This window comes from Desulfovibrio desulfuricans DSM 642 (genome assembly GCF_000420465.1).
GTDB lineage: Bacteria > Desulfobacterota > Desulfovibrionia > Desulfovibrionales > Desulfovibrionaceae > Desulfovibrio > Desulfovibrio desulfuricans.
The window spans coordinates 115,344-173,014 of record NZ_ATUZ01000017.1 but is presented as its reverse complement, the minus strand read 5'-3'; the positions used below and the strand labels follow the sequence as shown (position 1 = coordinate 173,014).

General features: G+C 58.9%; 47 protein-coding genes and 1 tRNA gene. 26 read left to right on the top strand and 22 right to left on the bottom strand.

Annotation, left to right across the window (positions count from 1 at the left end):
- Positions 1-228: 228 nt before the first annotated feature.
- The 3 genes from moaC (at position 229) to infA (ending at position 1,917) form a co-directional block, all read left to right on the top strand.
- Positions 229-720: a cyclic pyranopterin monophosphate synthase MoaC gene (moaC, locus tag G449_RS0113205; protein ID WP_027180997.1), complete on the top strand. Its 492-nt coding sequence runs from the start codon at positions 229-231 to the stop codon at positions 718-720.
- Positions 717-1,562, top strand: a complete 846-nt coding sequence (gene lgt, locus G449_RS0113200; RefSeq protein WP_022659792.1) for a prolipoprotein diacylglyceryl transferase — start codon at positions 717-719, stop codon at positions 1,560-1,562. Before moaC ends, lgt begins: the two co-directional genes overlap by 4 nt.
- 136 nt (positions 1,563-1,698) lie before the next feature.
- Positions 1,699-1,917: a translation initiation factor IF-1 gene (gene infA / locus G449_RS0113195; RefSeq protein WP_006008898.1), complete on the top strand. Its 219-nt coding sequence runs from the start codon at positions 1,699-1,701 to the stop codon at positions 1,915-1,917.
- A gap of 101 nt (positions 1,918-2,018) precedes the next feature.
- Here the strand turns inward: infA and G449_RS0113190 are convergent, their stop codons facing one another.
- Positions 2,019-2,489: a phosphatidylglycerophosphatase A family protein gene (locus G449_RS0113190; protein WP_022659791.1), complete on the bottom strand. Its 471-nt coding sequence runs from the start codon at positions 2,487-2,489 to the stop codon at positions 2,019-2,021.
- Positions 2,490-2,611: 122 nt separating this feature from the next.
- Here G449_RS0113190 and G449_RS0113185 point away from each other — a divergent pair, with 122 nt between their 5' ends.
- Both G449_RS0113185 and G449_RS0113180 read left to right on the top strand, forming a co-directional pair.
- Positions 2,612-3,052 carry a hypothetical protein gene (locus G449_RS0113185; RefSeq protein WP_022659790.1) on the top strand — a complete coding sequence of 147 codons (441 nt, stop codon included), beginning with the start codon at positions 2,612-2,614 and terminating at the stop codon, positions 3,050-3,052.
- A gap of 31 nt (positions 3,053-3,083) precedes the next feature.
- A tRNA-Leu gene (locus G449_RS0113180) sits at positions 3,084-3,169 on the top strand.
- A gap of 136 nt (positions 3,170-3,305) precedes the next feature.
- Here the strand turns inward: G449_RS0113180 and G449_RS0113175 are convergent.
- From G449_RS0113175 to G449_RS0113145, 7 genes are all read right to left on the bottom strand, one after another.
- Positions 3,306-4,220, bottom strand: a complete 915-nt coding sequence (locus G449_RS0113175; RefSeq protein ID WP_022659789.1) for a restriction endonuclease — start codon at positions 4,218-4,220, stop codon at positions 3,306-3,308.
- A 338-nt stretch (positions 4,221-4,558) separates the two neighbouring features.
- Positions 4,559-5,395 carry a 4Fe-4S binding protein gene (locus G449_RS0113170; protein ID WP_022659788.1) on the bottom strand — a complete coding sequence of 279 codons (837 nt, stop codon included), beginning with the start codon at positions 5,393-5,395 and terminating at the stop codon, positions 4,559-4,561.
- Entirely contained in the window at positions 5,392-5,916 is a 525-nt protein-coding gene (locus tag G449_RS0113165) for a 4Fe-4S dicluster domain-containing protein (protein ID WP_022659787.1), read from the bottom strand. The genes G449_RS0113170 and G449_RS0113165 overlap by 4 nt, the downstream gene beginning before the upstream one ends.
- A complete protein-coding gene (locus G449_RS17180; RefSeq protein ID WP_022659786.1) occupies positions 5,913-6,260 on the bottom strand; it encodes a hypothetical protein in 348 nt (115 codons plus the stop codon). The genes G449_RS0113165 and G449_RS17180 overlap by 4 nt, the downstream gene beginning before the upstream one ends.
- Before the next feature lie 78 nt (positions 6,261-6,338).
- On the bottom strand, positions 6,339-8,609 hold the full coding sequence (locus G449_RS0113155; protein WP_022659785.1) for a nitrate reductase: 2,271 nt from the start codon (positions 8,607-8,609) through the stop codon (positions 6,339-6,341).
- Between the two features lie 110 nt (positions 8,610-8,719).
- Positions 8,720-9,166 (bottom strand): hypothetical protein, encoded by a 447-nt coding sequence (locus G449_RS0113150; protein ID WP_022659784.1) that lies wholly within the window; start codon positions 9,164-9,166, stop codon positions 8,720-8,722.
- On the bottom strand, positions 9,163-9,735 hold the full coding sequence (locus tag G449_RS0113145) for a cytochrome c3 family protein (RefSeq protein WP_027180996.1): 573 nt from the start codon (positions 9,733-9,735) through the stop codon (positions 9,163-9,165). The genes G449_RS0113150 and G449_RS0113145 overlap by 4 nt, the downstream gene beginning before the upstream one ends.
- 395 nt (positions 9,736-10,130) lie before the next feature.
- Between G449_RS0113145 and uvsE the strand changes: the two genes are divergently transcribed.
- On the top strand, positions 10,131-11,333 hold the full coding sequence (gene uvsE / locus G449_RS0113140) for a UV DNA damage repair endonuclease UvsE (RefSeq protein ID WP_159060479.1): 1,203 nt from the start codon (positions 10,131-10,133) through the stop codon (positions 11,331-11,333).
- Between the two features lie 41 nt (positions 11,334-11,374).
- Here uvsE and G449_RS0113135 read toward each other — a convergent pair whose 3' ends face one another.
- The 5 genes from G449_RS0113135 to G449_RS17175 form a co-directional block, all read right to left on the bottom strand.
- Positions 11,375-11,896, bottom strand: coding sequence for a GNAT family N-acetyltransferase (locus G449_RS0113135; protein WP_022659781.1), 522 nt, complete (start codon positions 11,894-11,896; stop codon positions 11,375-11,377).
- Positions 11,893-12,207, bottom strand: coding sequence for a hypothetical protein (locus G449_RS0113130; protein WP_022659780.1), 315 nt, complete (start codon positions 12,205-12,207; stop codon positions 11,893-11,895). Before G449_RS0113130 ends, G449_RS0113135 begins: the two co-directional genes overlap by 4 nt.
- A gap of 21 nt (positions 12,208-12,228) precedes the next feature.
- A complete protein-coding gene (locus G449_RS0113125) occupies positions 12,229-12,687 on the bottom strand; it encodes an MOSC domain-containing protein (protein ID WP_022659779.1) in 459 nt (152 codons plus the stop codon).
- Between the two features lie 245 nt (positions 12,688-12,932).
- Complete coding sequence (locus tag G449_RS0113120) at positions 12,933-17,351, bottom strand: translocation/assembly module TamB domain-containing protein (RefSeq protein ID WP_022659778.1); 4,419 nt, start codon at positions 17,349-17,351, stop codon at positions 12,933-12,935.
- Positions 17,351-19,363, bottom strand: a complete 2,013-nt coding sequence (locus G449_RS17175) for an autotransporter assembly complex protein TamA (protein ID WP_022659777.1) — start codon at positions 19,361-19,363, stop codon at positions 17,351-17,353. Before G449_RS17175 ends, G449_RS0113120 begins: the two co-directional genes overlap by 1 nt.
- Positions 19,364-19,468: 105 nt before the next feature.
- Here G449_RS17175 and G449_RS0113110 point away from each other — a divergent pair, with 105 nt between their 5' ends.
- Together G449_RS0113110 and thiM are read left to right on the top strand one after the other, a co-directional pair.
- Positions 19,469-19,816: a DsrE family protein gene (locus G449_RS0113110; RefSeq protein ID WP_022659776.1), complete on the top strand. Its 348-nt coding sequence runs from the start codon at positions 19,469-19,471 to the stop codon at positions 19,814-19,816.
- A 97-nt stretch (positions 19,817-19,913) separates the two neighbouring features.
- Entirely contained in the window at positions 19,914-20,747 is an 834-nt protein-coding gene (gene thiM, locus G449_RS0113105; RefSeq protein ID WP_022659775.1) for a hydroxyethylthiazole kinase, read from the top strand.
- A gap of 132 nt (positions 20,748-20,879) precedes the next feature.
- On the opposite strand, the gene G449_RS0113100 is transcribed toward thiM, so the two are convergent.
- The 3 genes from G449_RS0113100 to G449_RS0113090 all read right to left on the bottom strand — a co-directional run bounded on the left by G449_RS0113100 (position 20,880) and on the right by G449_RS0113090 (position 26,381).
- Positions 20,880-22,922 (bottom strand): cache domain-containing protein, encoded by a 2,043-nt coding sequence (locus G449_RS0113100; RefSeq protein ID WP_034605745.1) that lies wholly within the window; start codon positions 22,920-22,922, stop codon positions 20,880-20,882.
- 535 nt (positions 22,923-23,457) lie between these two features.
- Positions 23,458-25,287 carry a translational GTPase TypA gene (gene typA, locus G449_RS0113095; RefSeq protein ID WP_022659773.1) on the bottom strand — a complete coding sequence of 610 codons (1,830 nt, stop codon included), beginning with the start codon at positions 25,285-25,287 and terminating at the stop codon, positions 23,458-23,460.
- A gap of 182 nt (positions 25,288-25,469) precedes the next feature.
- The gene (locus tag G449_RS0113090) at positions 25,470-26,381 is read right to left on the bottom strand and encodes a purine-nucleoside phosphorylase (protein WP_022659772.1); all 912 of its coding nucleotides are present in this window, start codon (positions 26,379-26,381) and stop codon (positions 25,470-25,472) included.
- Between the two features lie 314 nt (positions 26,382-26,695).
- On the opposite strand from G449_RS0113090, the gene G449_RS0113085 reads away from it, so the two are divergent.
- The 15 genes from G449_RS0113085 (at position 26,696) to rlmN (ending at position 44,279) form a co-directional block, all read left to right on the top strand.
- Positions 26,696-28,150, top strand: a complete 1,455-nt coding sequence (locus G449_RS0113085; protein WP_022659771.1) for an ATP-binding protein — start codon at positions 26,696-26,698, stop codon at positions 28,148-28,150.
- Between the two features lie 199 nt (positions 28,151-28,349).
- Positions 28,350-30,605 carry an acetyl-CoA carboxylase gene (locus G449_RS0113080; protein ID WP_022659770.1) on the top strand — a complete coding sequence of 752 codons (2,256 nt, stop codon included), beginning with the start codon at positions 28,350-28,352 and terminating at the stop codon, positions 30,603-30,605.
- A gap of 141 nt (positions 30,606-30,746) precedes the next feature.
- On the top strand, positions 30,747-31,397 hold the full coding sequence (locus G449_RS0113075) for a hypothetical protein (RefSeq protein WP_022659769.1): 651 nt from the start codon (positions 30,747-30,749) through the stop codon (positions 31,395-31,397).
- A 103-nt stretch (positions 31,398-31,500) separates the two neighbouring features.
- Entirely contained in the window at positions 31,501-31,839 is a 339-nt protein-coding gene (locus G449_RS0113070; RefSeq protein WP_022659768.1) for a hypothetical protein, read from the top strand.
- A gap of 34 nt (positions 31,840-31,873) precedes the next feature.
- Positions 31,874-32,446, top strand: coding sequence for a single-stranded DNA-binding protein (locus G449_RS0113065; RefSeq protein WP_022659767.1), 573 nt, complete (start codon positions 31,874-31,876; stop codon positions 32,444-32,446).
- A 493-nt stretch (positions 32,447-32,939) separates the two neighbouring features.
- The gene (sat, locus tag G449_RS0113060; protein ID WP_022659766.1) at positions 32,940-34,211 is read left to right on the top strand and encodes a sulfate adenylyltransferase; all 1,272 of its coding nucleotides are present in this window, start codon (positions 32,940-32,942) and stop codon (positions 34,209-34,211) included.
- A gap of 405 nt (positions 34,212-34,616) precedes the next feature.
- The gene (locus G449_RS0113050; protein WP_022659764.1) at positions 34,617-35,594 is read left to right on the top strand and encodes a hypothetical protein; all 978 of its coding nucleotides are present in this window, start codon (positions 34,617-34,619) and stop codon (positions 35,592-35,594) included.
- 214 nt (positions 35,595-35,808) lie between these two features.
- The gene (locus G449_RS0113045) at positions 35,809-36,342 is read left to right on the top strand and encodes an RsbRD N-terminal domain-containing protein (RefSeq protein WP_022659763.1); all 534 of its coding nucleotides are present in this window, start codon (positions 35,809-35,811) and stop codon (positions 36,340-36,342) included.
- A gap of 117 nt (positions 36,343-36,459) precedes the next feature.
- Positions 36,460-37,479: a sulfate reduction electron transfer complex DsrMKJOP subunit DsrM gene (dsrM, locus tag G449_RS0113040; protein WP_022659762.1), complete on the top strand. Its 1,020-nt coding sequence runs from the start codon at positions 36,460-36,462 to the stop codon at positions 37,477-37,479.
- A 12-nt stretch (positions 37,480-37,491) separates the two neighbouring features.
- Positions 37,492-39,135, top strand: coding sequence for a sulfate reduction electron transfer complex DsrMKJOP subunit DsrK (gene dsrK / locus G449_RS0113035; RefSeq protein ID WP_022659761.1), 1,644 nt, complete (start codon positions 37,492-37,494; stop codon positions 39,133-39,135).
- Positions 39,136-39,516, top strand: coding sequence for a sulfate reduction electron transfer complex DsrMKJOP subunit DsrJ (gene dsrJ, locus G449_RS0113030; RefSeq protein ID WP_022659760.1), 381 nt, complete (start codon positions 39,136-39,138; stop codon positions 39,514-39,516).
- A complete protein-coding gene (dsrO, locus tag G449_RS0113025) occupies positions 39,516-40,307 on the top strand; it encodes a sulfate reduction electron transfer complex DsrMKJOP subunit DsrO (protein ID WP_022659759.1) in 792 nt (263 codons plus the stop codon). Before dsrJ ends, dsrO begins: the two co-directional genes overlap by 1 nt.
- A 12-nt stretch (positions 40,308-40,319) precedes the next feature.
- The gene (gene dsrP, locus G449_RS0113020) at positions 40,320-41,489 is read left to right on the top strand and encodes a sulfate reduction electron transfer complex DsrMKJOP subunit DsrP (protein WP_022659758.1); all 1,170 of its coding nucleotides are present in this window, start codon (positions 40,320-40,322) and stop codon (positions 41,487-41,489) included.
- Between the two features lie 211 nt (positions 41,490-41,700).
- On the top strand, positions 41,701-43,032 hold the full coding sequence (locus tag G449_RS0113015) for an HD domain-containing protein (protein WP_022659757.1): 1,332 nt from the start codon (positions 41,701-41,703) through the stop codon (positions 43,030-43,032).
- A 188-nt stretch (positions 43,033-43,220) separates the two neighbouring features.
- On the top strand, positions 43,221-44,279 hold the full coding sequence (rlmN, locus tag G449_RS0113010; RefSeq protein ID WP_022659756.1) for a dual-specificity RNA methyltransferase RlmN: 1,059 nt from the start codon (positions 43,221-43,223) through the stop codon (positions 44,277-44,279).
- Between the two features lie 32 nt (positions 44,280-44,311).
- Here the strand turns inward: rlmN and G449_RS0113005 are convergent, their stop codons facing one another.
- The 6 genes from G449_RS0113005 to G449_RS17170 all read right to left on the bottom strand — a co-directional run bounded on the left by G449_RS0113005 (position 44,312) and on the right by G449_RS17170 (position 53,356).
- On the bottom strand, positions 44,312-44,818 hold the full coding sequence (locus G449_RS0113005; RefSeq protein WP_022659755.1) for a hypothetical protein: 507 nt from the start codon (positions 44,816-44,818) through the stop codon (positions 44,312-44,314).
- Positions 44,815-45,804, bottom strand: a complete 990-nt coding sequence (locus G449_RS0113000) for a 4Fe-4S dicluster domain-containing protein (protein ID WP_022659754.1) — start codon at positions 45,802-45,804, stop codon at positions 44,815-44,817. Before G449_RS0113000 ends, G449_RS0113005 begins: the two co-directional genes overlap by 4 nt.
- A 154-nt stretch (positions 45,805-45,958) precedes the next feature.
- Positions 45,959-47,368 (bottom strand): oligosaccharide flippase family protein, encoded by a 1,410-nt coding sequence (locus tag G449_RS0112995; RefSeq protein WP_022659753.1) that lies wholly within the window; start codon positions 47,366-47,368, stop codon positions 45,959-45,961.
- A gap of 9 nt (positions 47,369-47,377) precedes the next feature.
- A complete protein-coding gene (locus G449_RS0112990) occupies positions 47,378-48,346 on the bottom strand; it encodes an HlyD family secretion protein (RefSeq protein ID WP_022659752.1) in 969 nt (322 codons plus the stop codon).
- Positions 48,346-49,806 carry a TolC family protein gene (locus tag G449_RS0112985; protein ID WP_022659751.1) on the bottom strand — a complete coding sequence of 487 codons (1,461 nt, stop codon included), beginning with the start codon at positions 49,804-49,806 and terminating at the stop codon, positions 48,346-48,348. The genes G449_RS0112990 and G449_RS0112985 overlap by 1 nt, the downstream gene beginning before the upstream one ends.
- Positions 49,807-49,858: 52 nt before the next feature.
- The gene (locus tag G449_RS17170; protein WP_022659750.1) at positions 49,859-53,356 is read right to left on the bottom strand and encodes an acyltransferase domain-containing protein; all 3,498 of its coding nucleotides are present in this window, start codon (positions 53,354-53,356) and stop codon (positions 49,859-49,861) included.
- 323 nt (positions 53,357-53,679) lie between these two features.
- Between G449_RS17170 and G449_RS0112970 the strand changes: the two genes are divergently transcribed.
- From G449_RS0112970 to G449_RS0112960, 3 genes are all read left to right on the top strand, one after another.
- Positions 53,680-54,999, top strand: a complete 1,320-nt coding sequence (locus tag G449_RS0112970) for an aminotransferase class I/II-fold pyridoxal phosphate-dependent enzyme (protein ID WP_022659748.1) — start codon at positions 53,680-53,682, stop codon at positions 54,997-54,999.
- A gap of 174 nt (positions 55,000-55,173) precedes the next feature.
- On the top strand, positions 55,174-56,541 hold the full coding sequence (locus G449_RS17165) for a glycosyltransferase family 4 protein (RefSeq protein WP_022659747.1): 1,368 nt from the start codon (positions 55,174-55,176) through the stop codon (positions 56,539-56,541).
- Positions 56,538-57,557: a polysaccharide deacetylase family protein gene (locus G449_RS0112960; protein WP_022659746.1), complete on the top strand. Its 1,020-nt coding sequence runs from the start codon at positions 56,538-56,540 to the stop codon at positions 57,555-57,557. Before G449_RS17165 ends, G449_RS0112960 begins: the two co-directional genes overlap by 4 nt.
- Positions 57,558-57,671: the final 114 nt, after the last annotated feature.

The following is a 57,671-nucleotide window of genomic DNA, read 5'->3' as shown; positions in this document are numbered from 1 at the left end:
CCTCTGTTGTCCGGCCCGTTGCTTACACGGCTCAATGCCCAGCCGGAATATTCTCCATCCGGAAAACTGCGGCGGGCAGCGCGATTACAAGCGCAATGACTCCCATTGTTTTTTGGGATAGCATCAACAGTTGCTCCCGAGTGTTGCGTTTTTCGAGCACGACATACGGAACGCATATTTGAAACAACATCCCGGCAGCCCGTGCTGCGGGAATTTTTTGAGGTATCAATGAACGACAACTTTACGCATCTCGACAGCCAGGGCAACGTAACCATGGTGGATGTGGGCGCAAAAACGCCTACAGAACGCGTAGCCATTGCTGAAGCTGTGGTGGAACTGGCCCCGGCCACCATGGAACTACTGATCAAAAACGCCCTGCCCAAGGGCGATGTGCTCACCTGCGCCAAGATTGGCGGCATCATGGCTGCCAAACGCACCGGCGAGCTTATCCCCATGTGCCATCCCCTCAACCTCACCTATGTGGACGTGCGCTTTACCGTAACAGAAATGCCGCCCACGGTGCGTATTGAAGCGGAAACCCGCACGGTCGGCCCCACTGGCGTGGAAATGGAAGCCATTGTTGCGGCCCAGACCGCAGCGGCCACCATTTACGACATGTGCAAGGCCGTGCAACGGGATATCGTCATCAGCCGTGTGCGCCTGCTGCACAAACGCGGCGGCAAAAGCGGCGAATTCAACGCCTCGGATATTGACGCATGAACCTCTCTCAAATCGACCCCGTAGCCCTTTCCATCGGCAGTCTGCAACTGCGCTGGTATGGGCTTATGTATCTGGCGGGCTTTGGTCTTGGCTGGGCTCTTGGCCGCTGGCGCGCCTCGCGCCCCGGCTCCGGCTGGACAGCCCCCGATGTGGACGACCTGCTGACCTGCGTGATGATCGGCATCATCCTGGGCGGCAGAATCGGTTACGTGCTGTTTTATGACCTGCCTGTCTACATAAGCGACCCCATGGAGATTCTGCGCATCTGGAACGGCGGCATGTCCTTTCATGGCGGGCTGCTGGGCGTGCTTGGCGCATTCTGGTATTTTGCCCGCTCGCGGGGAAGGTCGTTTCTGGAAGTTTCTGACTTCATCACCCCGCTGGTGCCGCAGGGTCTCTTTTTCGGACGGCTCGGCAACTTCATCAACGGCGAGTTGTGGGGCAAGGTCAGCGATGTGCCGTGGGCCATTGTGTTTCCCGGTGCCGGGCCTAATCCGCGCCATCCATCGCAGCTTTACGAGGCTGCGCTTGAAGGGCTTGTGCTCTTTTTCATGGTGTGGATTTTTTCTTCCAAACCAAGAAAGACGGGGGCGGTCTCAGGCCTGTTCGCCCTGGGCTACGGCGTGTTCCGCTTTGCCGTGGAATTTGTGCGCATGCCTGACGTGCAGCTTGGCTATCTGGCCTTTGGCTGGCTGACAATGGGCCAGCTGCTCTGCGTGCCGCTCATACTGGCGGGCCTGTGGCTGGTGTGCCGCAAGGCCCCGGTGCTTGCCCCCCACGTGCCCCCTGTGGAGAACAAATCCCGCCCCGGTGGCAAATCGCCCAAGGGACGCAAGAAATAACTTTCAACCCGTGCAGTGACAGCGGGCGCTGTTTGCGCGCCGATTATCCCCCGAGCAGGGGCACCGGCGTGTTGACAGCGCCCCGCTTTTTTGTGAAGCTGACCGGCGTTTATCCACATTATATTTTGGAGTACTCATGGCCAAGGAAGGATCAATCGAAGTAGACGGCGTGGTGCAGGAAGCTCTGCCCAACGCCATGTTCCGTGTGGAACTGGAGAACGGCCACGAAGTTCTGGCCCACATTTCCGGCAAGATGCGCAAGTTTTACATCCGCATTCTGCCCGGCGACCGCGTCAAGGTGGAGCTTTCCCCTTACGACCTCACCCGCGGGCGCATCACCTACCGCATGAAGTAGCTGCGGGCGCGGCGGCTTTTTCCGCCACCAGAGTGGCCTTTTGCGCCATTGGCCGCGCCCCCTTGCAGCTTTCCGCCTATCTGTGGCCCTGCCCTCGCGGCCTACACAAGGCCCAGTACACGCAGCAGAGCCACGCACAGCAAGGCCCACACGCCAGCCACAACATCATCAATCATGATGCCAAACCCTGCGGGCAGCCAGTTTTCAGAAGCCCGCACGGGCCACGGCTTGCAGATGTCGAACAGCCGGAAAAAGGCAAAAGCCGCCAGCACCAGCCAGAAACTGGGGCTTTCAAAAGGCAGCAGCACAAGCCACACCCCTACCAACTCGTCGATGACCACCTCGCCGGGGTCTTTGCGCTCAAGCAAATGCTCGGCGCGCGTGGAGGCCAGGCCGCCGACCACAAAAATCACGACCAGCAGCACGGCCCGCCACGGAAGGGACAGGGGCAGAAAAATATACGGCGCCAGCAGGCAGGCTATGGCGGTGCCCCATGTGCCCGGGGCCTTGGGGTCAAGCCCGGCAACGCCCATACGGCAAAACGACAGAATCAGCTTGTCAAAAAAACTCATGCGGCCTCCGCTATGTGCGTGTTTTTTGTGCACCTTACGCCCAAAGAGCCCGCAAGACCAGCACTGAAGACATCCACGCGCAATTATTGCCTAAAGGGCTTCTTTGCCGTATATGCAAGCCCATGGACAAAAACCGCAGCGAACTTTTTGCCCACTTCAGCTATGACGACAGCCTCACATACGAGGCCCTGCTTGAAGTGGAGGAAGAACTGACCCGCGAGGTTGAGCAGTTGCTCCAGCGGGCCGGGGCGGCCCATCTGGACTTTACGCCCCTGGGCGATGCGCTCATGTTCCAGTGCGTTTTTGAAGCGCACAGACTGTATGTGTACCGCAAAATTGCGCTCGAAATTGCGGCCCTGCTGCCGCAGGGTGTGCACGGCAGACTGCTGTGCCTGGACAAGAATTTTGAATCCATGCACGTTTTCTGGCTGCGGCCCGGCGAATGGCAGGAAGAGGAACGCCCTGTTCCCGAAGACCCGCCAAACGGCCTCAAAACATGGCGCATCGCAGGCTCCAGCCCGCAGGACATGGCCGGGGAAGAACCGGACGCAAACAGATCATAGCGGCTCTCGCCGCTTGCCACGCGCAATACATGCCCGGATGGTGGAATGGTAGACACAAGGGACTTAAAATCCCTCGGCCGCAAGGCTGTGCGGGTTCAAGTCCCGCTCCGGGTACCATGAATATCAAGGAAATTCCCGGATTCGTCAAAATGGCGAATCCGGGAATTTGACTTTTTGGTCCACATGCTAGCCGCATGGCCCTTCCAATCTGTGTTCCTTTGCTGCGACACGATAGGCGCGGAGAATGCCCAGCCTATCCTTCAGGAGTCAAAAAATAAATGGGAGTTAGCGGCAATCTCTGCCAAGCCTGATCGGTGAGGCGGGGAATATTGTCTGTCCAGAGTTGTACCAGCTTAGCACTATCAATAAGCATAATCCTTTTGCTCTCTTGGCTGCGCGCGTAATTTTCAGCATCGCGAGTGAATCCACCAGTACAAAAGAAAATGCCACTGTCATGCTGACCGATATTGGCCATAAAAGATTTTAAATCTGGCTCTGTAACAGCTTTTTGCTGTTGTTTAACCTGCACCTTGATCCTTGGACCTTGCGTCCCAAGAGGATCGGTATAAGCCAAAATATCTACGCCACCGTCCTTACCGGGGGGTGCAATCCAGGTCACATGGTAACCAATAGCTTTGAGCAGCTCTCCCACAAGCTTCTGAAATTCATATGGCTCCATGGAGTGGAGGAAGGAATCAATTTGCTCCTGAGCTTGCTCTCTAGCTTCCTCATAAGAAACACTTACACTTTTTTCGCTCTGATCTTCACCTTCCAAGCCGTCCACCGGCTCGTCTGCCACAACAGGGCTAGGCGATAGTGTTCCTTTGTGCTGCTTGTGCCAGAGCCTGTAGCGGCGCGAGGCTTCTTGATAAAACGCTGCTGGATCCTTAAATTTTCTCAAGGCATCTGCACCTGATGCCGTGAGCGTCCATATACCGCCATCTTTGATGAGCCAACCAGCACGCACGGTGTCTACTGTTGCGAAACGCACGATCTTTTCAAATCGTCGCCCACTTTCATAGCTCCCAGCTTCGTATTCAGTGAGAGGCACGGCGCCAGCCAAAGCTGCAAGGGCTTCCCTTGCCTTCATTCCATCCGGCTCTTTCTCAAGAATGCGGAAGAGCGCTTGAATTAGTTCTCCTATACGTTGAACGCTTATCAGAGCCACGCGTAACTCCCTTAATTTTTATACAATATAAGATAAAAAAACCATTAGACAACATATATCCAATAGCGTTGTTGCCCCCGCTGCTCATGTTGGGTAATCAGAGGCAATGGCCTATCAAAACGGGGACAGGGAGAAATCCGGGGGGGGGCATGTCCCACAAATTAATCACACCTTAAAGAAAAACCCTTCTTTATACCCGTTTACTCACGTCAATATTGTGGCGTGTTTTAACCAAACGTCAAGGGCTTATAAGTGCCAGACAAAGGACTGCCCCCTCTACCCGGCGATGGAGTGGTAGCAAAACCATTTGAAGAAATAATAGGGGGCGAACTTTTTATCTAGTCTCTACGTACCCTATACCCCATCCCCCGCCACTCCAGCGCCTTGCCGTAGCTCGCGCAGGTATTGACGCAGTCGCCGCAATTTGTACAGTCCCTGCGGTCTGGGCCGCCCTTGCGGCGCGGATTCAGCTCAAGCGAGCAGGCCTGCTGGCAGGGAGCCTTGCCCTTGCAGGTGCAGTTTGCCGCCTGCCAGCCGATGCACAGGCCCGGAACCTTGGCGGGCAGGCATTGGGCCGCAGCACCAAGCAGTACCGACTGCGGGCACACAAACCGGCACCACAGCCTTTTGCCAACCGCAAGCTCCAGTATCAGCGCTGCCAGCGGCACAGCCACCGCACCAAGTAAAAGCCAGAAGTCCCCACCCTGCCATACAAGCATGGGCAGGAGCGATAGCTCGCCCGGCAGCGAAACAATGCCCATTGCCGGAAAACCAGCCACCAGTGCCGCCGCAAGCCCTGCCCCCAGCAGCAGAGCCTTGCCCGCAAATGCGCGGTATTCCTTCATGTGCGCGCCGCCTTGCCGTCCACGCAGCCAGTGCGCCAGCTCGGAAAAAAATCCGTAGGGGCATATCCACGAGCAAAAAACTCTGCCCAGCACCAAGGCCAGCGCCAGCGAGATCAAGGCCCCGATCAGCAGACGCTCGCCGGGCAAAAAACCTGTAGCCACAACCTGGGCCGCGCCAACCGGATCAGCAAAGGGGATGCCGAAAAAATCCAGCGCAAAAAAACTGCCGCTGATCTGGCGCAGTTCTGCGGCATTGAGCCACGGCAGCGCGCACAGCCCCGCCACCACCAGCACCTGCACGCCGCGCCGCGCCCAAGCGAGAATCTTCATGCCTTGCCTCCGGGTGCCTTTTCCGTGGGGGCCGCCAGCGGCGGCACAAAACGGGATGAAGCGGGAACAATCTCCACAGCCTGCACCGGGCAGATATAGTCGCAGATGCCGCAACCCACGCAGGCCGTGGTCATGGCAGGCACCAGCCCGCCGCTCAGCACCACGGCTGTTCCGCGCAGGGGGCAGCGGTCATAGCAGGTCATGCACATGGTGCCGGTTTTGTAATTGTGGCAACGGTCTTTTAGAATATATGCCTGCCCCATTCCCGCCCGCGCAATTTCCTTTACGCCCGTGTCCAGCGCCCCAGTGGGGCAAACGGGCGGGCATTTCATGCAGAGGTAGCAGGGCTTTCTGCGGGGGCGCACCTGCGGCGTGCGCCGCGAGCGCCCCAGACCGCCAGCCAGTTCAATACTCTCGTGCGGGCAGGCGGTCACGCACTTGCCGCAACGCACGCACTTGCGCAAAAAGGTTTCTTCATCCACAGCACCCGGCGGGCGCAGAGGCGGCACAAAAAGGCTCATTTCGTCTCCCCTGCCTGTTCCCCGCTCTCGCCATCACCCGCGCCCGCGCCCGCATGGCGGCGCGATTCATGCTCAGGGCAGCCCATGTGCCCTTGCGCGTCCAGATCATCCTCATAATCGGCAAAGGCCAGATGCAGATCGTCCACCTCCGGCAGTTCCCTCAGGGCCATGAGTTCCTTCTGGATTTTGCCCGAAGGCTGCTCCACCACGACCACCAGCCCGCCAATGTCCGCACCGTCCGGCGTGCGCTTCACATCCAGAATGCCATCCCTGCCCCGCAACGCTTTCTCAAGCCCTGCGCAGGCTGCTGCTGAGGCACTCAGGATTATTCCCGCAATAGCCATATTTCCTCCCGCGTTACCCCGCCCGCATGCCAAGCACGCGGACGGGGATTTCATACATATGGGGCTGACCGCCGGATTTTAAACCTTGCGTACCCGCGCGGCGCATATCTTGTATTCCGGCTCGCGCGAACCGGGGTCTGTGGCGTCCAGAAACAGCTTGTTGACCAGTTTTTTGGGATCAAAAAACGGCACAGCCACAAGCCCCGGCCTGCACACATCGCTCACGCGCGCGGGCAGTTCCATTTTGTCGCGCCGGGTTTCCAGAATCACGTTGTCCCCGTGCTTCACGCCGAGGGAGGCGGCGTCCTGCTCGTTGATTTCCACAAAGGCCGCCGGGTTGGCCTTAAGCAGTTCCGGCACCTTGCCCGTCATGGTCGCAGTGTGCCAGTGGTCGATCACACGCATGGAGGTGAGGTACAGCGGGTATTCGGCATCCGGCTCTTCCGCAGCACCCTTGGCGGGCCGCATAAAGATGGTGGGTTTGCCGTCCGGCTTGCCGTAAAAGAAGAACTTGTCCGGATGATCGGCTGGCACCAGCGGATCATGCCCGCGCACAAAGCGCAGATTGGTGCCGGGGTGATCCTCCGAGGGGCAGGGCCAGATGATGCCCGATTCCTTACGCAGGCGTTCACGCGTCATGCCGTAGAAATCATAGGTGGTACCCTTGGCCACCATGCGCCATTCGTTCCACACGTCCTCGGCGTTTTTGAAGTTCACCAGCTTGGGGTCAACGCCTGCGCGCTTGGCGAATTCCACCAGGGTATTCACCGTGGGGCGGCACTGACCGGGCGAATCCACGGCCTTTTCTGTCAGCGAGTAACGCCGCTCGCCGCAGCCATACACACCATCGCGCTCGCACCAGAAGGAAGGCGCAAGCACAAGATCGGCGTATTGCAGGGTGACGGCATCGGGGAAGGCCTCAATGCACACGATGAACGATTCCGGGTGCGACATGGCCTTGTGCACCTTGTTCAGGTTGGGCAGTGTGTGCGCGGGATTTGTCTCGCAAATGACCATGCACTTCACATCACCCCGTCCCAAGGCCTCAAACATCGCCACGGTGTGGTAGCCGGGATTGGGCGAAATGCGCCCTTCCGGCAGGCCCCAGAGTTTTTCCATTTCCGCCCGGTGCTTGGGATTGGGAATGGCACGGCCCGCTGGCAGCAGGTGCGAGAGCGCGCCGGTATCGCGCACGCCGCCGCAGGCGTTGGGCTGGCCAGTGAGCGAAAACGGCGTTGCGCCGGGGCGGCATATCTGCCCGGTCAGCAAATGCAGGTTGTGGATGAGGTTATTGGCAAAAACCCCCTGCACGCGCTGGTTGATGCCCATGCACCACAGGCTCATGGTGGCGGATGATTCGGCAAAGGCTCTGGCCGCCGAATAAATCTGCGCTACGGGGACGCGGCAGATTTCGGCCACTTTTTCAGGCCGGTAGTTTTCCAGAAAGGCCTTGTAGCCTTCAAAGTCCGAGGGTTTGCCCTCGGCATCCACAAAGCTCACATAGCGCTGCCAGAAGCGCGGATTGTCCAGCTCCTCATTGATGATGACCCAGGCCATGCTGTGCATGAAGGCCAGATCCGTGCCGGGGCGAAAGGCCACGTGCATGTCGGCTATGCGGGCCGTATTGGTGCGGCGCGGGTCGGCCACAATGATCTTGATGCCCGGCTCAACCTGCTTGCGGCGGGCAATGCGGCGAAACAGCACGGGGTGCGCCTCTGAGGTATTGGAACCGATGATGAAAAAACAGGTGGCCTGATCTATGTCGGCGTAGGTGCCCATGGGCTCGTCCTTGCCGAACGTGGTGGTATAGCCGCCCACAGCCGAAGCCATGCACAGACGGGGGTTGCCGTCCACGTTATTGGTACCGAAGCCAGCCTTGAATATCTTGCTGGCGAGATAGCTTTCTTCCGTCAGGCACTGCCCGGAGCCGTACCATGCAACAGAATTGGCACCGTACGTATCAATGCTGTGCCGGAACTTTGAGGCCATGAGGTCAAGGGCTTCGTCCCAGCTCACAGGCTCAAGAGGGCCGCCCTTTTTACGCCGCACCATGGGTTGGGTGACGCGTTCCTTGGAATTGAGCACGGGAATGAGCAGCGAACCCTTCAGGCACAGCAGGCCCGCGTTGTGGTTGTTGGGGTCGCCCTGAATGGCAACGGCCTTGCCGTTTTTAACGCCCACCATCACCCCGCAGCCAGTGCCGCAGTAGCGGCATACTCCCTTGACCCATTTGTCGGGTTTCTGATCGTCCGCAGCAAGGGCGAGGGTTGGCAGGCCTGCGCCCGTGGCCGCCGCCATAGCGGCAGACATGGCAAAAAAACGTAAAAAGTCACGACGCGATGAATTCATATCCGCAACCTCGCTGTTAGCTTGGCATGATTGTTTTTTTACTGCGGGCCGCCCTACTTGGGGGCTGCCCACCCTGCGCCGTCAGATGCGGCACATACCGCACGTGCGGGCTACCAGTCCGTCTTGCCGCTGGGCATACGGTATTCGTAAGCCTTGCCGTGCATGGGGCTCTGGTGGTTGGGATGGCAGGCGGAACAGTCATTGCGCTTGCCGAACTTGGCCTCCATGCGCTGGATGGAAAGCGAATGGCAGCGGGCGCAGACCTCAACCCCCGGCTTGCGGGTAAAGGGAATGGCCCCCTTGCCGTCAGGCATGCCGTGACAGGTCTGACAGCGCACAAGGGTGATGCCGTGCTTGCTCTCGTACCATTCCTGCGCAAGACGCGGGGTGCTCTTCATGTGGCAGGCGTAACAATCGCCCGCCATCTGCGGAGAATCCAGGTGCTTGGCCGCCTCGCAGCGCTCCGCAGGGAAGGCCCAGGCCATATACAGAAAATAGCCGCCCGTCAGCACCGCCAGGGCAAGCAGAACGATGAGCAGTTTCTTGTTGCGAGTCATGGCCGTATCTCCTTGATTTTCTGTGCGAACTTCTGATTTGCGGGAATGCGCTCGTCAAATGCGGGCAAGTGGGCAAGATTACGGTGACAACCCACGCAACCACTGCGGGCCTGACCGTTCTTGCCTTCGTAATTGTCGTGCGCAAGGCGGCCCTCTGCCGAGATTGGCCCGTCTGCCTTGGCATTGCGGGTAAGATCCTGATGGCAGGCGCGGCAGTTGGCATCGTCGGTAAAGCGGCGGGCAATGGGTTGCATGGCAGCCCGGTCAAGATCCGTACCGCCCTCCACATTGTGAACCCACAGGTCTTTTATCCCCATCCATGCCTTGGCGCCGAGCATGCGGGCCAGATTGCCCGAAGGGATATGGCATTGCGAGCATCCGATGGCTTTGCCCTGTGCGTCCTTGGCGTGCGGAGAGAGCATCAGTTCATCCTGATACACGCGCATTTCATGGCAGGACAGGCAAAACTCCGTCCGCGACGAATACGACACTCCCGCTGCCGCCAGGCCCACGCACGCGGCCAGGGCGATACAGCCCACAATCCAGACGCGCTTAGAAGGATACGGCATGGTTTTGGTCTCCATGGCTGATGGTGCCGCCATGCCAAAAGGGCATTCCCGTCCGGGGATATGCCTGCGGCAAGGCGCAAATTGTGAATTTCACCACAAAGAGCAAAAGGGGTGCCAAAAACCCTGTTTCGAAAATTTGTGTGATTAGCGGTAGTTTGTGATCTTCTGGAAGGCAGGGGGCTTAGGATTTGTCAGAATAAAATGACAAAAGTCATCTTATTCTGACAATGTGACAACTGGAGCAGACAAAAAAACAAGCCAGCCAACAAGCGGACTCGGGAACGTAGGCTTTTGGGGATTTGGCAGCCTCTTGCGGCCCGGTGCAAATCCGCTACAGTATGCCCATGATACGTTATGGATTTGCCTGCAAGACCATCGGGGTGCCCGGCGCTGACATGAGCGCTCTTACCCTTGCCCGGGCCACGCCCGAAAACATGCTCGCCGTGTGCCGCCATAACCTGCGCACTCTGGGAACCATGTTGCGCTACTGCGCCTCGGCGCGCATCCCCCTGATGCGAATAAGCTCGGACATCATCCCGCTGGCCTCGCACCCGCAAAACATATTTGACTGGCGCGGCTGCCTGCAAGACGAACTAGAAGGGCTGCGCGCCGTGCTGAAGAAAACCGGCATCCGGGTTTCCATGCATCCCGGTCAGTACACGGTGCTGAACTCCCCCCGGCAGGAGGTGGTGGAGCATGCCGTTGCCGACCTTGTATTCCATGCCGACTTTCTTGACGCGCTGGGGGCGGACGGCAGCGCCCGCATAGTGCTGCACCTCGGCGGGGGCTATGGCGACAGGGCATCCGCCCTCGCACGGCTGGCGGAAAATCTGCTGGCCCTGCCGCCGCACGTGCTAGCCCGCATCTCCCTTGAAAATGATGAGCGGACCTACACCATTGAAGATGCGCTGTGTATCTGCGAAAAATGCGGCCTGCCCGCGATCTTTGACGTTTTTCACCACGCCCTGAACGCCCCTGCAAAGGGGGATCTGGTGTACTGGCTTGATCGCGCCATGGACAGTTGGATCCCGCAGCATGGCCGCCCCAAACTGCACTACAGCCAGCAGCTTGCAGGCGGCAAACCGGGCATGCACTCGCGCACCATTGCCATGCGGGAATTTATGGAATTTCATCAATCGCTGGGGCAGCGCGAGGTGGATGTAATGCTGGAGGTGAAGGACAAAAACCTTTCAGCCGAAAAGTGCATTCAGCTTACCAATCCAGGGCTGACGCGGCAGGAGCTTACGGCCCAGTGGGCCAGATACAAATATCTGGTGCTGGAGAGGGATCAGGCCGCCTACACGGCCATACGCGCTCTGCTCAAGGCGGAAACGCCCGATGCCAAGGGTTTTTATGCGCTGGTGGAGCAGGCGATGGAAAAGGAATTTTACGGCCCGCAAGCCCGCAATGCCGCCGAGCATGTGTGGGGCTATGTGGACAAGCTGGCCTCTCCCGCAGAAAAAAAGCGCGCCCTGACGGGCATGGCTGAACTGAAAAACGGCATTGCCGCCCTGCCGCGCGTCAAGCGCCTGCTGCTGACTCTGGCCGAACGGCATAAGGTGGAATACCTGCTGCACAGCATCTATTTTTATGTGTAGCAAAAAAATCGGCGCAGGGCAGAACCGTGCGCCGAAAAATGTCAGGCTGTTTCGCCCTGCCACTCCATGTGCAGCAGGGGATAGGGATTGCCCTGCCCGTCCAGAGCCGACCGCCCCACCACCTTGAAACCCTGCCGCTCATAAAAAGCCAGAGCCTGCGGATTCTGTTCGTTCACATCCAGCGTCAGCCGAGGATGCAAGGCCCGCACATGCTCCAGAAGCGCCCTGCCCACGCCGTGGCGAAAGCAGCGCGGTTCAACAAAGAGCATTTCCACCTGTGCGCCGTTGCAGCCAATAAAGCCCGCCAACATGCTGCCCGCTGCATGTTGCGCGGGTGCAGCCTGCCCGCAAGGCGCAAGCTCCGCCGCCCATAGAATTTCCACGCCCGGCAGGTAGGCGTTGCGCACATCATGGAACAGGCGTTCCACCTCGCCGGAAGGCAAAAAATGGTGGGTGGCCTCCACGCTGCGCCGCCACAAATCCGCCAGGTCCGCATGGTCGCAGGCCGTTGCCTGCCGGATGCGCAATGTCTGCAAAAGAGCCTTTTCGTCAGCGCCGCTCATCGAACATTCTGATGAGCAACCCCGGCCAGCAGACCGGCAGTGCGGTCCACACGCAGGGGCGGCACCTGGCTTTGCACTTCAAGGGTAAACTGCTCTTTGACCAGCTGACCGCTGTCGAGCAGTGCACGGGCGCGAGCCTCGCGATCAGGCGCGGCAGAAACCACAGCAGAAGCAGCCGGTTCTTGCCCCTTGGCGTACTTGGGCGAAAAATGTCTTTCGACCAGCGCCACACAGACAGTATAGGCCACAAACACGACTGTTACCCCGCCGAGAAACAGCGCCGTGCGCAACAACATCTTAAGCGTTTCCATACGTCTCCCGACCTGAACGTGTTATGCAGGCGCGGCTTCCCCGGCAGAGGGAGCCAGTACTTCCATCATGTCGCCCGTGCGCACAGCGCCGCCGTGCAGCACCTTGGCAAAGACCCCCTGGGTGGGCATGATGCATTCGCCCATGGTGTGGAATATCTGGCAATGACTGTGGCATTCCTTGCCGATCTGCGTAACTTCCAGCAGCACGTCATTACACGCGATACGGGTTCCCACCGGCAGAGCGGCAAAATTAATACCGTCCACTATCAGATTTTCTCCAAAACAGCCGTTGGCGACCAGAGCGCCCCGCGCCTTGAAGGCCTCAATGGCCTGCCACGAAAGCAGGCTGACCTGACGGTGCCAGTTGCCCGCATGAGCATCGCCTTCAATGCCATGATTTTCTAAAATATTTGCCTGATCCACGGCCTTTTTGGCCGTGCCTTTTTTCTGACTGGTGCAAATGGCTATGATCTTGCCCATACTACATTTCCTTTACTGTCTTTATGCCTTGCCGCCTGCAAACGGCTGCCCGCAGTCTGCCCCAGATAGGCGGCTGCGTCCAGTCAGGCGGCAAGCCCGCAGCCTGACACCTCATATATGCTTGCCCCCCGCCAGATCGCCGTAGGCGGGATGCCAAGCAAACAGGCGCGTGAGCAGTGGAACCATCTAATAACACTATTTACGTAGGTTATCACGGCCCGCGCGCGCCGCCAAGGTGAGCCGCCTCAGTAATTGTACTTCCAGGTCAGGCCGCCCTTGGTACTCTGCTGCTCGGTGCGCAGTTCGAGGTTGGCCCTCGGGGTCAGCTCAAGTTGGATAACAAAGGCAGTTGTGCCCTGCTTGGCACCCTGCTGCACGCCCACATAAATATCTTCCGTGAGGTACTTGCCCATCTCCACCGAGCTGCCCGCCGCCATGCCTTCGCCGCCTTGGCCCGACTGGCCCGTCCCGTTTGTGCCGGAAGCGCCGGAATTGAAGCGCAGCACATCGACGCCCAGCGCCTGACGTGCAGAATCCAGCACACCACCGCCGCCGCTGCCCGACCCAAATCCGGCCAGTTGCGCCACGGCTGCTGCCAGTCGCAAATTTTCAAACCGCCCAAGTTCGCTGGCACTTTTGCCAAAAAGTATCTGGGCCAGGATTTCATCACGCGGCATTTCAGGGGCGCTACTCAGGATCAACTGCATTTTGTGCACCGTGCCCACAATGCTGATATTGGCCATGAGTGCAGGGGTCTGAGTGGTCAGCATGATGTCCAGCAGGGGATTGGATACAGCCCCGCCGCCAAAGGTCACAGCGCCCCGCGCCAGCTTGAAATTTTTGCCCAGAATATCAAGGCTGCCTTTTACGGCGTTAAGCTGGCCGGAGATCAGCGGTTCGGCGGGCGTACCGCCCACGTGCATGTCTGCCTTCCACTCGCTCTTGAGGCCAAACCCTTCCACGACAAAGCTCCCCGGGATGACAATGCGCAAGTCCAGCAGGCCCGCACTGCCGCCAGAAGCGGGAGCAGTTGGGGCTGGGCCGACGGCTGCGGGGGATGCTGTCTTTTTGCCCTGCGGCACGGCAGGCGTGGGCGGTTCATGCCCTGCTCTGGCCCAGGCGGGCGAGACCTCGCTGATGGGCAGAGTGGTGATGCTGGTGCCCACATCAAGGTTATTGAGCAGCACAAGGCCCTGATTCACGGTGACGGTTCCGCGTACTTGGGGCGCTGCGGCGCTGCCAGCCACGGAAGCCTGCGCTGAAAGCTCCACGCGGATGTCGCGGCGGCGCAGGGGGCGCAGATGGTCAACCACGGCATTGAAATCAAGCATGCTGCCGTCGAGCCTGCCCTGCCCTGTGATGCGCGCTGTACCGCCCTGCCCGTCGGCTGCGCCGAGGTTCAGACGGGCAAGCCCCAATGCGCCGCCACGGCCTTCTTCAAGATCGAGCCGCAGGTTGATACCCGTGAGCAGCACGCCATACTGCAAATTTTCGTAACGGGTGTCGTCCATGCGCACAAACCCCATGGGAGCCGGGGCCTCAAGGCTGCCGCCCACATCAAGCGAAAGCGCAAGCCGCCCCGCAAGCCGCTGATCAGCCACAGGCATCAGGCTCCACAAGGGGGCCACGGCTCCGTTCCATCGCAAGGATGCACGCAGCGGCCCCTGCATGTTCAGGCTCGGCAATCCGTCCGGCCCGAAAAGAAGGGGCAAACGGGCCTCTACCCGGCATTCCGTGCCGCCCAGAGCCGCCACCGTGGCCTGATCCGGCACAAGACGCAGGGCCATCGCACCGCCGCCAGCGTTGTCCCGCTCCAGCTTGCCTGTCAGCGCAAGATTCATGGGTTTGAGCGCCGCCCCCGGCACCACAAGGCCGCGCGCATCCACGCGTATATCCCCGCCGGGTTGGGCCGGGGTGCCGGTAAGCCGCGCGCTGGCCTCAAGCTCGCCCTTGGGCAGGGCAGGGATCAGAACATGCCAGGGCGCGAGCGAAAGATGTTCAAGCGTGAGGCGCAGATCGAGCTTTTCCGGCCCAAGGGCGGCCTGCGCCCGTAACCTGCCGGAAGGCTTCATGGCTACATCAAGACCGCTGACCGCCAGATCGCCCGCGCCGTAGCGCACTGTGGCCCCTGCCGCCGCGTGCAGGCCCAGCTTTTGCGCGGGCAGGTCAAGATCAAGGCGGCGCAATTCAAGCAGACCGGGCTGCCAGCGCACTGCGCAACGCGTTGCGGCAAATCCGCCTGTTTCAAGGCTGGCCTCCAATGGCCCGAATATGGAACCCTGCGCGCGCAGTTTGGCACCAAGGCGAATGGCACCGCTGCGCACCCCGGCGAGGTCAAGCCGGGCGGCAAGCAGGCCCTTGCCGAGGGCATCAGTCAGCACCGCCTCGCCCTCCAAACCATGGGCTTCCACCGGCTGGCCGTTGCCTGCCCGATAGGCCAGCCGGGGCACACGCCAGCGAAGCGTTGCCTGCTGGGTGTACGCGGCCTGCGGGGCAGGAGTCTGCTTTGTCTGGGCCTGAGGATTCTGATCGGGGGGACTCTGAGCTGGCGGATTCTGAACTGATGAATCCTGGCCTGACGAATTTTGAGTGGTTGTGGGCACCACAGGTTCCGCCCGCTGCGAAACCAGTTCGAGGGAGAGTGCTGCGTCTCCGTCCAGCCGCGCCCCCGGCAACATGGCTGACAGCGCCTGCCAGTCGGCCACGCGCACATCCACCTTGCCGTCCACGCGGGGCATGCCGCCCGCCAGAGGCGGCAAAGGCAAAGCCGCAGCCAACTGACCGGAACCAGCCACGCCCAGCAACTGGCATTGAAGGTCACGCACGCCAGCGCGCAAAAGACCAGGCCCGTCTTCCCTGTCGTTCAGGGCAAAAAGCGTAGCGCCAAAACGTTGGGGATGGCTATCCACCACGGCGGAGGCCTGCATTTTTACCGTCAGTTCCGCTGCCTGCTCCGCATCTTTTTGGCCGGGGTCTGACAGCCCGACTTGTGCCGGGGCTGCACTTGTCTGCTTGAGTGCGCCAAGCAGCACTCGCCCCCAGTTGAGCGGCGTGGATTGCAGCTTCAGGGAAATATCCGCCAGGGCATGCCCGCCCACGTTCCACGCGGGGCAATCCAGCGCTATCTGGGTATCTGGAGTTTGCAGCGGCCCCTTTGCCGTGATGCGCAACTGGGCGCGTTCGGGCAGCAACCCGCCGCTCTTTGTGGAAGGGGCAGCGGCTGATGCAGGCGCGGATTTCTCAGCAGCTTCTTTTTCCGAATCAGTTTTCTCGCCTAGGCTGGCCTGAATATCCACATCCAGTGGCCCATCCAGCCACGAAGCGGCTCCGCCAGCGTCCCACTTTGCGTGACCGACAAGATGCAGAGGCCCGGCTTCAACGCTGATGTTCTCCAGCACAGCGCTGGCCCCGGCAGCTTCGCCACCTACGGTGGGAGCCGTCACGCGCGCCGCAAGGCGCAGCCGCGCATTGGCGCCTTCACGCAGCAAGGCGGCAAGTGCACCTGATTCGGTGGCCTGATCAGTGGCAGAAGATATTTTTACGGGGGAACTTGCGGGGAGGCTTGCAGGAGAATCCTCGGCAACAGGGTCGGGATATCTGCGCAGGATTGCGGCAAGCTCGGCTGTGGCATCAAATGCAAGAATTTCGCCCACGCGGGAGGGAGCAAGGGTAAGAAGGGCTGTTGACTCCACCCCGTAGATTGCCGCCCCGGCCACGTGCAGGGGGGTATCTTCCGCACATGCAATCCTGACCAGCAGGGATGCTTGCGCGCCCTGAGTTCCGGCCACCAAACTCAGGTTGGCTTCAAGACTGGCATCGGCAGCCGTGTTGTTTTGCCCTCTGCCCTGCGTATCGGGATGTCTTTCGGGCAACGCTGCACCGGGTGCCGCTGGCTGGGCCTCTGCGGCAGAAGGCGCACTTTTTTCAGCAGCTGGCGCGGCACCCGTAGCGACTGGCGGAGTTTCATTCCGGGCAGCGGCAGGAGGCGCTCCACCCAGCAAGGCCTGAGGCAAACGGGCATTGAAGATGTTCAGCCCTTCAAGGCGCACCTGCGGCAACCAGCCGGGCAAACCGCCAAGCGAACGCAGGGCATCGCCCAACATGGTGCGCAAAGCCGCTTCAGTCAGGGGGGGCGCAGACGCAGGTTCCGGTGCGTCCAGCAGTATGGGCAGGCGCAGCAGTTGCGCGTCATTTACATCTACGGAAGCAATACGCACGACCAAAGGCAGGGCGCGCCAGTCCCACTGCGCGCAGCAGTCCGGCAGGCGCATCCACAGGCCGTCATTGTCGAACAACTCCACACCAAGAGAAAATTCAAAGGGTAAAGAGCCGGAAAGATGGGTGATTCGCGCCCGCACCCCGGCAGGGGTCGCGCCGGAATCCGGCGCGGCTTCCATAGCTGTATTGATTTTTTCCGTCAGCCAACCCTGCACGGAGTCACTGCGCAGGGGCACGAGGATTGCGGCAAGGGCAATCACGCACAGTAGTACACACAGGCCCAGAGCCCAGCCTGCGCGGCGCAGCCACTTGCGAAAGGGACCACTGCCCCCGCCAGAGGGTTTCCTGTGGCCGGGCTGGCCCGCGCTGGGGGAAGCCTTGCCGCCCAGAGCGGCAGATGCGGAAGAAGAGGAAGACGGCGGGGCCGCGCTGTGTTCCTGATCCATCAGAAAGACTGTCCTATGCTGACGTAAATCTGCACCGGGGGGTCGCCGTCAATGGGCTGCAAGGGAAAACCCACATCCAGACGCACAGGGCCGATGGGCGTATAGTACCGCAAGCCAAGGCCAGCGCCCCAGTTCATGTCGCCGATGATGCGCGGCAGATCGTCCCTGTAGACCATGCCGCCATCGAGAAAAGGCACAATGCCCACATCCTCGGTAATTTTATAGCGCGCCTCAAGATTGACCACCTGATAGGAGCGCCCGCCCAGCGGCTCGTCCTTGTGGTCGCGCGGGCCGAGCGACTGATAGGCATAGCCGCGCACAGAACCCGCCCCGCCCGTATAGTAGCGCAAACTGGCCGGGATAGTGCGCAGCCCGGCGCCCGCAAGCCCCCCGGCCTCGACCCTGCCTGCAAGCACAAGCTTGTCGTCCGGCAGGCCGTCCTTGCGGAAGGGGGCGTAATAGCCGCTGGCGGAAACAACACCTGTCATAACGTTGAATGATTCGCCATAAAAGCCCGTGTAGGGCTTGACCTTGACAGCAAGCTCCGAGCCATCGGAAGGATTGAGGATATTATTGCGCGTGTCGCGCCGCAGGCCCACGCGTGGCCCAAAAAATCCGTAGCCCTTGGGATCCTGCTCGTTATCCTTGATGGAGCCGCTTTCGCCCCCAAGGCCTGCGCTGCCCCACCACTGACGCGAAAGCCGCCTCTCGACATCGCCGGAACCGCTGCCCGCAATTTTTTCGTAGGCGCTGGTATCTTCCCGCAGGGTGGAGCCGGTGACGAGCATTTTCTGCTCTCTGGCCATAAAGGCAGGCTTTTCAAATACGGCCTTGAGGCCCTGCGTTTCCGTAGCCAGAGGCGCTGTGAGCGTGAGCTTTTCTCCATTGCCGAAGACATTGCGGTTCTCCCACATACCTTCCACGCCAAGGCCCGTGTCCGTATCATACCGCGCGCTGGCCCCCACCGAATGGAAGGGGGCTTCCGCCACGGTCACTTCCAGAGGCAGCACGGAGGCGCTTTCGCGTCCTGCGCCCCAGGCGAGATTTTCTTCCTGAGGTTTAACCTGCACCGAACGGAACAGGCCCAGACCGCGCAGCTTGTTGGCATAGTCTTCCACCATATCCGAATCCCAAGGTTCCTCGCCAACATTCCAGGGGGCGAGCCGCTGCACGTATTCGGCGTTCACTTCCTTTGCTCCGCGCACTTCGATACGGCCCATGAGGGCCGGAGGGCCGGGCCGCACCAGGATATCGGCATTGAGTTTGCGGGCCTCGCGGTCGAGGGTGTAGCTGGTATCCGCCACTGCGGCCAGGGGATAGCCCTGCCGCCGCAAGGATTCTGGCAGGGCATCCACCGCCGCGAGCAGGTCATCGGCGGCAATGGGCCTGCCAATGGCGACACCCGGCAAAACAGTGGGGAAGGACGGCGGGGGCACGGGTTCCGTTTGCAGCCCCCAAAAGCCGACCTCGCGCTGCCGGTTACGGAAAAATTGCGGGATGTCTGGTTCCGGATCGTAGTACACATCGGCGCGGCCAAGGCTGTAGCGTTTGCCCGGCGAAAGAACGAGGTCAACAACAACGGGCGAGGCGTCCTTGTCTATTTGCACGGAAGCAAGGCCGTCATAATAGCCTTGAGAATGCAACAGGCTTTGCGCGCTGGCGGTGTCTGCCCTGGCGCGCCTTTCAAGAGCCAGCAGGCTGTCTGGCGGCTCCTTGGCAAGCTGCACAAGCTGGCTTGAGGCTTTCATCTGCCCTGCCAGAGAATCAGGGCCGTCCAGCACCTTGATACGCACCTTGTACGGCACTGGCTTGCCCTGCCAGGCCGTTTCCAGCCCCGGCGGCGCTGGCTGCGGTTCTTCTGCGGGCGCGCGGGCCAGCAAACCGCAGCCCCCGGCGCACAGCAACAGCACCGAGGCAGCGAAGGCTCGCAGTACGGAAAGGCTGTTCGCCCTCCGGGGGTGTAGTTCACCAAGGGTGGAGATCATGTCGAACCATACGTTGCCCCGCCGCATGAATCAAGAACCATTCGCAACTGTTGCTTGCAAAAAACTGCCGCTTGGCTAGGATTGTTGCAACAGGCCTTGCAGCCTGCGCAACGCATAACAACAGGAAGAAGTATGAATTACGATCTCTGCCTGCACATGGACAGCAAGGACCCCGCCATTCTGCGCCTTGTTCTTCGTAATGCGGCCAACTATATCAAAGCCCTGCCCCAAGAACGCTTTCAGCTTGTGGTTGTAGCCAACGGCCCGGCCGTCACCCAGTTCGTCAAGGGCAATGAAGAATTCCGCGCCATTGCGGCCCCCCTACAAGATCAGGGCCTGCGCATCCTGCTGTGCGCCAACGCGCTGGCCGACAACAAGATCGACCATGCCGACATCTGGCCCGGCTGCGATGTTGTGCCCGCCGGTCTTGTAGAAATTGTCCGCCTGCAACGCGAAGGCTTCGCCTACATCAAGCCCTAGTACGGACCGCCTTTCTGTGGGCATATGCGGTATCTGAGCGCGTTCTACCCTGCGCTTTTTTTACTATTGATTCCGGTCTGGCCGGGGGAGACAGAGCATGGAATGCTTTGGGGAAATTCTCGACATGGTGCGCCGCCAAAGCCCCGTGGTGCACAGCATTACAAACTATGTGACAGTCAATGACTGCGCAAATATCATCCTGGCTGCGGGGGGATCGCCCATCATGGCTGATGATGCGGCGGAAGTGGAGCAGATTGTGGGCCTCAGCTCGGCTCTGGTTCTCAATATCGGCACACTCAACACCCGTACGGCGGCGTCCATGCTGTCGGCGGGCAAGCGCGCCAATGCCCTGAACATTCCCGTTGTGCTCGACCCTGTGGGCGCGGGCGCTTCCAGCCTGCGCAACGAAACACTGCGTACCCTGATGCGGGAAGTGCGCTTTGCCGTCATCAAGGGCAACAGTTCTGAAATCCGTTTTCTGGCTGGCGACAAGGCCACGGCGCGCGGCGTTGACGCCGATGAAGGCACGCTGGTTTCAGAAGACAACCTTGCCGCCTCGGCCCGCATGGCTATGGACATGTGCGCCGCCACTGGTGCGGTTATCGTCATAAGCGGTCGCATCGACATTGTGGCCCACCCCAAGGGGGCCTGGGCCGTCAGCAATGGCGACCCGCTCATGACCCGCATCACCGGCGCAGGCTGTATGACCGCCGCCGTGGTGGGCTGCTGCGTGGGCGCTGCCCCGGCTGAGCTGCCGCAGGCCTGCCTGTGCGCCATGTGCTCCATGGGCGTAGCCGGGGAAATTGCCGCAGAAAATATGGGGGCCGTGGGCGGCGGCACGGGCACCTACCGCACCCTGCTGCTGGATGCCATGAGTTCCCTTGACGGCCCCGCCATCACCTGCCGAGGCAAGGTACAGCACATAGCCTGACCTGCGCCAGAGTTCAGCTACTCACAAAGCCCGCCGCCGCTCGACATTTGAGCGGCAGCGGGCTTTTGCAATTCCGGCGTCTGGCTGGCAAAAAAACTTTTAGCTCAGGTTACGAATACATATGTTCCTGCTCTAAATTGGCAGCCGCACAATGCAGAACACATCGTTGACGTAGCGCCCATCGCGCTTGTATTCGCGGTAGCCGCGCGAGCGCGCGCAGCCCACGGCATACAGTACACCGTCTACAGATTCAAGCTGCGAGGTGCATTCACCCTGCCCAAGGGCCAGCCATTGGGGCTGTAACTGACAGCTTTCGCCGGGGTGCATGTGGGCTTCGCTGGCGGCCACAACGGTTCCGCCCGCCTCGGCAAAAAAGCTTGCTGCCCCGGTGATCACTTCGCCGTCCCCATTCCTGGGCAGGGTATCGCCCAGCATGTCCGCAAACTGCGGCAGGGAATCGAAAACAATGCCTATGCCGCCAACGGCCTGCCCCCCCTGTGGTGCAAACACGGGAGCGCTGTACACATAGGTGGGCTGCGCCGCGCCCTTGGGGTGATACAGCTCTGTAGCGCGAAAGGGTGAGACGGAAAAATCGTCCGAATCCTTGAGCGACAACGTACGGCGCACATACTCCTCGCCTATCTGCTGCCCGTAAAGGCTGCGCTCCCCGGCCTGCGAACAGGCCACTACAGTTCCGCGCGCGTCGTAGAGAAACAGGTTTGAATACACCGTGTAATAGCTGTTGATGTACTCCAGAATATCCTCAAGCCGGGAAAGGTCGCCCCTGCTGATGGACGGCTGCGCAAGGATACGTCGAAAATCCGGGGTCAACGCCCACCAGCGGCAGTCGTTGGCGCGCTCATACAGGTTGCGATCCATTATCTCCACGGTGATGGAGGCCAGAAACGAGGCATCGTTCAAACGCGAGGCCGTGACCGTTTTCAGCAGGCCATCAGTGAAATAATGGAACTCATGCTCCATCTCGATGCCCATTTTGCGCACGGCATCCAGAATGGGCGGCAAGGCCTGAGCGGCGTGGCGCTCGTCTTCCCTCGCGTTGCCGCTTTGGCGGGCGGCCATTATCTGCCCGTTGAGCGCCGCCAGTGTCAGATCGCCCATAACATCGCCAGCCTGTTCTTCAATGCTGGTCAACTGGGCGGAAAACCCCGCTTCCCGCCGCACAAGGGCAACATCAAGCCCTTCTGCGGCCTTGCTGGCAAACGCGCTTTGCGCGTTACGCAGCACATGGGTTTGCCATGCCTGCCCCTCATAGCCCTGATAGCCTTCTGAAGGACGCGAGACCGCCAGGGTTGCCTTGCTGGCTTGGGAGGTCACGGCAAAGCTGTCTTCCGGGGTGCGGGCAAAGGTGCGCCCAGCGGGAACCATGCGCGTATCACTGCTGGCAAAGGCCTGACCTTTTTCGTCCAGCAGCAGGATGACCATATCCTGCGCAAAGCGCGCCATGCCCGCAAAGAGGTCTGCGGTTTCACCGTCCATATCAAATACAAGGCAGAGCACGCCAAGGGGGTCGGTGACGCCTTCGGCCCGGATGGCATGGGAATATACAAGGGCCGACCTGCCATCGGGGGAAAGATCGGTAGGCCGAAAGGTTTCCACAAATTCCTGCGCGGCCAGCGTCTGCCTGACCAGAGGATCGCTTGAGGCGCTCACAGGCCGTTTGGTATCAAGCTGCACGCACACCCGCCCCTGCGGATCAAGCACCAGAATGTCGCGGTACACGCTGTATTTGGAGCGGTAGGCCGCAAGCCGGGCGCGCAGCGTGGGCACATCGCATGCGCCGCTCTGCAAAAAGCCCACGATCTCGCCATCTGTTGCCAGAAAGCTCACGTCCGCTGTGCGCTCATAAAGATTGCGCTTGATGATGTCCATGACCACCTGGGCCACGGGCGACATTTCGCGCACAGCTTTTTCAAGCAGCTTTTCGCCCAGCATGCTGGTCATGTCCTGTCGCAGCAGGCCAAAGGTATCGCGGGTCTTGAAGATGAAATCAAAGAGGGTGGCCGCAATGGCATTGCAGTTGATCTTGCCCGTGAGGGCAATCCACGTCCATTGCCGTTCCAGTTGAGAAAAAACCGTGTGGCATCGCCTGATATCAGGCATAAAGGGAATCAGCTGCTCTACGGCCTCTCTCGTGGACGCATGGGGGTCGCGCACAATCACCTCGCTCGGATTTTCTCTTGGCGCCGCAACGCAGAGCAAAAAAACGGACTATTGATAATCCGTTTCAAATTACACTAGTAACATCAAAACTCAAGCGGGGGGGCAAAGAACCTGTGAAAAATTTGCGCAAAAGTCAATGATACTCTGATTTCTTTTTAGGAAGTATTTTTGCGCATCAATAGGCTTGTCTTATTAAAAATGATAAGCAACAAACTGCAAATTTGTTAGCACACTACTCATCAATGGCAGCCAAATACATTTCATCTTTTTGCATTTGAGCATGTATTCAATACACATAATCAAATTATTATATGTACTGCGTACAGAGCAGCGTACCATACCTTATCGACTGCATAATAAAAACTTAAGGGCATTTGCCTGAAGAGCATCGCCAATCATAGCAAAAAATCCTGCCTCCCCTACAAAAAATTCATGTGCGCCGCGCAAACAACAACACCCCCGCAGGGCATGGCCCTGCGGGGGTGAACTATCTGAATAAACGGCAGGAAGCCGTTCGCGATGCTGATGCTTAGTTGTTCTTGCGCTTGCCTGCGGTCTGGTAGCGCTTCATGGCCGAAAGTTCGGCCTTGCGCAAGCGGATGGAAAGGGGCGTGACTTCCACCAGTTCATCTTCGCGCACAAAGTGCAGGGCGTGTTCAAGTGTCATTTTTTTCACCGGGGTAAGGGTGACGTTTTCATCCTTGCCCGAAGCGCGCAGGTTGGTGAGCTTCTTTTCCTTGGTGGGGTTCACGTCGATGTCGTTATCGCGGTTGTGCTCGCCCACGATCATGCCCTCGTACACCGGGTCGCCGGGTTCCACAAACAGAACGCCGCGCGGCTCAAGGTTAAAGAGGGCATAGGCCACGCCAGCGCCAGCGCGGTCGGCAACGATGGAACCCGTGTAACGCGTGGGGAAGTCGCCGCGCCATTCTTCGTAGCCTTCCACATAGGAGTTCATGATGCCGGTACCCTTGGTATCGGTGAGGAACTCATCGCGGTAGCCGATAAGGCCGCGCGAAGGAACGCTGAATTCAAGGCGCACACGGCCCGTGCCGTTGTTGACGCAGTTGAGCATGCGGCCCTTGCGCTGGGCAAGTTTGTCAGTCACCACGCCCATGAACACTTCGTCGCAGTCCACGTACAGGCGTTCGATGGGTTCAATAACCTTGCCGTTTTCGTCTTTGCGCAGAATAACTTCGGGGCGGCCGACGGAAAGTTCAAAACCTTCACGGCGCATGGTTTCGATAAGGATAGCCATCTGAAATTCGCCACGGCCCTTGACCAGGAAGGCGTCGCGGTCTGCCGTGTTTTCCACGCGCACGGCCACGTTGCGCAGGGTTTCCTTGACCAGGCGGTCATAGATGGCGCGGCTCTGCACAATCTTGCCCTCGCGCCCGGCAAGGGGAGAGCTGTTGATGCCAAAGCGCATGGCCACGGTGGGTTCGTCCACGCGGATGCGGGGCATGGCGCGGGGGTTGTCGCGGGTGCAGATGGTATCGCCGATGGTCACATCTTCAATACCTGCCAGAACCACGATATCGCCGGGCAGGGCCTTTTCCACTTCCACCACCTGCAATCCATCATACACCTGAAGCTTGGTGGCGCGCAGGGGCTTGGCCTGACCGTCCTCGCCAATGCAAGCCAGGGCTTCCTTGGCATAGACCGTGCCGTGCATGATGCGGCCCACGGCCAGACGCCCCAGATAGTCGGAATAGTCGAGGTCGGCCACCAGCATCTGGAAGGGCTGCTCGGGGTCATGGCTGGGGCCGGGGATATACTTAACAATGGCATCGAACAAAGGTGAAAGATCCTTCTGCTCGTCATCAATGTTGTTCATGGCCACGCCAGCGCGCCCAATGGCGTACAGCACGGGGAATTCAAGCTGGTGCTCGTTGGCGTCCAGATCAATGAACAGGTCGTAAATTTCGTTGAGCACTTCCTGGGGGCGGGCGTCCTTGCGGTCAATCTTGTTGATGACCACAACCACGGGCAGACCGGCCTCAAGGGTTTTGCGCAACACAAAACGCGTTTGCGGCAGCGGCCCTTCAGAGGAGTCCACCAGCAGGATTGCGCCGGTAGCCATGGAGAGCGAACGCTCCACTTCGCCGCCAAAGTCGGCGTGGCCAGGGGTGTCAATGATATTGATCTTGACCCCTTTCCAGTTGACGGCGCAGTTCTTGGCGGCAATGGTGATGCCGCGTTCGCGTTCCAGATCCATTTTGTCCATCACGCGGTCGTCAACCTGCTGGTCGGCGCGGAACACGCCGCCCTGCTTGAACAGACCGTCCACAAGGGTGGTCTTGCCGTGGTCAACGTGGGCGATAATGGCGACGTTACGAAGGGATTCATTGTGCTGCATGGCTTTGTGCCCTTAAAAAACACTAGGTAGTGCGGTTTTGTTCCCCGCCGGGGGGAGATTCCGACTGGCAGCGAAGCTGCGCCAGTTCAGCGCCGGGTTCGGCCGACGCAGGCAGGGGGAAAAACCGGCAGTCGGTATTGTTTGTTCTTTAATGATGTCCGGGCCGCGCTTTTACGCACTTTTCAGAGTTTTGTCACCATCGCGCGGATGAGCCGACCCAGATTTTTGCCCGCCACAGCGGCCACTGCGAGGATTTCTTCCAAGGGGGCCGGGGTCATGCAGTCAGGTAAATTTTTATTGGTCAAACATGAAAGGCCAAGCACACGCATGCCCATATGACGTGCCGCAATGATCTCAAGCACGGTGCTCATGCCTACGGCATCTGCTCCCCACTGTCGATACATGCGTGTTTCTGCGGGCGTTTCCATTTCCGGCCCATGCACGCCAATGTATACGCCGCGCTCAAGCCGCAGGCCCATTTTTGCCGCGGTTTCCATGGCCATCGCCCGCAACTCCGCGTCCAGAGGCGCGCACATGTCGGGGAAGCGCGGCCCCCACTCCTCAAAATTGATTCCGGTTAAGGGCGAATGCCCGGTATTATTGATGATGTCGCTCATGCACATGATGCCGCCAGCATCGAACTGCGGGTTCAGCCCGCCCGCCGCGTTGGTAACAACAAGGGTTTTTACGCCCATCAGCGCCATAACCCGCACACCCATGCAGACCTCTGCCGGGGTACGGCCTTCATAGAGGTGGCAGCGCCCTTGCTGGATGAGCGCATAGCGCCCGATGGAGTCGTCCTCGCCGCACGCCCCGTCAAAGCGGCCCCACACAAATGCGCCCGCATGCCCTTCCACGCTGGAAGCGGGAAAACCCGGCAAGTCGGTATAGGGAACAACAACACGACCTTGCAGCTTTTCTGCCAGAGCAGAAAGGCCCGTACCAAGCACAATGCCCACGGGCGCATCCGCATCGGGCGCGGCCTTGGGATCAAGCCTGCACGCTCCCAAGGGCAAGGCCAGAGGCCCCTGCGCGGCCTGAATGGCGTCACGCAGTGCCGTTGCGGCGCGCTGGACATCCTGAAAATTTTGCATAGAATCCCCTCCTGAAAAATACGCTCTGTGGTCTGCTGTCGGGCCGCAATCCGCGCCGCGCGTTCCTTTGCCGCTGCGCGGCTTTTTGTGCCGGACAGCCCTTGCGCGAGTGGATTTTCGCGCCAAAAGCGGGTAAGAGGTGCGGATGCACAGTCTGTATAGCTCGCCAATCGACACCCCACAAGGGGGGAGCGGGCAACGAAACAGAACCGTAACACCCCGCGATGCAAATCCAAACTCCGGCACGCGCCCGCTCTGCCTCATGGGCAATCGCGGCCTTGCCGGGCATAAACCAACACAAAAAGCGCAATTCAATGAGGGAGACAGGCTTGGACAAAGCTCAGGACAGCATTCCCCTGCAAAAGCACAAAATTCTGGTGGCCAACCGTGGCGAGATAGCCATGCGCATCATGCGCGCCTGCCGCAAGCTTGGAGTGGCCTTTACCGCCATTTTCACGGCTGAGGACGCGGCATCGGGCCATGTGCGCCTGGCGCGCGAACAAGGCGGAGAAAAAAGCCTGTACCGCGTGTCGTCTTACCATGACGCCAACGAACTTATGGCCGTGGCCGATGAGGCGGGCTGCACAGCAGTTCACCCCGGCTACGGTTTTTTTGCCGAGGATTTTCGTTTTGCACGCCGCGTGACCAAACGCGACCGGAAACTTATCTTCATCGGTCCCTCGTGGAAAATCATTCGCGAGCTGGGCGACAAAATCAACACCAAACGCCTTGCGCGCAGTTTGGGCGTGCCCACCGTTCCCGGTTCCGACCGCCCCATCTATGACGAGATGGAAGCCGAACGCATCGCCAAGAGCGTGTTCGAGTTTCAGGATCAGCAGGGCATCACGCGCCCGCTGGTGCTGGTCAAGGCTTCCGCTGGCGGCGGGGGCATGGGCATTGAGGAAGTGTACGACCCGGATCAGTTCCGCTCGGTCTATCGCCGCATCCGCAGCTACGCCCTGCGCCAGTTCAAGGATGAAGGCGTGCTCATCGAGCAGCGCATTACAGACTTCAACCATCTTGAAGTACAGGTTGTTTCTGACCGCTCCGGGCATAACCCCGTACACTTCGGCACCCGCAACTGCTCCATCCAGTCCACTGGCCGCCAGAAGCGCATTGAGGTCGCACCGGGCTTTGCGCCCGAAGAACTCAAATACACCTTCGATGCGGGCAAGGTGCTGCGCGATATTGTTGACTACTCCCTCACCATGGCCCGCAAGGTGGGCTACGACAATGTGGGTACCTGGGAATGGATTGTGACCCGCAAGGGCGAGCCCTTCCTGATGGAAGTGAATACGCGCATCCAGGTGGAAAACGGCGTGTCTGCCCGCATTTCAAAGGTGAACGGCAAGGGTGATGTGGACCTCATTGCCGAGCAGATCCGCATTGGCCTTGGCGAGCCTTTGGGCTACGGGCAGTCGGATATCACCTTTGAAGGTCTGGGCATTGAATACCGCCTGATCGCCGAAGATCCGGACAGCAACTTCACCCCCTGGGTGGGCCGCATTGAAAAATTTGCGTGGAAAGACCAGCCCTGGCTGACCATGCTCACCCATGTTCCGACAACTGAGCCTTACGAAATTCCCACAGAATTTGACCCCAACCTGGCTCTTGCCATCATCTGGGGCAAAGACCTTGAGGAAGCCAAGGCGCGCGGCCTTGAATTCCTTGGGGATCTGCGACTGGAAGGACACAATGCCTCGGGCGAGGAACTGAAGTCCAACGTCAACTTTCTTGCGGCCAACACAGAGCGCATTTTGCGCTTCTGACGGGACCAGCCCATGAGCACGGCACCGTCCACACACATTGCGCAGGTTTCCGCAGACTGCGGAAGCTCCTGCGCTCTGACCGGGGCGAACAACAGACGCCCCCAATATGGACGCATGCTGGCAGACAAGCCATTGGCCGCCCGGAATTCCGGGGATTTCGCCTACCTAAAAAAACCAGTCTAGCTGGCCCCAATATACTATGGACAACAACATCGAAAAACGCATCCAGAGTCTGCGCGACAGACTTACCTATCTGGTGGACATATTCGCCGGCAAGCACAAGGATAACGCCGACCTGCTTGAAGAAAAGCTGACCGCCTTCACTGCGCGCGTCCGCTCCGGCAATGTGGAAGATCCTTATGCCGAACTTGCCACGGTAGAAGATCTTTTCAACTATGTGGAACGCCGCCTTGAGGGCAGCATCACGCCCATGGACAAGGTGCGCATTGTGCGCCACGCCCAGCGTATCTGCCTGCGCGACATACTTGAAAACGTCTACGACAATTTCACCGAAGTGGGCGGCCAGGACGAGCACAGCCTCGACCCCAGCATGCTCATTGCCCGCGCGGTCATTACCCGCCGCCGGGGCAAAAAGGTATACACCCAGTCCGTCATGGTTATCGGGCAGGAAAAGGGCCACGGCGCGGAATTCCGCAACGGCGGCTCGGTCAAGCCCTGGGGCAACGCCAAGGCGCAGCAGTACATGCGCGTAGCCGAGACCGAAGGGATACCTGTCCACACCTACATCTTCACGCCTGGCTCGTATCCCATTGAGGATTACCCCGGCGCGGCGCAGCAGATCGCCCGTAACATTTACAGCATGGCTGGCCTGCGCGTGCCCGTTATCGCCGTCATTTCCGAAGGCGGTTCCGGCGGCGCGGAAGCCATTGGCCTTGCAGACAAGCGCCTGATGCTCTCGCACGGCTACTATTCGGTTATTTCGCCCGAAGGCGCCGCAGCCATTGAAGGCCGTATCAAGGCTGGTCAGCGCGCCACGCCCGAGCTGATCGAAAGCTGCGCCAATAACCTCAAGATGACGGCGCAGGACAACCTCAAGTTCGGCTACATCGACCGCGTGGTTCAGGAGCCGCCTCTGGGCGCACGCCCCTGGCACTTCGACTTTTTCCGCAGTCTGCGGCAGGAAGTGCTGCGCGCCACCGATGAGGTCGTGATCTCCACACGTACCATGCCCGGCCTCAAGGGGCTGGCCCTGGCCCGTGTGCGCAAACCCGACGCCAACCTGGACGAAATGTACACCCGCTGGGGCCTGACCTCTGCCGCCAAGGACAGGCTGCGCGAACGCCGCCAGCAAAAATTCTTGCGGCTCTCGCGTCAGGCAGCGCGCGACAGGCGTCCCTTCTTCACCAAGATGGCCGTTGCCACCTGGGACTGGCTCACCAAGCCGTGGGTCAGCTTCAAGTACGATTTCTACCGCAAGCACCAAATGCGCATCCGCACCTTTATGGAAGAAATCGACAACGAGTGGGAAGTGTTCAAGAGCCGCCTGCTGGCCCCCTGGCACAAGCTCACCCGCAAACTCCCCAGCGGCAAGGCCGAAAGCAGCAAGGTCAAGGAACTGACAGCCCTGTCCACGTGGTCGGACGACGGCCGCCGCAGCCGGTGGAACTACATTTCGCCGCGCTACAAGACGGACCGGGCCATCACCTGCCCCAACAGCGCCGCCTACGGCTGCCTTGACCTGTGGGGGCCTGACCTCTTTGCCGAATTCGCGGGCGTGTGCAGCCACTGCGGCTACCACTTTCCCATGGAGCCGGAATGGTATGTGAAGAACGTCTTTGACCTCGGCTCGGTCTTTGAATTTAACAGCGAGATTGAAGCGGGCAACCCCCTTGATTTCCCCAACTTCGGCGACCGCGTTCTTGACGCGCAGAAGAAAACAGGGGCCAAGAGCGGCTGCATGACCTTTGAAGCCCGCATCGACAATACCAAGATGGTCGTGGCCATGCTCATGGGCACCTTCCGGGGCGGCTCCGTGGGCGCGGCTGAAGGCTACAAGTTTGTGGAAGCCGCCCAGCGCGCCGCAAAGAAGCGCTATCCCTTCCTGGCCTATGTGCACGGCACGGCGGGTATCCGTATTCAGGAAGGTACGCACGGTGTTATCCAGATGCCCCGCTGCACCGTGGCTGTGCGCCGCTACATTGAATCGGGCGGCCTGTATATGGTGCTGTACGACACCAATTCCTTTGCCGGGCCTGTGGCCAGCTTCCTCGGCTGCTCGCCCTACCAGTTCGCGGTGCGCTCGTCCAACATCGGCTTTGCCGGGCCGGGCGTTATCAAGGAAACCACGGGCATGGACATCCCGCCCAAGTACCACCGCTCGTACCGCGCCCTTTCGCGCGGGCACATTCAGGGTATCTGGGACAGAAGGGAAGTGCGCGCCAACCTCAAGCAGGCCCTGCTGACCATTGGCGGCAGGAACCTGTATTACAGATAGCACCCCACTGCGTAGAAAAACGACAAGTATTCCGAGTGACGCGGCGGCCGGGAACAGTCCGGTCGCCATTAGCCGGAGGTTTGGGGGCAGCAGCCCCACCAGCCGGAGCGTCGCCAATATATAACGTTAACGGACCCAAGCATGATAAACATATCTGCACTGCTGGACGAAATAAAGTCTTCGCCCTACCGCGAAATAGTCATCAGCACGCCCCACACGGGCAAGGTGACCTTTGCGGGCATAAAACAAGGCGACAAGGTGGTAGGCCCGCAGGGCCAGTGGAAGGAAAAGCCCGGGACGCTCATTGCCACGCTTGAGCGCGAACGCAATCCCAAATCCATCTGCGCCAACGAAAAGGGCGAGATCAGCCTTCTGCACACCGAACTTGAAGGCACATTTGTTGAGGCTGGCACCCCCCTTGCCGTGGTGCGCCACATGCTCACCCGCGCAGAGGTGGAACGCATCCTGCTCAAAAAAGCCCTGCATCTTTTTGTTGCGCCCGAGCGGGCCAAGTACTACTTCACACCTGAGGTGGACAAAAAAATCCGCGCGGCGGACTCCCAGTCGGTAGCCGTGCGCGAGGGCATGGAACTGCTCATCATGTCGCGCATGAAGCGCGAGGTGCCGCTGGTCTATACCGGGCCTGCGGGCGTTATCTACGCCGTCTACTTCACCTATAACGAAAATATCGACGCAGGAGCGCCCCTTATTGGCGTATGCCCGCAGGATCAGCTTCCCGCCATTCAGGAAGTCATCATGCGAGTGCAGACCGAATGGACTGAAAAAGACTAGGCTCTCCTGCCAGCACAGGCCGTTGGCCCTGCGCGCTGCCGCAAGCAGCCGGGAGGGGCGCGGCAAACTCGCATACGGGCGGCTCGCCGCCAAGGGAGCACCTATGGGCAATGCACTGCAAATCCGCGTTAGCGCCGTTACATGGAACGAAGACCTGCTGGAAAAACTCTGGCCCAAACTTACGGAGCTGGCTTTCAGTGTTCCCATCAAGCACGAAAAACATGGAGTGCTTGAAATGGTGAAGGCGCTGGATGAAGGATTGCAATTTTTGCCCTGGTCGCCAGCCCGCCGCAAAGCCCTTGGCCCCGGCATTCTTGAAGCCGCGAGGCTCAAGGCCGAACTGGAAGCGGCCCTTGCCGAATGGCAGCCGCGCGAAGCCAACAAGCTGAGCGACGCTATTGAAGACGTGCTGGATCAGCTCGAAAAGGCGTTTGTAGCCTGAGTCTGAAACTCGAATACCACCTTGGAGCATCACCATGCTGAATAAAGTAATGATTATTGGCCGTCTGGGCCGCGACCCAGAGCTGCGGTACACCCAGAGCGGTTCGCCCGTTGCCACCCTGAATGTCGCCACCGACGAATCCTACACTGACCGTGACGGCAACAAGGTGGATCGCACTGAATGGCACCGCGTTTCTGTTTTTCAGCGCCAGGCGGAAAACTGCGCCAACTTCCTTGCCAAGGGCAGCCTGATCTACGTGGAAGGCAGCCTGCAAACCCGCAAATGGCAGGATCAGCAGGGCCAGGATCGCTATACCACAGAAATCAAGGCCCAGCGCGTGCAGTTTCTTGACCGCAAGGGCGGCGATGCCCCCCGTGAGGGCGGCGGTGGCCGTGGCTTTGAAGACGACTACGGCGCGCCTGCTGCCTCTGCTGCTCCGCGCGGCAATGCACCGCGCGGCGGCCAGGGCGGCCAGGGTGCCCCGAGCGCACGCAGCCAGAACGGCAATGCCCCCCAGGGCGGCAGCCGCAAGCCTCAGCCCATGGACGAAGATCTCGGCCCGGCCTTTCCTTCCGAAGCCTCCAACATGGACGATGTGCCGTTCTAGGGGCTGATTCCCTCCGACTAATGACCGCAAGGCGTGGATGCTGCATCCACGCCTTTTTTTGTTGATTCAGGTTTGATACGGGCCTCGGCCTTTGAGGTTGAGAAAAATTTCCCCCAGTCAGCAAGTTTCTATCCAGCCAAACAGATTTCCGCCGTATTTCGCTGCCCGCAAGCAATCACGCCAGTTCGCGCAACATAGCCTAGCAAAAGACTTTGCGAAAAAAAGCGCACTTTCACATGTTTTTTCGGGTTCAGGCACATTTTTATTGTGAATCCCCCTTCTCTTTTTGCGCGATTCAGCGTATAGGTATCAGTGAATTTTCCGCATTACCCGCAGTGGCTCTGGTTTTTTTGGCGAGTAGTCGGGAAAAGTTTTAAGAGGTAGTTGACTTTTTGTTAGATTATTCACAAGATGCGAACTGAACGCTGCCCTTCCGCATGGCGACGCGGCCACGGAAGGATGCCCACATAACTAAAACACGGAGGATTTCGCAATGTCCAAGCTGGTAGCTCCTCATGGCGGTAAGGGTCTGGTCTGTTGCCTTCTGGAAGGTAAGGCCTTGGATGACGAGAAGAAAAAAGCCGCAGGCCTGAAGCAGATCGAGATTACTTCCCGTGCCAAGGGCGACCTGATCATGATGGGCATTGGCGGCTTCTCGCCTCTGAACGGCTTCATGAACAAGGCTAACTGGAAGAGCGTCTGCGAAAAGATGACTCTTACTGACGGCACCTTCTGGCCCGTGCCTGTCACCCTTGATGTTCCCGCTGCTGATGCCAAGACCCTCAAGGTCGGCGAAGAAGTGGCTCTGGTTCGCAAAGGCGAAATCATGGCTACCATGAAGGTCGAAGAAGTCTATGAAATGACTGAAGCCGACAAGAAGCTGGAATGCGAACTGGTGTTCAAGGGTTGCGGCCCCGACTCCGAAAAGTTCTGGGAAGTGGCCCCCAACGACCACCCCGGCGTGAAGATGGTTCTGGCTCAGAACGAATTCAACGTTGCCGGTACCGTTAAGGTTCTTTCGCAGGGCGAATTCCCCGAAAAGTTCCCCGGCGTGTACATGACCCCTGCTCAGCTGCGCGCCAAGATGGACGAACGCGGCTGGCAGAAGGTTGCCGCTCTTCAGCTGCGCAACCCCATGCACCGCTCGCATGAATACCTGGCCAAGATCGGCGTGGAAGTTTGCGACGGCGTGGTTATCCACTCCCTCGTGGGCTCCCTGAAGCCCGGCGACATCCCCGCCGAAGTGCGCGTGAAGTGCATTGACACCCTGGTTGACAAGTACTTCGTGAAAGACTTCGTCATTCAGGCTGGCTACCCCCTGGACATGCGTTATGCCGGTCCCCGCGAAGCCCTGCTGCACGCCACCTTCCGCCAGAACTACGGCATCAACAACCTGCTGGTTGGCCGCGACCACGCTGGCGTGGGCGACTTCTACGGCATGTTTGAAGCCCAGGAAATCTTCCGCAAGATTCCTGTGCCCGCCGAAGACGGCAAGCGCCTGCTCTGCGAACCGCTGAACATTGACTGGACCTTCTACTGCAAAAAGTGCGACGGCATGGCCAGCATGCGCACCTGCCCCCACACCAAGGAAGATCGCGTCATCCTGTCCGGCACCAAGCTGCGCAAGATGCTCTCCGAAGGCGCGGAAGTGCCGGATCACTTTGGCCGCGCTGAAGTGCTCGTCATCCTGCGCGAATACTATGCCAGCCTGACCGAAAAAGTTGAAATCAAGATGCAGCGTGCGGCCTCCGGCTCCACCATGTAAGCTTGACCGCAGCAACACAACGCGAGAGGACGCCCGAAAGGGCGTCCTTTTGTTTTCGCGCTGCATCCCCAATGAGTTCAGCAGTTATGCCCGCATGCTTCCAGGGCCGGCCAGATTGGGCACATTGCCAGCCCTGTCATGTGTGTACGGGGATAACTGGGCGCGCCATACTTCTGCCACATCCCCTGTAATATAGTTTTTCACAGCCCAGTATTGCCGCACAACCACCATGTAACAGAGATGGGGCCGCGCTTTACGAAAAAGCAAAAACAGCCTATAACCTGAAACGAGTTGCATGAAATCGCGGCTACAGCCCGATGTTTCGGCGGGCCTAATGATGGTCAGTACCGGGCCTGTCGCGCTATTGCTGCACCAGCCGAAAAGCTATTACATCCACAGGTACCTATGAACCGAACCCATCAATTATTTCCCGGCATTCTGAGCATGGCCGTTCTGGCTGCGGCCTTCTGTATCTGGAGCGCCTTTGGCAACGAAGTGAACCTGTGCGTAACTTCGGGCTGCGCCCTGTTTCAGGATACGTCCATTGCGGGCATATCGCTTTGGTGGGCTGGCGGGGTCATGTTCACGCTGCTTGCCGCAGCAGCCTTGATGGGTGCGGCCCAATTGGGCCTGATTCTGGCTGGCCTGGCACTTCTGGGCGATATCTGCCTCTTGCTGCTCATGGCGGTCACGGCACCTTGCGTGAGCTGCCTTATTGTAGCCTGCTTTTTTGCCATGATCTACGCTGGCTTTCGGCAGGCGGCGCAGCGCAGCCGCTCCGGCCTTCCGGCGGACAAGCCGGGCCGCTCACTCCTGCTGGTTCTCTGGGTTCTGCTGCTTATCGTCAACACCGGTACCGCCCTGCGTACCCAGGCGGACGTGTGGGCCATCACGGACAACAGCAACGAAGCCACCGTGCGCATGTTCTTTTCTCCCTCCTGCCCCAGTTGTCAGGAAGGCATCGCCCTCCTCTCCGGTCATGTAGATGTGGCCTTCTACCCTCTGGCAGAAAATGAAGCCGACATTCATACAGTTGCGCGCATGCTGCGCCTCATGGATAACGGCGCAAGCCTTTCTGAAGCCCTGACCAAGGCAAAAGACATTGCCGCGCCAACGGGCATAGCCGCCACTGCGCCCGATATGCTGTTGCTGCGCCTGCGCATGTTGCGCAACAAGGCCCATGTGTTCATGGCCGGTTCGCAGACTGTTCCCTTTTTTGAATACCACGGCTTGCCCGCCATGCTGAAAAAGAATACCAAGCAGCAGGCAGGGCAGGCTTCTTTGCCGCAAGCTCCTACTCCCCCCCCGGCAGCAGGCAGTACAGACCTGCCGCTTGACCCGCAAGTGGCTGGTCAGTGTTCTGGCACAACGCCCTGCCCCTAGGCAAAATCGCAGTTTTTTTGCCTCCGGCTCAGGAACTGCGCGGGTCGATTTAGCCTGTCCAGGCGTAGCCTTAAACTGCCATGGCTTATTGCGTCCACCGGGGCCTTGTGCAAAAAATGACAAACCTTGCGTTTTAAAAGTGCAAAGGGGCTTGACGCCCTTTGCGCTTACTATTTATATGAGAGAGCCTTAGACAAAAGGGCACGAGGACAGAATGAAAGCAATCGATGTGTTTCGTAAACACAAGAGCGAGATGGTGCGTCTATGGACAGACTCCGTATTCGACACTTATCCATTTGAAACAACAGGTTTTCTTCGCACAAAAGACGACCCCTTCGGCAATCCTGTAGCAAACATGACCAAAGAAGCCGCAGGGGCCGTGTACGATGCAGTTACCGGCGAATCGGTGGAAGTGGCCCAGACCCGCAAGGCAATGGACCGCTTTATCAAGTTGCGGGCAGTGCAAAAATTCTCCCCCAGTCAGAGCCTGGCTGTGTTCAGCCTCATGAAGCCCCTTCTGCGGCAACACGTCATGCCTGAACTTATGGCCCAGGACGACCTGGCGGCCTACCTTGAGACCGAATCGCGCATCGACAGCCTGACGCTTCTGGCCTTTGACATGTATATGGAAGACCGGGAAATTCTGGCTGAGTCGCGCATTACGGAAATACGCAACCAGCACGCCCAACTGGCGCGCTGGGCGCAACAACTGGAAAGCGGAGCCGTTCCTTCCGGGGACGACCGCTGACATTCCGCGTTCATTAGGCCGTAGGGCCTGACCGTGGGCTTTGCAGCATGCGGGCCAGAGATCTCTCAAATCCCGTGGTGGGCTTTTGAGGCAACTTTAGTGGAAGTGAGGTAGGGAATGTTCAATTCATTACTGCTGGTGCTGCTCATAGGAGCCATCGCCTGGGCGGGAGCGGCCATAGGGCTTGCGGGCCTGTTCGGCGTGGCGCTGCCTTATGTGGCAGTAGTCGTGTTCATCGCCGGTGTCGTCTGGCGCATGGTGTACTGGGCCAAATCGCCCGTGCCCTTCTGCATCCCCACCACTGGTGGGCAGGAGCAGTCGCTTGACTTCATCAAGCAGGCAAAAATCGACTGTCCCAGCACAACTTGGGGTGTTGTGCAGCGCATGTTTCTGGAAGTGTTCTGCTTCCGTTCGCTGTTTCGCAACACGGTTGCGGAAGTAAGGGAATTTGATCCTGTCAGCAACGGGCCGCGCACCATCTATTATTCCTCCAAGTGGCTGTGGGTTTTTGCCCTGCTGTTCCACTACTGCTTCCTGCTGGTTTTTATCCGTCACTTCCGTTTCTTTATGGAACCCGTGCCTTCCTGTATTCGCTTTCTGGAAAGCATTGACGGCATCATGCAGTTTGGCTCGCCCCGCTTCTTCTGGACGGGCGGCCTGTTGCTGGTAGCGCTGCTGTTCCTTCTGGGACGCCGCCTGTTCAACGAACGCCTGCGCTACCTTTCACTTGCCAACGACTACTTCCCCCTGTGGCTGATCATCAGCATCGTGGGTACCGGCATCTGCCTGCGCTATTTCGACAAGACCGAAATCGCCCAGGTCAAGATTTTCGTCATGGGCCTGACCCACTTTGCGCCTGTGGCGACCACGGGCATCAACGCCCTGTTCTTCACGCACCTTACTCTGGTCTGCGTACTGCTGATTTACTTCCCCTTCTCCAAGCTCATGCACATGCCGGGCGTGTTCTTCAGCCCCACGCGCAACATGGCCAACAATTCCCGCCGTGTGCGCCACATCAACCCCTGGAATCCGCCCAAGCAGTACTTCACCTACGCCGAGTACGAGGATACCTACCGCGACGCCATGGCCGATGCCGGGCTGCCGCTGGATAAGCAACCCGAAAAGGCCGCCGAGTAAGGAGTTTCCACGATGGCAAAATTACCTACGCCGCAAATGCTTGTGTCCAGCCGCCCGGCCTTTCCCGCCCAGGACTGGCTTGACACAAAGCCTGAATTTACACCGGGCAGCTTCTGCTATCCGGCCAAGAAAGAGACCATGGAACTTCTGCACATGCCCAATCCCCACGAATGGGATCCGGCGGCAGAAGACTGGAATCTGCCCGAAAACTGGGAACAGATCCTCTGTGATGCTTTTGAAGAGCGCCTTGAAAAGCACCGTTCGCTCAAGCTGTTCATGGATATCTGTGTGCGTTGCGGCGCCTGCGCCGACAAATGCCACTTTTTCCTGGGCACCAATGATCCCAAAAACATGCCTGTGCTGCGCGCCGAGCTGCTCCGCTCGCTCTACCGCCGCGACCACACCATGCTGGGCAAGATCCTCGGCAAGAAAGTGGGCGCTCGCGGCTGGGACAAGGAAGTAGTGAAGGAACTCTTCTACTACGCCTACCAGTGCACCGAATGCCGCCGCTGCTCGCTCTTCTGCCCCTACGGCATCGACACGGCGGAAATCACCGCCATCGTGCGCGAACTGCTGCACGAAGTGGGCCTTGGCATCCACTGGATCATGGATCCGGTCAAGAACTGCAGCTTCACCGGCAACCACCTTGGCATCAAGCCCCACTCCTTTGTGGAGATTGTGGAAATGCTGGCCGATGACTGCGAAACCATCACCGGCATCCGTCCCAAGACGCCCTTCAACGAAAAGGGCCACGAAATCCTGTTCATCACGCCCTCTGGCGACGTATTTGCCGACCCCGGCATCTACACCTTCATGGGCTATCTGATGCTCTTCCACGAGCTGGATCTGGACTACACCTTCTCGACCTACGCTTCGGAAGGCGGCAACTTCGGCTCCTTTACCACGTTCAACATGGCAAAGAAGCTCAACGCCAAAATGTACGCCGAAGCCGAGCGTCTGGGTTCCAAGTGGATTCTGGGCGGCGAATGCGGCCACATGTGGCGCGTGATCAACCAGTACATGGACACCTACAACGGCCCGTCGCCCTCGCACATGACGACGCCTGTTTCGCCCTATACCGGCACGGTGTTCCAGAATGCGGCTTCCACCAAGATGGTGCATATTGCCGAGTTCACGGCTGACCTGATCCACCACAACAAACTGAACCTCGACCCCAGCCGTAACGACCATATCATCACCACCTTCCATGACTCGTGCAACCCTGCGCGCGGCATGGGCCTGCTTGATGAACCCCGCTACGTGCTCAACGCCGTGTGTAACAACTTTGTGGAAATGCCCGAGAACACCATCCGCGAGCAGACCTTCTGCTGCGGTGCGGGTTCCGGCCTGAACACAGAAGAAATCATGGAACTGCGCATGCGTTCAGGCATGCCGCGCGGCAACGCCCTGCGCTATGTGCAGGAAAAGCACGGCGTCAACCACATGGCATGCGTGTGCGCCATCGACCGCGCCACCCTGCCCCCGCTTGCCAATTACTGGGCGCCCGGCGTCAATGTAAGCGGTCTGCACGAACTGGTGGGCAATGCCCTTGTGATGAAGGGCGAATGCAAGCGCACCATGGATATGCGCCAGGAAGACCTGCCCAATGTGGTAGAGGATGATGACGCGCCCGAGGCGCAGGGGGAGGGTCAATAGATGTATAACTCCAAAGCAGTAATTCTTGGGATCATTATCTTTGTGGTCCTGTTCACCTCCCCGTTCTGGGCAAGCATGCTGGGCAAGACCTATACCAGCACCGGCATTGCGCTGCCCAAGAATGAAAAAGAGTGTGTGGAAAATGTGGATTTCATGCGCGACAAGCACATGCAGCTGCTCAACGAGTGGCGTGATGAAGCCCTGCGCAACGAAAACCGCACCTATGTGGCATCCAACGGCAAAAAGTGGACCATCAGCCTGCAGAACACCTGCATGAAGTGCCACACTGACTACAAGGGATTCTGCGAAAAGTGCCACGTGGCCAACAGCGTTGATCCCTATTGCTGGACCTGCCACATCATTCCCCAGGGGAGCAAGTAATGAACAAGAGCAGAAGAAGCTTTCTGAAAGTGGCGGGGCTTTCTGCCTGTGCCCTGAGCAGCGGGTTGGCTGGCCTTGGCGCCTTGTCCGGCGTTGCTCAGGCCAAGATTGCCCCCGGTCACTATGAAAAAGGTGCCAACGCCCTGCACGCCAAGCGCTGGGCCATGGTTATCGATACGCGCCAGTTCAACGGCCCCAAGGACTACGAACCGCTTATCGAAGCTTGCCATAAATTCCACAACGTCCCGCACGTTCCGGGCGATCAGAACATCAAATGGTTCTGGCTTGATTCGTTTGAGCATACCTTCCCTGATGAAATGAACGCCTTTCTGGACAAACGCCGGGCCGAGGCAAGCTATCCGCTGCTGTGCAACCACTGCACCAATCCGCCCTGTGTGCGCGTTTGCCCCACGCAGGCCACCTACAGGATGGAAGACGGCATTGTGGCCATGGACTACCACCGCTGCATCGGCTGCCGCTTCTGCATGGCTGGCTGCCCCTACGGCGCGCGTTCCTTCAACTTCAAGGATCCGCGCAAGTTTCTGGCAGATCCCGTGCCCAATCCGGCCTTCCCCACGCGCATGATCGGCGTGGTGGAAAAATGCACCTTCTGCGCCGAGCGTCTGGCCGTTGGCCAGTTGCCCGCCTGCGTTGAAGCTTCTGGCGGCAAGATTCTCTTCGGCGACCTGGAAGACCCCAATTCAACGGTGCGGCAGGCTTTGTCCGCCAACTACAGTATCCGCCGCAAGCCCAACCTGGGCACGCAGCCCGGCGTTTACTACCTCATATAGGGAGGACAGGCCATGGTTGAAAAATTGCTCGAAGGTCCCAAGACCTACTACTTGTGGCTGCTCTTCCTGCTCTGCGTGATCGCAGGCTGCGGCATTGTGTATCTGGATCAGCTCCAGAACGGTCTGTCTGTGACCGGCATGAGCCGCGACGTTTCGTGGGGGCTGTATATTTCGCAGTTCACCTACTTCGTCGGCGTTGCCGCCTCAGCCGTTATGCTGGTGTTGCCCACGTACTTCCACCACTATAAAAAATTCAAGCGCATGATCATTTTTGGCGAATTCATGGCCGTTGCGGCCGTGGTCATGTGCGCCCTGTTCATCGTGGTTGACCTTGGGCAGCCCCAGCGCATGCTCAACGTTATGCTGCATCCCACGCCCAATTCCGTCATGTTTTACGACATGCTGGTGCTCATTGGCTACCTTGGCCTGAACATCATTATCGGTTGGGTGACCCTTGAAGCCGAACGTCACGAAATCGATCCCCCGAAATGGATCAAGCCCCTCATCTATCTTTCGATTCTGTGGGCTTTCTCCATCCATACGGTGACCGCCTTCCTGTACGCTGGCGTTCCTGGCCGCCACTACTGGCTTACCGCCATCATGGCTGGCCGCTTCCTGGCTTCCGCCTTCTGCTCCGGTCCTGCCATCCTGATGCTGCTCATGCTCTTGCTGCGCCGCCTCACCGGCTTTGACGTGGGCAAGGAAGCAGTGAAGACCCTTACCACCATCATCGTCTATGCCATGTGCGTGAACGTGTTCTTCTTTGTGCTGGAACTGTTCACGGCCTTCTACAGCAACATTCCCGGCCACATGGAGCCCATCCACGTGCTGTTCTTCGGTCACGGCGGGCATCTGCTGTGGGTGAGTTACTGGATGTGGGCTGCGGTTATCATGGCCTTTGGTTGCCTGGCCATTCTTATTCCGCCCAAACTCCGCACGCACCCCACGCTCATGCCCATTGCTCTGGCCATGCTCGTGGCGGCTTCGTGGATCGACAAGGGTCTTGGCCTTCTGGTTGGCGGTTTCACCCCCAACATGTTTGAAGCCATCACCCCCTACATGCCCACCGGTAAGGAAATTGCCGTGGCCCTTGGTGTTTACGCCGTGGGCGCGCTGGTAGTCTCCCTGCTCTGGCGGATTGCGCTTGGCGTAAAAAAAGAAGTGAACCACTTCTCTGACTAACCGTCAGGTACGTGTACTCAAACGCCCCCGCGTCGCTGACGCGGGGGCGTTTTGTCTTGCTGGCTGGTCTGTCACCTATGGTCGCAAATAGCACAAACAATGACCCCGCGTAACCGCAGCGGCATTTCTTTAACCGCAAGCTTGACTCGCACCCATGCTCGCGGGCATAGTATCAGCCATTCCCCGTTATTTTATTCGCAAGGAGCCATGGATGCATCAAGCGCTCAAAGACGCCATAACCATAAGCAAAACTCTGTTGCGCAACGGCTATGACGCTCATGTTATCAACGCCCCCTTGCAGGAGCACCTGCTGGAAAACGCCACGCAGCCCACTGTGGATATTGCCTGCGAGCCGGATCTCGATACGCTTATCAAGCTTTTTCCCAAGGCAGTGCCGCAGCACGACAAGCGCGCTCTGGCAACGCTGGAAGAAAACGGCTTTGTCTTCTGTTTTTATCCCCTGGAAGTAGCTGCTGCCGGACACCCGGAACTTTCCCTGCTGCGCATCACGCCTACCATGATGGACAGGATGCCCCATGAGGAGCAGCTCAAACTGCGTATCACAGGCTTCGGCAGCCCCGAAACCACGCAGGATGCCTATGACGGATTTGAAGACGTCAAGGGCGGCGCTATCCAGCTTGCGGGCCTTCCGGATGAAACCCTGCGCCACAATTACCTGCTGGCGGTACGCGCCCTGCGTTTTGCAGCCAATTTTGACCTGCCCATTGAGCCCAACACATGGCTTGCCATTGTGCGCGCCTCAAGCCGCGTGCTTGATTACGTCCCGGCTACGGACATCATGGACGAATGGCGCAAGGTTGCCGCCGAATCCATGTACCGTTTTGTGCGCCTGCTCTTTGATTCGCATATCCTTCAGGGGCTTATCCCTGAAGTGGCCTCCCTTTCCTGCCTCACCCAGATGCGCAACAAGGAAGGCGACACGGAAAACGTGTTTGAACACACGCTTGAGTGCATGAAGCACTACCCCGAAGAAGATTTCCACTACGACTGGCTTGGCACCATGGCCATGCTGTTCCACGATGTGGGCAAGCTCTACACCGGCGAATATTTTGACGGCATCTGGACGTATTATCAGCACCACCGCGTGGGCGCCAAGGTAACGCGCAAGATTCTGCGCCGCCTGCACTTTGCGCAGGAAGACATCGACCTCCTGTGCCATCTGGTGCGCCACCACATGCGCTTCCACTTCATGATGACCGACAGGGGCATTCGCCGTTTCAAGGCACTGGACGACTACCCCCGGCTTATCGCCATGGCCAGGGCCGACCTCAAGGCCCGCGACGGCATTCTCACTTCGTTCAACCACAATATGAAATATCTGGATCGCGCGGAGACGCCGGAACAGATGCTGGAACCGCTCCTGAACGGCAATGAGATCATGAGCGAAACCAAACTGTCGCCCGGCCCGCTGGTGGGCATTATTCGCGACGCGCTGTTGCAGGCCCAGATTGCGGGCGAAGTTACGGATGTTGAATCCGCTGTGACTTTTGTGCGTGATTACGCGCGCAAGTCAGTGGGATAACCGCCCAACCGCCTATGCTGACACTATGGGCGTTCCTTTGGGAACGCCCTTTTTTGCTTGTCCGCAGCCCATAAACGCGGGTTTGCTGGCATGAAAATTTCTTGCCCATCAGCGCCAAACATCGTAGTTCAACAGCCAGTACACAATATATCTGCACTACAAAACCTTATTTAATTCCGGCAGAACATATGACCAATCTTCTCAACCTGACCCTTCCTGAACTGGAAAACTGGCTTCAAACCGAACTGGGCGAGCGCAAGTTCCGCGCCATGCAAATTTGGCAATGGCTGTGGCAACGTATGGTTCGCGACTTTGAATCCATGACCAATATTTCAAAAGACTGCCGCGAAAAGCTGACTGCCAAGGCTGTCATTGTCTGGCCGGAGGTTGTCACGGTTGAGAAAAGCCAGGACGACACCACAAAATTTCTGCTGCGGCTCGAGGACGGAGCCATGGTTGAAACAGTGCTTATTCCTTCAGACTCCCGTGAGGGCGTACGCCGCTGGACGCAGTGCGTGTCCTCGCAAGTGGGCTGCGCCATGGCCTGTACCTTTTGTTCCACGGGGCAAATGGGCTTTGAACGCAACATGACCATGGCCGAAATTCTGGGGCAGATACTTGTGGCGCGTGCGCACCTGGGTGATAACAGGCCGGAATGGCCCATGCTGCGCAATATTGTGTTCATGGGCATGGGCGAGCCATTGCTCAACATGCGCGAGCTCATGCGCTCCCTTGAAGGCCTGAATAACGCCAAGGGGCTGAATTTTTCCCCCCGCCGCATCACAGTTTCCACCTGCGGCATTGAAAAAGGCCTGCGCGAGCTGGGAGACAGCGGCCTTGCCTATCTGGCGGTTTCGCTGCATGCGCCAACACAGGAACTGCGGGCGAAAATCATGCCCAAGGCCGCACGGTGGCCTCTTGACGAAATGTTTGAAGCACTCAAGTCCTACCCGCTTAAAACGCGAGAGCACATTACTTTTGAGTACCTGCTGCTGGGCGGGGTCAACGACGGGCTGGAACAGGCCAGGGATCTGGCCCGGCTGGTGGGCGATGTGCGTGGCAAGCTGAACCTTATTGTCTACAATCCAGCGGAAGGCGCGCCCTACGCCGCCCCCACGGAAGAAAGCGTACTGGCCTTTGAGCAGTACCTCTGGAAACGCAAGATCACGGCCATTCTGCGTAAGAGCAAGGGACAGGACATCAAGGCAGCTTGCGGGCAGCTTAAGGCGGACCGACAGGCACAATAAGACTGAACGCGGAAAGCTAAGATGGAGTAACTCTAGCGGCGGGCCGGACGCCGCCTTGAAGCGCCGCAGCACGGGGCCGCCCCATCGCGTGGCTTTAGCCAGCCGTAACCGCCGATCCAGCGGCGGCAGAGCCTGTAAATCAACAGGGGGAGCAAGGCCAGAGCACACACAAGGTGCAGCATTTTAACGACTGCGTACACGCCATCGTACAGAGAAAAATTGGGCATATTGTGGACGATAAGCGCCAAGCCGCTGATAGCCAACCCCATCAGCAAAATAACGCGCAGCAAGCCGCAGCGTGTCAGGCAGTAGGCACTGCGTCCCTGAAGACGCCAGACTGTAAAGGCGTACGTTCCCAAAAACAGCAGCGCCGCTGATGCATAATAATGCGCAACTGAAGGCGACCAGCTGGCACTTTGAATCAGCCCATAGCGTCCTGCCTGCGGCAGATGCGCAAGGCCGCTCCACACGGCTGTGAGCATGCTGGCCAACCACAATACACTGAAGAATGAGGAAAAAAGCGAGGGCTGGTTTTTCATGGTTTGCGCCTCATCTTCCTTTCACGCCACAACCGCAGGCCAGCCAGGGCCACCCCTGCCACAGGGGCCAGCAGAACAGCCCGCAGCAGGCTGTTTTCCTTATCCATACTGGCCCCAGCCGGGCGCAGGCTCGGCATACCAAAGCCTACCTTTCCCTGACGCAGCATGTTGGCCTCAATATCGCGAAAAAGCACCGAAGAAACATAGATAGTGTTTGTTCCGCCATTTTCTTTGAGCCCAAAAATATCCCCGCTCCGCTGTTCCGCCATTTCCTTGGCCAGCTTTGCCATTTCCTCACGCGGTCCTATGCGCATGGCCCCCTGCGGACAGGCTGTCACGCAGGCAGGACTTTCGCCAGCCTTGAGCAGAGAACTGCAATAATCACATTTGAACATCTGCCCGTTGCCAACATATCTGGGCGCAAGATTCAGGTAAGGCCCCACCCCCGCCTGACGCTGGGGGATGCCCCACGGGCAGGCCCGGTCACAGGGGCCATCCCCCAGACAGGTGCTGCGATGGGTGTAAACCGCGCCTTCGTTGCTCTGGCGCAAGGAACCAGTGCTGCACAGCGTGACGCATTGGGGGTTCAGACAATGCAAACAGCGCCGTGGCAAATATATCCGCCGCTCCACACCGTTGACAGTGATGGCGCACGATTGAACAAAAAGCCAGTTGTAGGGAGTAAGCCGGGAGACTTCATCGCGGCGGGTCGACCAGTCATTGCCGCGCACCCAGGAGGGGTAAGGACGGGGAATTGGCTGAACAGGAAGTGGAATTTCTGCCAGATTTCTGTCGCGGCAGGCTGACACACAGGCTCCGCAACCATTGCAGAGATCCACATCAATGATGGTGGCACGGTCATCACCGCAGACCCAGTTCTGTAAGCTTGAGGCAACAGAAGGTGTTGCACCCGCCAGCGATAAGCCAGCGGTGCCTGCCATGGCCTTAATGACTGACCTGCGCTGTAAAAACAGTTTGTTGCCCATGGGAATGCCTTGCCTGTTACTGTCTTGCAGTAATCCTATAGGCCTGCCTTTACCGTGGCGTCAACGTCTCAGACAATTTGCCCGGCACGGTCTGGTCATCCGGGTAATGGTTGCCACGCTATGCCATGCACGACAACTGACAGTCCAGATGAGATCAGGCAAGCGCGGCCTTTTCAAACGGCGGCGGCGGTCTCCAGCGCCAGAACAAGGCCAGCAAAGGCACAAGGCCTGACAGCTCTGCCAGTTCACGCGGCGCAACCAGCCCTATCCCCCACCACAGCCCTACGCAGGCGGCGCAGCTGGCAAGCATGAGCCCCCACTGCCCAAGCGACATGGGGCGCGCGGCCCACTGAAAATAGCCAACTGTAAGGAGCGCCACCCAAACCTTGGTAATGGTGAGGGACAAAGCCGCACCTTCAAGGGGCATGGCAGGAATAAGAGTAAAGCAGCATATCAGATTGCACACCAGGCCCGTGAGGTAAAATACAAGGAGCAGTCGGTGTTGACGCATGCCGATCATGGCGTATGCCGCGAGGTTGTGCAAAAAGGCCGTTGCCAGACAAGGTGTAAGCAAACGCTGAGCGGTGACCGCACTTTGATAGTTGGGGCCGTAAATCAGGGGAAGAAAGCGATCGCTCTCCACACAGATAAGAAAAATAATGGGCAGCGACGCAGCCCAAAGGGAGCGAGCAGTCTGACCGGCCAGCTGGCGGAATGCGCCTTTATCCTGCTGCCACAGTTTTGCCAGCAGCGGAAAAATCACCTTGCCCAACAAAGCGCTGGAAACAAGCACCGACAGGCCCTCAACTGTTTCCCATGCAACGCCGTAGCCGCCCACATCGGCATTTCCGCCATACTGTTTAAGAAATATGACGTTGATCTTGTTATAAAACATGGCGCAGCCAGCCATGCAGGTAAAGATGAGGCCGTGCTTCATGTGACGGGCCAGATCTTTCATGCCATCAAGGCCAACACCTGCCAGAGGATTGCGTTGCAAGGCCAGCAAAGCAAAAATGATGCACAGCACCGATTCCATAGGCTTGTACAGGGCAATCACAATGGGCGGGGCCCCAATCACCACGCAGACGATGCCAAAGCCAATACCCAGCAGTGCAGACGGCACACGGATGCGCATTTCCACATCCTGCCGACCCCGCGCCTGGCAGAGCGCAAAAAACGAATCGCTCACGCCGTCCAGCCCAAGGCCAGCTGCTATGCACATGACCACAAGCCGCAACTCTGGCGTATAGTTCTGCCAACCAGTCACAAGCCATGTAAAGCAGAGGGCCAGAACAAGCACAATCAGCTTGAGCCAGGTGACTTCACCCAGCAGGGCCAATGGGCGCCCTTCGCGCCGGGCAAATGTTGAGAGCAAAAAATCGTTAAGCCCCACGTCAGCTATGGTTTTCACCAGATAGCCAAACGTGAGCGCCAGCACGACCTGCCCCAGTATATCGGGGCTGCGGCGTGCAAGAAGAATGGTAAAAGCGGTCCACGCCAGGTCGCGCGTCCACTGCGCACCCAGAATGTACCCCAATCGTCGGGGGATGCTTTTCAGCTTCATGAAACGGGCTTACCTGCTCCCTTTGAATCGCACCACAGCCTTGAACCCGGGCTTGAGTTCCAGACCAGGATTGGGAACAGTAAGCTCCACCGTGTAATATGAAGGAGTTGAAACATTCATGTCGTTAGAAACCCAGGAAATTTCATTCACTGTACCGTTGAACTTCTTGTTGTTCAGCGAAGGAATTTCAACTTCCACCGAGTCGCCAGCCTTGATGCCGCTGATTTCTGCCTCGTAGACAGGCACCTGGATCAGCACGGGATCAAGCCGCCCCACACGCACGGGCGTGGTGCCAGCGGCCAACAGGGAGCCGGGGTTGAGCGTGGCATCAAGCGACAGCACATAACCGTCAATGGGAGAGGTAAGCGTAAGCGAGGCAGGCAGACGCTCGCCTTCCTTGATGGTCGTGCCGAAATAGCCGCTCAGTTCTTCGAGACGGGCGGCAAAGTTCTGTTCAGATTTCTGGATGGTCACAGTCAAAAGATCTATGCGGCGCTTCAGGGAGTGAACATCATCTTCCAGCCGGCTGGAAGCCTGGGCTGAACCAAGCCCCGAGGCTGCAAGCTGCCGGGCCTTGTTACGCTGGGCGGCAGTTTCTGCAAGCTTGCGGTCAAGATCAAGCACCTGCCCCCTCAGATTCTCGGTAGCAGCCCCGGTGGTCACTTCTCTTTGCAGCACCCGCTCGGCCTCTTCCTGAAGGTGGTAACGCATCAGCGGGGCACCCTTGGCAATGGCTTCGCCGGGCTTGACCAGCACCTCATCCACAACAGCGTTAAAGGGCACAGGCACAGCGCGCGTGACAGTAGTAACGACCTTGCCGGTCAGAATGGTAGCCCCAGCGCCTATGGATCCATTGTCCGCAGCAGAGGCTGCGTTCTGAAACATCAAAAAAGCAGCAAGCAGCATGACAGCAGACAGCGCGGCAGCAAAACAACGGTGCCGCACCCGCGACAGCGCTTTCTTATACGTACCCAACATTACAGCAACTCCTTAGCAGGCAGTCCGAGGAAGCGCTGGGCCAGGGAATTCGACAGATCCATCCACTCAAGCTGGGCCAGTTTATAGTCAAGCTCGGCATTGATGTAGGCTATGCGCGCCTGAACCATGTCTTCCTGCTTGGAGGCCATGTCGGGCAACTGCGCAATGCCTTCGTGGAAAGAAATCTGGGCTTCCTTGTACTGCATGCTGGCCGTATCCAGACGGGTCTTGGCGAGCTTGAGTTCCGTTTCGGCCAGGGCTACCCGCTGCTCGCTCTGGAGCCATTTGTTGGAGTAGTCCGTACGCTTGCGGGCCAGTTCGTGGAAGGCCTGGGCCTTGCCCATGCGCGCGGTCTGCACGCCACGGTATCTGCGCCCCCAGTCGATAAGCGGGAAGTCAAAGGTCAGGTGCAAAAATGTGTCTTCAGTACCGCTCGGGGGCTGATACTGGCCCGCCGGAGGATTATTGTTCACGGCAATGGACATGGTCGGCATATACTGGGCCCAGGCGACCATAATATTGTAATCGCCCAGGGTCACCTGTCCGCGCAGCAGCAGGTCATCTTCTGTGGCAGGCCAGCGTTCTTCCCAGGTGAGCTTGCGGCCATCAAAACCAGCCAGCACGGAATCAGCGCTCTTGGTATCCACCTCAAGCCTCTGCTGCGGCTCTACGCCAGCAAGAATCTTGAGCTGAGTACGCTGCATCACTTCCTTCATGCGGGTCTGCTCCAGCTTGAGTTCAAGCTCGCGCTGGTGCTGAATGGCCATGTTGAGCGAAACACCCTGGCGGCCATCAACGGCCTCAACCTTCTTCCAGTAATCCACAAGCTCCTTGCCAAGCGGCAGCAGCTCTTTCTGCGCTTCCACAATCTTCTGCTGGGCCTGAAGCTGGAGATAGGCCTCGCCAATCTTGCCAATAGCCTTTCCCACGGCTTTGCGGTGGGTGGAGATTGCCAGATTGACCATGGCTGACTGCACCTTGTGCTCAAAATAGGTGGCCATGGGATTGGGAAAGGCAGCATAAAAGCCCACACGGAACCGGGCCTGGCCGTAATCGCTGGGCGTATCTTTATTGTCCATATTATACCGCGTCAGGTTGTTGGACACGGTAAAATTCATGCGGGGCTCGGGAAGGTACTTCCACACGGCGTCCGTCTGGGCAAGACGCTTGATTTCAATATTCACGGCGCTGTTGACCAGGGCAGGCGACTGCTGGATGGTCAGGAACACGCAATCTTCAAAGGAAAAAACCTTCTTGGGATCATAGAGATTTGGCACTGCGGCTTCAAGCTTGGCCTTGTTTTCAACAGGCACGCCTGGGGCTTCTTCAAGCCAGTGTTTGGCGGGAAGTTCCGGCGATTTGAGCCCGGCCTTGTTGGAACAGGCTCCGGCAAGCAGGGCCGCCACAAGCAGCAGCGGCAGAAAAAGACGTGTAGTAAGGTTTGCTTGTGCAGTGAGCATCTGGCACCCTTCGCGCCGTTGCGCTTTGCGCGACGCTGAGCAGATTGAGTGTTTATGCCGAGGGATTTACGGCAGGGGAAAGCCCGGCCTGATCGCATCGGTCAAATTCAAGATGGTGAATTGTCAAAAAAACATGCCCTTCCTGATCAATGACCTGCGCGTCAAAACGACGCAACCGCGCATTGGCCCAGGAACGCTGCATCAATATGCGCAAGGGGCCATCAGCACGGACCGGCCCGATGCGGATAAAGCCCACAGCATGCAAAGCCCACTCCTGCATAGCGGCAGCAAGAGCGGCAGTGTCAGAAAAATCCTTGGAGTATTCGGATGTTATGGCAAGCCATGCAGCCTGCAATACGCCCTCCACCACAAGCATGTCGCCACTATAGCCAGAATCAGCTCCGGGGGCAATGCATGTCTGGGGCAAACTCAGCATGCCAGAAAACAAGTCATCGGGCAGCGTGCAGAAGTTATCCACAAAACGCCACTCACGGCCAAGCCCGACTGCTTTATAGAGTGGCCCGGTGTCCAGCACAGGGCTTGCCACGGAGGCTGCCGCGGGCACCTCTTCCCACAGGGGGCGCACACTGCTGCGATGGGCCGCAAGCCACACCATGCCCTCGCTTACCGGGGCATACTGGGCAGTATGCCTGCCGTTGGGCGTCAGGCCGCGCACTGCAAGCTCACTGCGGCACATGCGCGTCATGACGTTTTCCTGCATCAGCCAGGGTTCCGCCTCTGCTGTCACCCGGCATTCGCGAGTGATGCCAGACGGCAATTCCGGCGCATCAAAAAACCGCAAATCGCAAAAGCCAGTAACTGTCAGCCAGGGCAAAGCCTGCCTCGAGCTTTCGAGCATGGCCTCCAGACTGCGGCAAACTGGCAGACGCGGCACATCAGACCCAAGGCAGTTACCCTGCTGCGCGCCGTGCAGCGCCAGCGCTTTGTCGGCAAAATGCGAAAAATGGCAGCCCCCCTGAAACAGGGTGGCGGTTGATCGGTATGCAGGCTGCGGCTCAGGAAACACCAGCGGGAACCTCAATGGATTCTCCTTGATGATGTCCCGGACGGACGGCTCCTCGCAAACAACCGGGCCGTCAATGGCCCCTGGCCGTGCCCAGATCACCTGTTCGACTGTGCCACAAAGAATTTCACGCGCCAGCATGTCGCCCCATTCGTCAAGGCTCGCCCTTTCGGGGCCGTGCAACATACGGATTGCCCGCACAGCCACACCATGGGCGTGAGCCGCCGCATCCAGGGCTTCTTCCAGCGGGGCGTCAAAAATACAGTTTTCCACTTCGGGCGGCAGCACGGAGCAACTGCCGGCAAAGCGCAAGCCGTACGGAACGGCGGCCGCAATTGCCGATTCCATCAACGCGCCAAGGCGCTCCGGCGCAGCATGTGGTGGCACGTCATCGGCAGAAGGCGCAACCATGATCCCAGCCGGGACAGGCGGCACAAAAAACAAACCGTCCACTCTGCCCTGTGCCTGTGCGAAAGCTGCTACGGCCGCCTGCAACTGACTGGCTACAAGGGCGATTTCGCCGCCTTTTTCCAGGTCGATATCGAGCGGCACCAGGTTTGCCCCGGCCTTGGCAAGGGGCGCGCACCGCTCAAGCAGTGGCCGAGGCACACCCAGCACGCATCCCAAAGGTGCAATGCCGCTCAGCAGGCGGGGCAATATGTGAGCATCCAGCACGCAGAGGAACACCACATCGCCATGCTGCAGATTTATCCCGGAAGCACCGTGATCAAGCGGCAGAGGCTCAAGGCGCAGATCACTATTGTGCCCATCAGGGGGCAAGGCCTTAAGGGGGGCAAACCTGCGCAAAGGCTCCGCACAGCGTTTTGCAGTTGCACTGACCCTTTCTGCGGGGTGTTCAGCCTGCCCCGCAAACGCGGAACCGCCGGAAAGCACCCGGCCAAGATCTCCGATGGTTGATACCTGCAACAGATCTTCAAAATTGACGGTAATGCCAAGGGCCTTTTCCACATCCTGCACAATATGGGGAAAGCGACTGGAGCGCAGGGCAAGATCATAACGCAGATCCATTTCTGGACGCAGGTCCTCAACCGGTCTGCCACAGGCCTGAGCCAGAATTTGCAGAACGACCGCCATGCTTTCGGTATAGGATGCCGTTACAGGTACGGAGTCCGACGCAGCGGCAGCAGAATCAGCAAACTCAGTCTTTGCTGTTTCCATGACACTGGATTGCGATGCATCTGATGCCGCCGAAGCGCAGGCATTTGCACCATTGCCAACCACAGCGGGACGTAAACCACAGTGGGGCGCCGGTTTGCAGGCCAGCATGCGGGCTTCGCCGCCGCTTGCCGCATGCTGTGCCCGCCGGGCGACGGCATCCCGCCGCAGATACCCCAGCGAATACAGATGAGCGCAGGCCTGCCGCATGGCCTCGACTTCTTTCCCCTTGCGCCCTGCGGTCAGGCATTTTGCCTGCGGCTCATTGTCAGCCACAAGGCTGCACAGCGTATCCTGCGGGCCAAGTTCAAGAAAATACCGTATGCCCTCACGGTTCCACATGGTCTGCACAGATTCTGTCCACCGCACGGAATTTTCATCAAGATCGGCGATGTACTGCCAGATGGAGGGCTGATCTTCAGGGTAGAAATCTGCGGTAATACCGCTCAGCATGGGTCTTTCGGGCGCAGACATGTCGAGGGCGCTCAGGCGGCGCAAAGAAATGTCGCGCAACACGCGCATGCTGGGATGGTGAAAAGCCAGGCTCACATTGAGCACAATGGCAGGGATGCGGCGCTTGCGCAGGCTCTTGCGGGCTTCCTGCAACACCCCGCGGGGGCCGCTCAGAATAAACTGATGCGGCGTGTTGTAATTGGATACGTACAGGGCGGGCCATGTGGCGCAGGCTTCGTTGATGGTCTCGGCATCTGCATGCACGGCCATCATGCCAGTTTCGCGGGAGGCCCCTGCCTCCAGCTCCGACATGTGTACGGCGCGCGTGTCCAGAATATACCACGCCACTTCAGGGGCCAGTATGCCTGAAAAACAGAGCGCGATCATTTCGCCAAGGCTGTGGCCGCAAAAAAGCGAAGGATTCAGCCCCAGCGAAGCCAACACGCTCCACTGGGCATACTCCAGCATGAATACGTAAGGAGATTGCCAGCGGGTAAGGCTGATTTTCTCCACGCCCGTTTCATCCATGAGGCCAAGGACGTCCCAGTCCGCCACGGCGGCAATGCGATCCATGGCCGCTCGGGCTGCGGGAAAATTGTCGTACAGTTCGCGGCCCATCCCGGGCCAGACCGCCCCAAGACCGCAGCACATCACCGCCAAAGGCGGCGGGCCGTCAGCCCGCTCCGGCGCAATCCACAGGCCGCGCGCTTCCAGCCGGGCAAGGGCTTCGGCATCGGGATTTGCTGGCAGAGCCAGTAATTCCTGCCGCCATGCGGGGTTGACGGCACCAATGCGCCACTGCTGGCCAGCCTGTTGCAGGTTGGCATAACGCACGCCATCAAGAACTATTTCGTCTTGGAGGGTGCCTGGTACTGGATTTTCGTAGTCCTGACGCATATCTTTGTGCCTGTAAAGGGCCAAGGCCCGGCAACCCGACAGGGCCGAGGCAGGGCAAAAAGGGGCATAACAGCCATTTGGGTAAAGGATTATGTTAGTAGATATCATCATGCTTGTCCAGCCAGTGCCCGCAAACTCTTTTACCGCGCAGCCAATAGAACAGCACTGCCTGCAAAGCTTTCAACAGAGCCGCCCCACACGCGACTTGCCATAACATCTTACTTTGGCTATACTGACTCCTTACAGTGTTGCGCCTGCCGGATTTCGGCCCTCATCTGGCCCACCAGGCACGGCTTTTTTGGACAAATTTACGAGGACGAGGCATGAAGAACAACCATTCCTATCAGGCTGGCCAAGAGGCGGTGCAAACTCCCGACGCCGCCGAAAACAGCGCTTCCGGATTTAACCGCACGCGTTCCAAGCTCGCCTTTGATCGGCTTGTGGAAATGGGAGCCAAGATGGGGATGGAAAATCCTCTGTTTCTTTGCCATGAGCGCGCGGCCAAAGCCACCACGTTCATTGCCGGCAAAGAATATCTCAATTTTTCCACGTACGACTATCTGGATATCAACGCTCACCCCGAGATCACCTCGGCCGTCAGCGAAGCGGCTGCCATTTACGGCACCTCAGCTGGCGCCAGCCGCCTGGTCGGCGGCGAACGTCCGCCCCACCGTGAGCTTGAGCGTGCCTTGGCCGACCTGTACGGGGTGGAAGACTGCATCATCTATGTGAGCGGCCACGCCACCAACGTCTCGACCCTTGGCTTTCTTTTCGGCCACCGCGACGCCATCTTCCATGACGGTCTGGCCCACAACTCGCTGGTGCAGGGCGCGCGTCTCTCCGGCGCATCGCGCTACTCATACGCCCACAACGATTGCGATGCCCTTGAAGAAATGCTCAAGGCCAAACGTGGTGAACACAAGCGCGCCGTTATCGTTACCGAAGGCCTGTTCAGCATGGACGGCAACATCCCCGATCTGCCGCGCATCATTGAACTGAAGAAACGTTACGACTGCATGCTGCTTGTGGACGAAGCCCACTCCCTTGGCGTGCTTGGCGCAACGGGCCGTGGCGCGCACGAGCATTTCAATATTGATCCCACCGATGTGGACATGTGGATGAGCACGCTCTCCAAATCCATGTGCGGTTGCGGCGGCTTTATTGCCGGCAGCCACGAGCTGATCGAATTTCTCAAGTACGGTTCGCCGGGCTTTGTTTTCAGCGTGGGCATGCCCCCCATTATCGCCGTGGCCTGCCACAAGGCTCTGGACATCATGCTGCGCGAACCAGAGCGGGTGCACAAGCTGCAGAAGATTTCGCACTTCTTTGTGGACTACGCCGCCAGCATTGGCCTTGATACGGGCGCGGCCCAGGGCTATGCCGTTGTGCCGGTCATGGTGGGCGACCCCATGGTTGCGGGCTTTTTGTCCAACGCACTGTTCAAGCGCGGCATCTATGTGATGCCCATCACCTTCCCTGCTGTTAAAGAAGGCACTGACCGTCTGCGTTTCTTCCTTTCCGCAGCCCATACGGAAGGACATATCCGCACTGCGCTGGATGCCGTGAAGGAAGAAATCCCCAAGGCCTGGGCCATTGTGGACGACTACAAGCGCCAGAACGCCAGCGAGAGCGGGCAGGCGTAACTTCATAGCGACCCGTGTTGCGTGGTCGAACTGTCGCTTGAGCGGGCGTTACATCGCCCGCTTGAGGATCGCAACTGTGCGATTGTGAGACATGTTCGCATTTTCGGGCAGATGGAACCTCCGTCTGCCGTGCCGGGCCAAGTGGCCCGGCTCTTGTTTGCAGCGGAGAAAACCATGACGCATATTGATGGCGCAGAAGCAGAGCAGAGCGCATCACAACCGAAAATAGACGCCTTGCCGGTTGTTGCCTATGTTCTGCTTTGGTTTCCCCTCTCCTCCGAAACGTTCATCTTTCGCGAGGTTGTGCAGCTTATGGCGCGGGGATTGCCTGTGCGCGCCTATACTATGTATGGTAAAAGCCTGAGCGGCTGTAGCGAAGAAATGCGCAAGTTTACCGGGCCTGTGGAACGCATGGGCGTTGGCGGCACAGTGCGCATTCTCCGGGCTTTCATACGTGCGCTTTCACGCAATCCGCTCAAGGTATGGGGCCTCATGCGCAAGGGGTTTTTCCATCGCATGCGCAACATGGAGTCCCTGGGTGAAAATCTGTGGTGCTTCATGGCAGGCTTTTTGCTGGCCGAATTGTGCGTGAGGGATGGCGTCAAGCTTATCCACTCCCCGTGGGCCAACGGCCCGGCAACGGCATCATGGGTGGCTTCGCGCCTCACGGGCATTCCCTTTGCCTTTACGGGCCGCGCTGGCGACATCTACCCGGAGGACGGCCTGCTGCGGGAAAAATCCGCAGATGCGCTCTTTATCCGCACCAACAACCACGCCAATGTGAGCTGGCTACGCAAGTTCTGCCCTGTCGGGCAGGAATATAAAGTGCACGCCATTTACAACAGCCTTACATTTACCCCCAAGGGGCAGTGTGCAGTCAGCATGCGCCCCCCATACCGCCTGCTGGCGGTGGGACGCTTTGCGCGCACCAAGGGTTTTCCCGACCTGCTCTCCGCCATGGCGCGCCTCCAGAGAGAAAACGTGCCTGTGAGCCTGACCCTCGTGGGCAACGGGCGCTGGCGGCTCAAGCTCATGGGTATGCGCGACCGGCTGGGCCTTAAAAGTATTGTGCACATGCCGGGCTTTATCCCGCACGACCAGATATGCGGCTACATGCTCGACCACGACATGCTCATCATGCCGAGCGTTGTCCATTCCAACGGCGACCGCGACGGCATCCCCAACGTGATCATGGAAGCCCTCTCGCACCGCATGCCCGTCATTGCCACAGACGTGTGCGGCATCTCCGAAGTAATCATCAACGGAGAAACCGGCCTGCTTACCCCGCAACGCAACCCGCGCGCTCTTGCCGATGCCGTACGGCATATGGTTGAAGACCGGGAGCACGCAAGCCGCATGGCCGAGGCAGGCCGCGCCCGCGTTGAAAAAATGTTTGACCGGGAAAACAACATCACGGCCTTGCTGCGCCTTTATGTGGATGAAAGCCATCGTTACTGGAGCCATTCCGGCGGACAAACCGGAAGCACCGCGGGGGACGGCATCCCCGCCGCCATGAAAGCCGGAGCGGCAGGTCACGCATGAGCGTCAAACAGCCGCTCTATCTGGCCGTCAGTCTGGACGTTGAAGAAGAAGGCCTCTTTGGCGGACACTACGCCCGCCGTGGCTTTTCCACGCGCAACACCTCCAGCTTGAGGGCCTTGGCCCCTTTCTGCACTATGGGCGTACGCCCCACCTTGTTCTGCGCCCACAGCGTGCTGGCGGATAAAACATCCCACGAGACCCTGGCATGGCTGCGTGACGAGCACCATGCGGAAATTGGCGCGCACCTGCACCACTGGAACACGCCGCCTCTGGCGCTTGACGGGTCGGAGCAAACCCTGCCCGACATGGCCGACAGCGTACCCGCTGCAGCACTGTCCAACACCCTGTTCGCCGCCAAACTCGCTGCGCTTATGGAGGCTGGCCGGGCAGTGCAGAGCGCGCCGCTCACTTCCTTCCGCATGGGCAGATGGGATCTGCACCGCCAGCACTGGCCCCTTCTGGCCGCCGCAGGCATTCTTTGCGATGCCTCGGTGCGCCCCCTGCACTGCGCGCCCACGCCAATGCAGGGCCCCAACCATTTTGACGCGCCAGGCACTCCATACTGGGTTTCGGTGGGAAACGACAGAATTTTTGAAGTTCCCCTCACAGTGACCCCTCTCGTTCCGCAGCTTCCGGCCCTGTTGCGCAGCGTGTCCGGCCCGGCTGGCAAAAAAATTCGCGCCAGCCTGAAAAACTGGGGAGCGCTGGCTCTGCTGCCAGTTTACCATCCCCTGTGGGCCATGTGCGCCATTACAAAAATCTTTGCGGCCCGTGGCGGACGGGTGCTTTCCCTGACCTGGCATTCATCAGAAATGATGCCCGGCGGCACGCCTCACCTGCCTGACGCCGCAGCCGTGGCGCGCTTCACGCGCAAAGTTGCAGACTGGCTCAACTGGCTGCACAGGCATTACAGTGTGCGGTGCGTGACCATGGACGAACTGCGCTGCGAGCTTGGGCCAACAGCCCCCACCCTGCTGGGCAAGGGCGACTGGACCGGCGGGCCTGCCACCCCATAGCACGATTTTTCAAGAGAAATTTTACAAGTAAACCTTGATCATACATGCACAAAGAGACGGCGACAGCATTAATACCCAGCAACCAGCTGAGAAAGGCCCGCCGCATTTGGAGAC

Bases quoted from the DNA above. Each gene is read 5' to 3' on its own strand.
- G449_RS0113185 (WP_022659790.1), top strand. From the start codon at position 2,612: ATGGACAAAAACCGCAGCGAACTTTTTGCCCACTTCAGCTATGACGAC.
- G449_RS17170 (WP_022659750.1), bottom strand. From the start codon at position 53,356: ATGCGTCAGGACTACGAAAATCCAGTACCAGGCACCCTCCAAGACGAA.
- dsrK (WP_022659761.1), top strand. From the start codon at position 37,492: ATGGCAAAATTACCTACGCCGCAAATGCTTGTGTCCAGCCGCCCGGCC.
- infA (WP_006008898.1), top strand. From the start codon at position 1,699: ATGGCCAAGGAAGGATCAATCGAAGTAGACGGCGTGGTGCAGGAAGCT.
- G449_RS0113110 (WP_022659776.1), top strand. From the start codon at position 19,469: ATGAATTACGATCTCTGCCTGCACATGGACAGCAAGGACCCCGCCATT.
- rlmN (WP_022659756.1), top strand. From the start codon at position 43,221: ATGACCAATCTTCTCAACCTGACCCTTCCTGAACTGGAAAACTGGCTT.
- typA (WP_022659773.1), bottom strand. From the start codon at position 25,287: ATGCAGCACAATGAATCCCTTCGTAACGTCGCCATTATCGCCCACGTT.
- G449_RS0113075 (WP_022659769.1), top strand. From the start codon at position 30,747: ATGATAAACATATCTGCACTGCTGGACGAAATAAAGTCTTCGCCCTAC.
- G449_RS17180 (WP_022659786.1), bottom strand. From the start codon at position 6,260: ATGGCTATTGCGGGAATAATCCTGAGTGCCTCAGCAGCAGCCTGCGCA.
- G449_RS0112960 (WP_022659746.1), top strand. From the start codon at position 56,538: ATGAGCGTCAAACAGCCGCTCTATCTGGCCGTCAGTCTGGACGTTGAA.
- dsrO (WP_022659759.1), top strand. From the start codon at position 39,516: ATGAACAAGAGCAGAAGAAGCTTTCTGAAAGTGGCGGGGCTTTCTGCC.
- dsrP (WP_022659758.1), top strand. From the start codon at position 40,320: ATGGTTGAAAAATTGCTCGAAGGTCCCAAGACCTACTACTTGTGGCTG.
- thiM (WP_022659775.1), top strand. From the start codon at position 19,914: ATGGAATGCTTTGGGGAAATTCTCGACATGGTGCGCCGCCAAAGCCCC.
- uvsE (WP_159060479.1), top strand. From the start codon at position 10,131: ATGAGCGCTCTTACCCTTGCCCGGGCCACGCCCGAAAACATGCTCGCC.
- G449_RS17175 (WP_022659777.1), bottom strand. From the start codon at position 19,363: ATGCGGCGGGGCAACGTATGGTTCGACATGATCTCCACCCTTGGTGAA.
- dsrM (WP_022659762.1), top strand. From the start codon at position 36,460: ATGTTCAATTCATTACTGCTGGTGCTGCTCATAGGAGCCATCGCCTGG.
- G449_RS0113125 (WP_022659779.1), bottom strand. From the start codon at position 12,687: ATGGGCAAGATCATAGCCATTTGCACCAGTCAGAAAAAAGGCACGGCC.
- G449_RS0112970 (WP_022659748.1), top strand. From the start codon at position 53,680: ATGAAGAACAACCATTCCTATCAGGCTGGCCAAGAGGCGGTGCAAACT.
- G449_RS0113165 (WP_022659787.1), bottom strand. From the start codon at position 5,916: ATGAGCCTTTTTGTGCCGCCTCTGCGCCCGCCGGGTGCTGTGGATGAA.
- G449_RS0113045 (WP_022659763.1), top strand. From the start codon at position 35,809: ATGAAAGCAATCGATGTGTTTCGTAAACACAAGAGCGAGATGGTGCGT.
- G449_RS0113085 (WP_022659771.1), top strand. From the start codon at position 26,696: ATGAGGGAGACAGGCTTGGACAAAGCTCAGGACAGCATTCCCCTGCAA.
- G449_RS0112995 (WP_022659753.1), bottom strand. From the start codon at position 47,368: ATGAAGCTGAAAAGCATCCCCCGACGATTGGGGTACATTCTGGGTGCG.
- G449_RS0113145 (WP_027180996.1), bottom strand. From the start codon at position 9,735: ATGCCGTATCCTTCTAAGCGCGTCTGGATTGTGGGCTGTATCGCCCTG.
- G449_RS0113015 (WP_022659757.1), top strand. From the start codon at position 41,701: ATGCATCAAGCGCTCAAAGACGCCATAACCATAAGCAAAACTCTGTTG.
- dsrJ (WP_022659760.1), top strand. From the start codon at position 39,136: ATGTATAACTCCAAAGCAGTAATTCTTGGGATCATTATCTTTGTGGTC.
- G449_RS0113000 (WP_022659754.1), bottom strand. From the start codon at position 45,804: ATGGGCAACAAACTGTTTTTACAGCGCAGGTCAGTCATTAAGGCCATG.
- lgt (WP_022659792.1), top strand. From the start codon at position 717: ATGAACCTCTCTCAAATCGACCCCGTAGCCCTTTCCATCGGCAGTCTG.
- moaC (WP_027180997.1), top strand. From the start codon at position 229: ATGAACGACAACTTTACGCATCTCGACAGCCAGGGCAACGTAACCATG.
- G449_RS17165 (WP_022659747.1), top strand. From the start codon at position 55,174: ATGACGCATATTGATGGCGCAGAAGCAGAGCAGAGCGCATCACAACCG.
- G449_RS0113135 (WP_022659781.1), bottom strand. From the start codon at position 11,896: ATGAGCGGCGCTGACGAAAAGGCTCTTTTGCAGACATTGCGCATCCGG.
- G449_RS0113070 (WP_022659768.1), top strand. From the start codon at position 31,501: ATGGGCAATGCACTGCAAATCCGCGTTAGCGCCGTTACATGGAACGAA.
- G449_RS0113130 (WP_022659780.1), bottom strand. From the start codon at position 12,207: ATGGAAACGCTTAAGATGTTGTTGCGCACGGCGCTGTTTCTCGGCGGG.
- sat (WP_022659766.1), top strand. From the start codon at position 32,940: ATGTCCAAGCTGGTAGCTCCTCATGGCGGTAAGGGTCTGGTCTGTTGC.
- G449_RS0113065 (WP_022659767.1), top strand. From the start codon at position 31,874: ATGCTGAATAAAGTAATGATTATTGGCCGTCTGGGCCGCGACCCAGAG.
- G449_RS0113155 (WP_022659785.1), bottom strand. From the start codon at position 8,609: ATGAATTCATCGCGTCGTGACTTTTTACGTTTTTTTGCCATGTCTGCC.
- G449_RS0113080 (WP_022659770.1), top strand. From the start codon at position 28,350: ATGGACAACAACATCGAAAAACGCATCCAGAGTCTGCGCGACAGACTT.
- G449_RS0113170 (WP_022659788.1), bottom strand. From the start codon at position 5,395: ATGAAGATTCTCGCTTGGGCGCGGCGCGGCGTGCAGGTGCTGGTGGTG.
- G449_RS0113050 (WP_022659764.1), top strand. From the start codon at position 34,617: ATGAACCGAACCCATCAATTATTTCCCGGCATTCTGAGCATGGCCGTT.
- G449_RS0113150 (WP_022659784.1), bottom strand. From the start codon at position 9,166: ATGACTCGCAACAAGAAACTGCTCATCGTTCTGCTTGCCCTGGCGGTG.
- G449_RS0113190 (WP_022659791.1), bottom strand. From the start codon at position 2,489: ATGAGTTTTTTTGACAAGCTGATTCTGTCGTTTTGCCGTATGGGCGTT.
- G449_RS0112985 (WP_022659751.1), bottom strand. From the start codon at position 49,806: ATGCTCACTGCACAAGCAAACCTTACTACACGTCTTTTTCTGCCGCTG.
- G449_RS0112990 (WP_022659752.1), bottom strand. From the start codon at position 48,346: ATGTTGGGTACGTATAAGAAAGCGCTGTCGCGGGTGCGGCACCGTTGT.
- G449_RS0113120 (WP_022659778.1), bottom strand. From the start codon at position 17,351: ATGGATCAGGAACACAGCGCGGCCCCGCCGTCTTCCTCTTCTTCCGCA.
- G449_RS0113090 (WP_022659772.1), bottom strand. From the start codon at position 26,381: ATGCAAAATTTTCAGGATGTCCAGCGCGCCGCAACGGCACTGCGTGAC.
- G449_RS0113005 (WP_022659755.1), bottom strand. From the start codon at position 44,818: ATGAAAAACCAGCCCTCGCTTTTTTCCTCATTCTTCAGTGTATTGTGG.